52 protein-coding genes and 1 pseudogene (1 of these 53 running past the window's edge) are annotated in these 57671 nt (G+C 72.7%); 36 read left to right on the plus strand and 17 right to left on the minus strand.

The features are described from left to right. Window positions 1-266: biotin/lipoyl-containing protein (locus AC2YHB_RS12300; protein WP_487354033.1), on the minus strand; the 266-nt coding region annotated here is incomplete at its 3' end. 154 nt (window positions 267-420) lie between these two features. Here AC2YHB_RS12300 and AC2YHB_RS12305 point away from each other — a divergent pair. Beyond that, window positions 421-720, plus strand: a complete 300-nt coding sequence (locus AC2YHB_RS12305; protein WP_036544829.1) for a hypothetical protein — start codon at window positions 421-423, stop codon at window positions 718-720. A 138-nt stretch (window positions 721-858) separates the two neighbouring features. Here AC2YHB_RS12305 and AC2YHB_RS12310 read toward each other — a convergent pair whose 3' ends face one another. Next, a complete protein-coding gene (locus AC2YHB_RS12310) occupies window positions 859-2355 on the minus strand; it encodes a leucyl aminopeptidase (protein ID WP_179651796.1) in 1497 nt (498 codons plus the stop codon). A 42-nt stretch (window positions 2356-2397) separates the two neighbouring features. On the opposite strand from AC2YHB_RS12310, the gene gcvT reads away from it, so the two are divergent. From gcvT to AC2YHB_RS12385, 15 genes are all read left to right on the plus strand, one after another. After that, window positions 2398-3531 (plus strand): glycine cleavage system aminomethyltransferase GcvT, encoded by a 1134-nt coding sequence (gene gcvT / locus AC2YHB_RS12315; protein ID WP_179651794.1) that lies wholly within the window; start codon window positions 2398-2400, stop codon window positions 3529-3531. Between the two features lie 3 nt (window positions 3532-3534). Further along, window positions 3535-3792, plus strand: a complete 258-nt coding sequence (locus tag AC2YHB_RS12320; RefSeq protein WP_051932191.1) for a hypothetical protein — start codon at window positions 3535-3537, stop codon at window positions 3790-3792. Beyond that, window positions 3789-4628: a PhzF family phenazine biosynthesis protein gene (locus AC2YHB_RS12325; protein ID WP_487354034.1), complete on the plus strand. Its 840-nt coding sequence runs from the start codon at window positions 3789-3791 to the stop codon at window positions 4626-4628. Before AC2YHB_RS12320 ends, AC2YHB_RS12325 begins: the two co-directional genes overlap by 4 nt. A 27-nt stretch (window positions 4629-4655) precedes the next feature. Continuing rightward, entirely contained in the window at window positions 4656-5450 is a 795-nt protein-coding gene (locus tag AC2YHB_RS12330; protein WP_487354035.1) for a thymidylate synthase, read from the plus strand. Further along, window positions 5447-5977, plus strand: a complete 531-nt coding sequence (locus AC2YHB_RS12335) for a dihydrofolate reductase (RefSeq protein ID WP_487354036.1) — start codon at window positions 5447-5449, stop codon at window positions 5975-5977. The genes AC2YHB_RS12330 and AC2YHB_RS12335 overlap by 4 nt, the downstream gene beginning before the upstream one ends. Window positions 5978-6045: 68 nt before the next feature. Then, window positions 6046-6984, plus strand: coding sequence for an LLM class F420-dependent oxidoreductase (locus AC2YHB_RS12340; RefSeq protein WP_487354037.1), 939 nt, complete (start codon window positions 6046-6048; stop codon window positions 6982-6984). A gap of 71 nt (window positions 6985-7055) precedes the next feature. After that, complete coding sequence (dapA, locus tag AC2YHB_RS12345; protein ID WP_036544844.1) at window positions 7056-7943, plus strand: 4-hydroxy-tetrahydrodipicolinate synthase; 888 nt, start codon at window positions 7056-7058, stop codon at window positions 7941-7943. After that, a complete protein-coding gene (locus tag AC2YHB_RS12350; protein WP_179651786.1) occupies window positions 7943-9628 on the plus strand; it encodes a ribonuclease J in 1686 nt (561 codons plus the stop codon). Before dapA ends, AC2YHB_RS12350 begins: the two co-directional genes overlap by 1 nt. Window positions 9629-9704: 76 nt before the next feature. Then, window positions 9705-12332, plus strand: coding sequence for an FtsK/SpoIIIE family DNA translocase (locus AC2YHB_RS12355; protein ID WP_179651785.1), 2628 nt, complete (start codon window positions 9705-9707; stop codon window positions 12330-12332). Window positions 12333-12337: 5 nt separating this feature from the next. Next, the gene (locus tag AC2YHB_RS12360; protein WP_218864784.1) at window positions 12338-14179 is read left to right on the plus strand and encodes a helix-turn-helix domain-containing protein; all 1842 of its coding nucleotides are present in this window, start codon (window positions 12338-12340) and stop codon (window positions 14177-14179) included. Between the two features lie 76 nt (window positions 14180-14255). Then, the gene (gene rimO / locus AC2YHB_RS12365) at window positions 14256-15704 is read left to right on the plus strand and encodes a 30S ribosomal protein S12 methylthiotransferase RimO (RefSeq protein ID WP_179651784.1); all 1449 of its coding nucleotides are present in this window, start codon (window positions 14256-14258) and stop codon (window positions 15702-15704) included. Next, the gene (gene pgsA, locus AC2YHB_RS12370; RefSeq protein ID WP_179651783.1) at window positions 15701-16345 is read left to right on the plus strand and encodes a CDP-diacylglycerol--glycerol-3-phosphate 3-phosphatidyltransferase; all 645 of its coding nucleotides are present in this window, start codon (window positions 15701-15703) and stop codon (window positions 16343-16345) included. The genes rimO and pgsA overlap by 4 nt, the downstream gene beginning before the upstream one ends. Before the next feature lie 270 nt (window positions 16346-16615). Next, entirely contained in the window at window positions 16616-21997 is a 5382-nt protein-coding gene (locus AC2YHB_RS12375; protein WP_179651782.1) for an ExeM/NucH family extracellular endonuclease, read from the plus strand. 60 nt (window positions 21998-22057) lie between these two features. Further along, window positions 22058-22558 carry a CinA family protein gene (locus AC2YHB_RS12380; RefSeq protein WP_179651781.1) on the plus strand — a complete coding sequence of 167 codons (501 nt, stop codon included), beginning with the start codon at window positions 22058-22060 and terminating at the stop codon, window positions 22556-22558. A 51-nt stretch (window positions 22559-22609) separates the two neighbouring features. Further along, window positions 22610-22918: a helix-turn-helix domain-containing protein gene (locus AC2YHB_RS12385; RefSeq protein WP_444547295.1), complete on the plus strand. Its 309-nt coding sequence runs from the start codon at window positions 22610-22612 to the stop codon at window positions 22916-22918. Between the two features lie 21 nt (window positions 22919-22939). Here AC2YHB_RS12385 and htpX read toward each other — a convergent pair whose 3' ends face one another. The 3 genes from htpX to AC2YHB_RS12400 are packed head-to-tail and all read right to left on the minus strand — an operon-like array spanning window position 22940 to window position 29197. Further along, on the minus strand, window positions 22940-23815 hold the full coding sequence (gene htpX / locus AC2YHB_RS12390; protein WP_036544855.1) for a zinc metalloprotease HtpX: 876 nt from the start codon (window positions 23813-23815) through the stop codon (window positions 22940-22942). A 56-nt stretch (window positions 23816-23871) separates the two neighbouring features. Further along, on the minus strand, window positions 23872-24669 hold the full coding sequence (locus tag AC2YHB_RS12395; protein ID WP_179651780.1) for a DNA-formamidopyrimidine glycosylase family protein: 798 nt from the start codon (window positions 24667-24669) through the stop codon (window positions 23872-23874). After that, complete coding sequence (locus AC2YHB_RS12400; protein ID WP_179651778.1) at window positions 24662-29197, minus strand: ATP-dependent helicase; 4536 nt, start codon at window positions 29195-29197, stop codon at window positions 24662-24664. Before AC2YHB_RS12400 ends, AC2YHB_RS12395 begins: the two co-directional genes overlap by 8 nt. A gap of 39 nt (window positions 29198-29236) precedes the next feature. Between AC2YHB_RS12400 and AC2YHB_RS12405 the strand changes: the two genes are divergently transcribed. From AC2YHB_RS12405 to AC2YHB_RS12415, 3 genes are read left to right on the plus strand one after another with little or no spacing between them, the layout of a single operon-like run. Further along, window positions 29237-29929, plus strand: coding sequence for a class F sortase (locus tag AC2YHB_RS12405; RefSeq protein ID WP_179651777.1), 693 nt, complete (start codon window positions 29237-29239; stop codon window positions 29927-29929). A 27-nt stretch (window positions 29930-29956) separates the two neighbouring features. Next, complete coding sequence (locus AC2YHB_RS12410; protein ID WP_036544863.1) at window positions 29957-30472, plus strand: SigE family RNA polymerase sigma factor; 516 nt, start codon at window positions 29957-29959, stop codon at window positions 30470-30472. Continuing rightward, window positions 30472-31578 carry a PQQ-binding-like beta-propeller repeat protein gene (locus AC2YHB_RS12415; protein ID WP_179651776.1) on the plus strand — a complete coding sequence of 369 codons (1107 nt, stop codon included), beginning with the start codon at window positions 30472-30474 and terminating at the stop codon, window positions 31576-31578. The genes AC2YHB_RS12410 and AC2YHB_RS12415 overlap by 1 nt, the downstream gene beginning before the upstream one ends. Before the next feature lie 4 nt (window positions 31579-31582). Here the strand turns inward: AC2YHB_RS12415 and AC2YHB_RS12420 are convergent, their stop codons facing one another. The 8 genes and pseudogenes from AC2YHB_RS12420 to AC2YHB_RS12455 all read right to left on the minus strand — a co-directional run. After that, entirely contained in the window at window positions 31583-32848 is a 1266-nt protein-coding gene (locus AC2YHB_RS12420; RefSeq protein WP_179651775.1) for an MFS transporter, read from the minus strand. A 10-nt stretch (window positions 32849-32858) separates the two neighbouring features. After that, on the minus strand, window positions 32859-33206 hold the full coding sequence (locus AC2YHB_RS12425; RefSeq protein WP_036544869.1) for a TfoX/Sxy family protein: 348 nt from the start codon (window positions 33204-33206) through the stop codon (window positions 32859-32861). A 47-nt stretch (window positions 33207-33253) separates the two neighbouring features. Beyond that, window positions 33254-33820, minus strand: coding sequence for a TIGR03086 family metal-binding protein (locus tag AC2YHB_RS12430; RefSeq protein ID WP_179651774.1), 567 nt, complete (start codon window positions 33818-33820; stop codon window positions 33254-33256). After that, a complete protein-coding gene (locus tag AC2YHB_RS12435; RefSeq protein ID WP_257026978.1) occupies window positions 33817-34326 on the minus strand; it encodes an SRPBCC family protein in 510 nt (169 codons plus the stop codon). Before AC2YHB_RS12435 ends, AC2YHB_RS12430 begins: the two co-directional genes overlap by 4 nt. Then, entirely contained in the window at window positions 34323-34706 is a 384-nt protein-coding gene (locus AC2YHB_RS12440; RefSeq protein WP_179651773.1) for an ArsR/SmtB family transcription factor, read from the minus strand. The genes AC2YHB_RS12435 and AC2YHB_RS12440 overlap by 4 nt, the downstream gene beginning before the upstream one ends. A 55-nt stretch (window positions 34707-34761) precedes the next feature. After that, window positions 34762-35472: an NUDIX hydrolase gene (locus AC2YHB_RS12445; protein WP_036544873.1), complete on the minus strand. Its 711-nt coding sequence runs from the start codon at window positions 35470-35472 to the stop codon at window positions 34762-34764. After that, entirely contained in the window at window positions 35469-36056 is a 588-nt protein-coding gene (locus tag AC2YHB_RS12450; RefSeq protein WP_179652635.1) for an isochorismatase family protein, read from the minus strand. Before AC2YHB_RS12450 ends, AC2YHB_RS12445 begins: the two co-directional genes overlap by 4 nt. 15 nt (window positions 36057-36071) lie before the next feature. Beyond that, window positions 36072-37355 (minus strand): annotated as a pseudogene (locus AC2YHB_RS12455) (nicotinate phosphoribosyltransferase); the annotation flags it as partial. Between the two features lie 60 nt (window positions 37356-37415). Here AC2YHB_RS12455 and AC2YHB_RS12460 point away from each other — a divergent pair. Continuing rightward, window positions 37416-38903, plus strand: a complete 1488-nt coding sequence (locus AC2YHB_RS12460; protein ID WP_179651772.1) for an N-6 DNA methylase — start codon at window positions 37416-37418, stop codon at window positions 38901-38903. Between the two features lie 48 nt (window positions 38904-38951). On the opposite strand, the gene AC2YHB_RS12465 is transcribed toward AC2YHB_RS12460, so the two are convergent. Then, window positions 38952-39710, minus strand: a complete 759-nt coding sequence (locus AC2YHB_RS12465; RefSeq protein WP_179651771.1) for an IclR family transcriptional regulator — start codon at window positions 39708-39710, stop codon at window positions 38952-38954. A gap of 88 nt (window positions 39711-39798) precedes the next feature. On the opposite strand from AC2YHB_RS12465, the gene hutH reads away from it, so the two are divergent. The 16 genes from hutH to AC2YHB_RS12545 all read left to right on the plus strand — a co-directional run bounded on the left by hutH (window position 39799) and on the right by AC2YHB_RS12545 (window position 55282). Next, entirely contained in the window at window positions 39799-41343 is a 1545-nt protein-coding gene (hutH, locus tag AC2YHB_RS12470; protein ID WP_036544879.1) for a histidine ammonia-lyase, read from the plus strand. Continuing rightward, window positions 41340-43043, plus strand: a complete 1704-nt coding sequence (hutU, locus tag AC2YHB_RS12475; protein WP_179651770.1) for a urocanate hydratase — start codon at window positions 41340-41342, stop codon at window positions 43041-43043. Before hutH ends, hutU begins: the two co-directional genes overlap by 4 nt. Before the next feature lie 85 nt (window positions 43044-43128). Continuing rightward, window positions 43129-44349 (plus strand): allantoate amidohydrolase, encoded by a 1221-nt coding sequence (locus AC2YHB_RS12480; RefSeq protein WP_308645700.1) that lies wholly within the window; start codon window positions 43129-43131, stop codon window positions 44347-44349. Further along, the gene (locus tag AC2YHB_RS12485; RefSeq protein ID WP_179651769.1) at window positions 44346-45656 is read left to right on the plus strand and encodes a formimidoylglutamate deiminase; all 1311 of its coding nucleotides are present in this window, start codon (window positions 44346-44348) and stop codon (window positions 45654-45656) included. Before AC2YHB_RS12480 ends, AC2YHB_RS12485 begins: the two co-directional genes overlap by 4 nt. Continuing rightward, window positions 45653-46813 carry an imidazolonepropionase gene (gene hutI / locus AC2YHB_RS12490; protein ID WP_179651767.1) on the plus strand — a complete coding sequence of 387 codons (1161 nt, stop codon included), beginning with the start codon at window positions 45653-45655 and terminating at the stop codon, window positions 46811-46813. Before AC2YHB_RS12485 ends, hutI begins: the two co-directional genes overlap by 4 nt. Before the next feature lie 22 nt (window positions 46814-46835). Then, window positions 46836-47399 carry a DM13 domain-containing protein gene (locus AC2YHB_RS12495; RefSeq protein WP_179651765.1) on the plus strand — a complete coding sequence of 188 codons (564 nt, stop codon included), beginning with the start codon at window positions 46836-46838 and terminating at the stop codon, window positions 47397-47399. A gap of 42 nt (window positions 47400-47441) precedes the next feature. Beyond that, on the plus strand, window positions 47442-48404 hold the full coding sequence (locus AC2YHB_RS12500; protein WP_179651763.1) for a DUF389 domain-containing protein: 963 nt from the start codon (window positions 47442-47444) through the stop codon (window positions 48402-48404). Window positions 48405-48540: 136 nt separating this feature from the next. Beyond that, window positions 48541-49104 (plus strand): DinB family protein, encoded by a 564-nt coding sequence (locus AC2YHB_RS12505; protein ID WP_179651761.1) that lies wholly within the window; start codon window positions 48541-48543, stop codon window positions 49102-49104. A 10-nt stretch (window positions 49105-49114) separates the two neighbouring features. Further along, window positions 49115-49309, plus strand: a complete 195-nt coding sequence (locus AC2YHB_RS12510) for a DUF3046 domain-containing protein (RefSeq protein WP_036544890.1) — start codon at window positions 49115-49117, stop codon at window positions 49307-49309. After that, entirely contained in the window at window positions 49306-50580 is a 1275-nt protein-coding gene (locus AC2YHB_RS12515; RefSeq protein ID WP_179651759.1) for an MFS transporter, read from the plus strand. Before AC2YHB_RS12510 ends, AC2YHB_RS12515 begins: the two co-directional genes overlap by 4 nt. Before the next feature lie 190 nt (window positions 50581-50770). After that, a complete protein-coding gene (recA, locus tag AC2YHB_RS12520; RefSeq protein WP_036544894.1) occupies window positions 50771-51823 on the plus strand; it encodes a recombinase RecA in 1053 nt (350 codons plus the stop codon). A 285-nt stretch (window positions 51824-52108) separates the two neighbouring features. Then, window positions 52109-52630, plus strand: a complete 522-nt coding sequence (locus AC2YHB_RS12525; protein ID WP_179651757.1) for a regulatory protein RecX — start codon at window positions 52109-52111, stop codon at window positions 52628-52630. Window positions 52631-52675: 45 nt separating this feature from the next. Next, the gene (locus AC2YHB_RS12530) at window positions 52676-53188 is read left to right on the plus strand and encodes a phosphoribosyltransferase (RefSeq protein ID WP_179651755.1); all 513 of its coding nucleotides are present in this window, start codon (window positions 52676-52678) and stop codon (window positions 53186-53188) included. Window positions 53189-53208: 20 nt separating this feature from the next. Continuing rightward, window positions 53209-54069 (plus strand): polyphosphate kinase 2 family protein, encoded by an 861-nt coding sequence (locus AC2YHB_RS12535; protein ID WP_179651753.1) that lies wholly within the window; start codon window positions 53209-53211, stop codon window positions 54067-54069. Further along, entirely contained in the window at window positions 54066-54866 is an 801-nt protein-coding gene (locus AC2YHB_RS12540; protein WP_308645699.1) for a HipA family kinase, read from the plus strand. Before AC2YHB_RS12535 ends, AC2YHB_RS12540 begins: the two co-directional genes overlap by 4 nt. After that, a complete protein-coding gene (locus AC2YHB_RS12545; RefSeq protein ID WP_179651751.1) occupies window positions 54863-55282 on the plus strand; it encodes a DUF3037 domain-containing protein in 420 nt (139 codons plus the stop codon). Before AC2YHB_RS12540 ends, AC2YHB_RS12545 begins: the two co-directional genes overlap by 4 nt. Window positions 55283-55366: 84 nt before the next feature. Here AC2YHB_RS12545 and AC2YHB_RS12550 read toward each other — a convergent pair whose 3' ends face one another. The 3 genes from AC2YHB_RS12550 to AC2YHB_RS12560 all read right to left on the minus strand — a co-directional run. Continuing rightward, complete coding sequence (locus AC2YHB_RS12550; RefSeq protein WP_036544903.1) at window positions 55367-56110, minus strand: sirohydrochlorin chelatase; 744 nt, start codon at window positions 56108-56110, stop codon at window positions 55367-55369. A 58-nt stretch (window positions 56111-56168) separates the two neighbouring features. Beyond that, the gene (locus AC2YHB_RS12555; protein WP_179651749.1) at window positions 56169-56915 is read right to left on the minus strand and encodes a phosphoadenylyl-sulfate reductase; all 747 of its coding nucleotides are present in this window, start codon (window positions 56913-56915) and stop codon (window positions 56169-56171) included. A 190-nt stretch (window positions 56916-57105) separates the two neighbouring features. Next, window positions 57106-57671 carry the final stretch of a nitrite/sulfite reductase gene (locus AC2YHB_RS12560; RefSeq protein ID WP_179651747.1) on the minus strand. The gene runs 1168 nt beyond the window's last position, so only the last 566 of its 1734 coding nucleotides appear in the window; its start codon lies off the right edge, out of view; it ends in the stop codon at window positions 57106-57108.

A 57671-nucleotide genomic window follows, 5' to 3' on the forward strand; every position in this document is an offset into this window, starting at 1 on the left:
GCGGCCGGCGCGGCGCCGGTGGACTCGCCCGCCTCGCCGACGACCGCCAGCACGGCACCGATCTCGACCGTGTCGTCCTCGTTGGCCCGGATCTCGATCAGCGTGCCGGCAACGGGCGACGGGATCTCCGTGTCGACCTTGTCGGTGCTGACCTCGAGCAGCGGCTCGTCGATCGCGATCTGGTCGCCGACTTGCTTGAGCCAGCGGGTGACGGTGCCTTCGGTGACGGACTCACCGAGCGCGGGGAGAGTGACTTCGGTCGCCATGGGAGCCATCCTTGCACCCCGGGTGTTGCAACTGGCAACGGGCCACCCGCGGTTCGGGCACACTTGTGGCATGGGTTTGTTCGACCGCTTCCGTGGCGGATCAAGGCTACGGATGAGTAACCCCACGGGGGACGCACGCACCGGTTCCACACGCGTGCGCGCAGCCGGCCGTGGCGACGAGGAGCACCTGCGCACGTGGGTGCAGGAGCGTCGCGGCGTCGAGGGCTTCGTCGAGCCGCGCACCGCGGTCAGCGAGGTCACCCTGCTGCTCGTCGCCCACGATGGCGAGTGGACCCGCCGACGGGTGCCCTCGGTGAAGTGGGCCCACGACTTCTGCAACCGCCACCAGGTCCCGTCGTACGACGCGGCGGTGGTCGGCGTCCCGCAGCGGATGCGCGACTACAACTCCCGGGTCAGGCAGGCGCAGAAGGAGCAGCTGCGGCGCGACCAGTGAGGTCCCGCCGGTCGCTGGCGCCTGCTGCGCGTCGCGACGCGCGCACGCTCGCGTCGTTGCAGACGCTCGACGTGCGTCCAGCATGCCTTCGCGCCCGCGCCTTGCGAGCGCACGCGCCTCACGCCGCTCGCGACGGCGTCAGCGACCGGCGCGACCTCGGATGAACTCCAGGAGCGTCGCGACCCCGTAGCCGGTCGCGCCCGGGGCGAGGTAGCCGTTGCCGCCGCCCTTGTTGAAGGTCGGCCCCGCGATGTCGAGGTGCGCCCACGGCAGCCCGCCGTTGAACTCCCGGAGGAAGGCCGCGGCGAAGATGCCGCCGCCCCACCGGATGCCGTCGTACTGCGCGAGGTCGGCGACCGTGCTGCTGCGGATCCGGGAGTCGTAGTAGTCCGGGATCGGCATCGGCCAGGCGTCCTCGCCGGCCGCGGCAGCCGCCGCGAGCACCTCGTCGACCACGGCCTCGTCGCCGAGCACACCGGCGATCCGGTCGCCGAGCGCGAGCACCATGTGCCCGGTCAGGGTCGCGATGTCGACCAGCACGTCGGGCTCCGCCTCGACCGCGCGGCCGAACGCGTCGGCCAGCACCAGCCGGCCCTCGGCGTCGGTGTTGCTGACCTCGACGGTGGTGCCGTCGTACGTCGTCAGCACGTCGCCCGGGCGCATGGAGGCGTCGCCCACCATGTTCTCGGCGAGGGCGGCGTACACGGAGAGGCGGACGGGAAGGCCGAGCCGGGCGGCCGCGATGGTGGCCTGGACGACGGCGGCGGCGCCGGCCATGTCCTCCTTCATCGTGGTCATGCTGGCGGCGGGCTTGATCCAGAGGCCACCGGAGTCGAAGGTGATGCCCTTGCCGACGAGGGCGACGTGGGCGACCGCGTCCTTGGGGGCGTAGCTGAGCTCGACCAGGCGCGGGGGAGCCGCCGACCCGGCGCCGACGGCGAGGATGCCGCCGCAGCCGAGCTCGGCCAGGCGGGCCTCGTCGAGGACCTCGGCCTTGATCCGCGACCCGGCGGGAAGGTCCTTGTTGGCGGCCTCGACCGCGGCCACGATCGCGTCGGCGAACAGCGGCGGGGTCAGGTCGGCGGGCGGGGTGTTGACCCAGTCGCGGGTCGCGACGACCGCGTCGGTGACCACCTGGGCCGGCTCGACGGCGGCCGCGATCTCGGCCTTCCTGGCCGACGGCGTCAGCACGACGATCTCGGCCGGCGTGGTCGGCGTCCCCGGCTTGCTCTTGTACGACGTGAAGGCGTAGCCGCCCAGCCGGTAGCCCTCCACGACCGCCCGCACCAGCTCGGGGCTGTCGGCGGGCAGGGCCAGGGCGACCGACGCCGCGTTCGTCACCGCGCGCGCGGCGTTGCCGGCCGCCCGTCGTACCGCTGCGGCGTCGACGTCGTCGCCGAGGCCGACGAGGACCAGCAGGGGAGAGGCGATCGTGCCGCCGGTCGGGACCTTCGCGACCTCGCCCGGACGACCCTTCGCGCCGACGGTGGCGAGCAGGCCCCCGAGCTTGCGGCCGTACGCCGCCGCCACGTCCTCGGCGCCTGCGGCCAGGGTGCCGTCGGGCCGCACGCCGACCACGACCGCCTCCGCCTTGGTCTTGGCGGGGCTGGCGGTGCGCAGTGCGAAGGTCGTCACCGGCGCAGGATATCGACCGGCCGATGCAATAGATTCCGACGCATGGCCGATGCGACCCCCTTGCAGTCCCCGCTCCACGACCGGCACGAGGCGCTGGGCGCCAAGTTCTCGGAGTTCGGCGGCTGGCTGATGCCGCTGGAGTACCCGACCGGCGTCGTCAAGGAGCACACCGCGGTGCGCGAGGGCGTCGGCATCTTCGACGTCAGCCACCTCGGCAAGCTGGTCGTGCGCGGCCCGGGCGCCGTCGAGTTCCTCAACTCCACGCTGACCAACGACCTGCACCGGATCGGCCCCGGCAAGGCGCAGTACAGCCTCGTCGTGGACGACGCGACCGGCGGCATCGTCGACGACGTCTTCACCTACTACCGCGACGACGAGCACGTCCTGGTGGTCCCGAACGCCTCCAACAACGAGGAGGTACGCCGCCGCCTCGTCGAGGCCGCGCCCGCGGGCGTCGAGGTGGTCGACCACCACCGCGACTACGTCGTGCTGGCGGTCCAGGGCACGAAGGCCGACGAGGTCGTGGCCGGCGTGGGCCTGCCCGTCGGCCACGAGTACCTCACCTTCGTCGAGGCGCCCTGGGAGGCCGGCGACGCGGACCCCGACCCCGACTCGCTGGTCATCGTGTGCCGCACGGGCTACACCGGCGAGCGCGGCTACGAGCTGATCGCGCCGAGCGCCGTCGCCCCCGCGCTGTGGGACGCGCTGATGGCCGCCGGTGAGCCGCACGGGCTGGTGCCGGCGGGCCTCGGCGCCCGCGACACGCTGCGCACCGAGATGGGCTACCCCCTCCACGGCCAGGACATCGGCCCGTCGATCACCCCCAACGAGGCCCGCCTCGGCTGGGCGGTCGGCTGGAAGAAGCCGGCCTTCTGGGGACGCGACAAGCTGCTCGCCGAGAAGGAGGCCGGCGCCCGCCGCAAGCTGGTCGGCCTGGTCTCCACCGGCCGGGCGATCCCACGCCCGCACATGGGCGTCCGCCTCTCGCCGGACGTGCTGCTCGGCGAGGTCACCTCCGGCACCTTCTCGCCGACCCTCAAGAAGGGCATCGCCCTCGCGCTGCTCTCCAGCGTCGTCGCCGACGACGGCGAGGTCACCGTCGACGTCCGCGGCCGGGGCGAGGTCTTCCAGGTGACGAAGCCGCCGTTCGTCCAGCCGTCGGTGCGGGAGGCTTGAGCCATGAACCTCCCTGAGCAGCCCGGCTCCTCCAGCTTCCGCCCGCCGACCGAGCAGCCCTGGCGCTGGCGCCTCGAGGACGCCAGCGGCGCCGAGGTCGCCGTCTCCGGTGACCTGGCCGACCAGACCTTCCCGAGCCAGGGCGACGCCGAGTCGTGGGTCGGCGAGACCTGGCAGGAGCTGGCCGAGGCCGGTGTCGCGCAGGTGACCCTCTTCGAGGCCGACCGCGAGGTCTACGGCCCGATGTCGCTCTCGGCATGAGCGCCGCCTCGCGCCCCTTCCGCCAGGTCGACGTCTTCACCGCCGAGCCGATGCTCGGCAACCCCGTCGCCGTCGTCCACGACGCCGAGGGGCTCACCGACGCGCAGATGCAGGCCTTCGCCCGCTGGACCAACCTCAGCGAGACGACCTTCCTGCTGGCGCCGACCGACCCCGCCGCCGACTACCGGCTGCGGATCTTCACCCCGTCGATGGAGCTGCCGTTCGCCGGCCACCCGACGCTCGGCTCGGCCCACGCCTGGCTCGAGGCGGGCGGTGTGCCGGCGGGGGAGCGGCTGGTGCAGCAGTGCGGCGTCGGGCTCGTCGAGCTGCGGCAGTCCGAGGGCCGGCTGGCCTTCGCCGCGCCCGACCTGCTGCGCTCCGGCCCGGTCGAGGACGAGCTGGTGGAGCGGATCGTCGTCGCCCTCGGCATCGCCCGCGATGACGTGCTCGACATCGCCTGGGCCGACAACGGTCCCGGCTGGGTCGGCGTCCGGCTGGCCTCGGCCGAGGACGTCCTCGCCCTGACACCCGACTTCATGACCCTGCCGGTCGACGTCGGCGTCGTCGGCCCGTGGCCCGAGGGCTCCGAGTGCGCGGTCGAGGTCCGCGCGTTCGTGCCCCACGCCGCAGGCATCACCGAGGACCCGGTGACCGGTTCGCTGAACGCCTCGCTCGCGCAGTGGCTGGCGGGCGGCGTGCTCCCGGCGTCGTACACGGCGGCGCAGGGGACCGCGCTCGGCCGCCGCGGACGCGTCCACGTCACCACGGCCGACGACGGCACGATCTGGGTCGGCGGCGACACCCTCAGCACGATTCACGGGACGGTCACGCTCTGAGCTCCGTCCCCGAACTAGGCTGACGTCGTGCGCCAGTACCTCGACCTCGTCCAGCGGATCCTCGACGAGGGCGCCGAGAAGGGTGACCGCACCGGTACCGGCACGCTCAGCGTGTTCGGTCACCAGATGCGCTTCGACCTGACCGCCGGCTTCCCGCTCGTCACCACGAAGAAGATCCACACCCGCTCGGTCTTCGGCGAGCTGCTGTGGTTCCTCCGCGGCGACACCAACGTGCGCTGGCTGCAGGAGCGCGGCATCACCATCTGGGACGAGTGGGCCGACGAGAACGGCGACCTCGGCCCCGTGTACGGCGCCCAGTGGCGCTCCTGGCCCACCCCCGACGGCGGCCACATCGACCAGCTCGCGCAGGTGATCCGGCAGATCCGCACCAACCCCGACAGCCGGCGCCACATCGTCTCGGCGTGGAACCCCAGCCAGGTCGACGACATGGCGCTGCCGCCGTGCCACAGCCTCTTCCAGTTCTACGTCGTTGACGGCCGGCTCAGCTGCCAGCTCTACCAGCGCTCGGCCGACGTCTTCCTCGGCGTGCCGTTCAATATCGCGTCGTACGCGCTGCTGACCCACATGGTCGCCCAGGTCGCGGGCCTCGAGGTCGGCGACTTCGTGCACACCCTCGGCGACGCGCACCTCTACTCCAACCACCTCGAGCAGGCCCGACTCCAGCTGACCCGCGACCCGCGGCCGCTGCCCAAGCTGCTGCTCAACCCCGCGGTCACCGAGATCGACGCCTTCGAGCTCGAGGACATCAGCGTCGAGGGCTACGACCCGCACCCCGCGATCAAGGCCCCGATCGCGGTATGAGCACCCCTGCCGGGCGGCGGGTCACGATGGTGGCCGCCGTCGCCGAGAACGGTGTCATCGGCGCCGACGCGGACATCCCGTGGAAGATCTCCGAGGACTTCGCCCACTTCAAGGCGACCACCCTCGGCCACGTCCTGGTGCTGGGCCGGACCACCCACGAGGGCATCGGCAGGCCGCTGCCCGGCCGGACCACCATCGTGCTGACCCGCGACCCGTCGTACACGGCGGAGGGGGTGGAGGTCGCCCACTCGATCACCGAGGCGCTGGAGCTGGCCGACGACCTCCTGCGCGACCAGCCGGCCGACCGGCAGGTGATGATCGGCGGGGGAGCGCACGTCTACGCCGCCGCCCTGCCGTACGCCGACGAGCAGGTCATCTCCGAGATCCCGATGTCGCCGGCGGGCGACACGCACTACCCGGAGTTCAGCCGCGGGCGCTGGAACGAGGTGCGCCGCGAGCCCCGCGAGGGCTTCACCATCGTGTGGTGGGAGCGGGTCTTCGCCTGCGGCGGCTCGTCAGGGGCCTGACGGTCGTCGAGGAGGTCGAGCAGCGACCGTCACGAGACGCGGTTGGACGGTGCTGGAAGGCTGGGGCCATGGAGCTCCGCGTCTTCACCGAACCCCAGCAAGGTGCCACCTACGACGACCTGCTGGCCGTCGCGCTCGAGGCCGAGCAGCTCGGCTTCGACGCCTTCTTCCGCAGCGACCACTACCTCCACATGAGCGGCGACGGGCTGCCCGGCTCCACCGACGCCTGGACGACGCTCGCCGGCCTCGCCCGCGACACGAGCACCATCCGGCTCGGCACCATGATGACGAGCGCCACCTTCCGGTACCCCGGCGTGCTGGCGATCCAGGTCGCGCAGGTCGACCAGATGAGCGGCGGCCGCGTCGAGCTGGGGATCGGCGCCGGGTGGTTCACCCAGGAGCACACCGCCTACGGGATCCCGTTCCCGGACACGAAGGAGCGCTTCGAGCGGTACGCCGAGCAGCTCGAGCTGATCACCGGCCTGTGGTCGACGCCGGTGGGTGGGCGCTACGCGTTCGACGGCACGCACTACCAGCTCGCCGACAGCCCGGCGCTGCCGAAGCCGGTCCAGACGGGCGGCCACGCCGGCGGCGTACCGCTGCTCATCGGTGGCACGGGCGCCCGCAAGACGCCGGCGCTGGCGGCGCGCTACGCCGACGAGTTCAACCTGCCCTTCGTCGACGAGGAGTTCACCGCGGTGCAGTTCGGCCGGGTGCGGCAGGCGGCCGAGGAGATCGGCCGCGACCCCGACGAGCTGGCCTGGTCGAACGCGCTCGTGCTGTGCGTGGGCGAGGACGAGGCCGAGGTGGCGCGCCGGGCGAAGGCGATCGGCCGGGAGGTCGACGAGCTGCGGGTCAACGGCCTCGCCGGCACCCCCGACGAGGTGGTCGAGAAGATCCGCCGCTTCGGCGACCTCGGCAGCCAGCGGATCTACCTCCAGGTGCTGGACCTGGCCGATCTCGACCACCTGCGGCTGGTCGCCGCGGAGGTCATGCCGCACGTGTGACCGAGTGGGTGGGGAGGCCCGCGTGGGGCGGCGAGGCGGGTCATCGGGCCCCTTGGCGATAGGCTGACAGCATGACTTCTGCACCCTTCGGCACCGTGCTGACCGCGATGGTCACGCCGTTCCACGAGGACGGCTCCGTCGACCTGGACGGGGTGCAGAAGGTGGCCAGGCATCTCGTCGACAACGGCAACGACGGCATCGTCGTGTCCGGCACCACCGGCGAGTCGCCCACGACCACCGGCGCGGAGGACGGCGAGACGCTCGCCGCCGTCAAGGACGCCGTGGGCGACCGGGCCAAGATCGTCGCCGGTGTCGGCACCAACGACACGCGGCACTCGGTCGAGCTCGCCCGGCAGGCCGAGAAGGTCGGCGCCGACGGCCTCCTGCTCGTCACGCCCTACTACAACAAGCCCAGCCAGCCCGGCGTGCTCAACCACTTCCGCCAGGTCGTCGACGCGACGGCCGTCCCCGTGATGCTGTACGACGTCCCGGGCCGCACCGGCACCAAGATCGACCTGGCGACGTACCGCGCCGCGGCCGACTGGGACAGCGTCGTCGCGGTCAAGGAGGCGACCGGCGACATCTCGCGCACCGCGCAGCTGGTCGACCTCGGCTACACCGTCTACTCCGGTGACGACGTCAACACGCTCGGCTACCTCGCCTACGGCGCCGTCGGCGTCGTGTCGGTGGTCGGCCACGTCGCGGGCACGCAGCTCAAGGCGATGATCGAGGCGTTCCTCGCCGGCGACCACGCCGAGGCGCTGCGGATCCACACCACGCTGATCCCGGCCTACGAGGCGGTCATGGGCGTCGCCAACTACGGCGCCACCACCGCCAAGGCCGCGCTCGAGCTCGCCGGAGTGCTGCCCAACCGGCACGTGAGGTCGCCACTGCTCGCGCTCGACGACGCGGAGGTCGCCGACCTCCGTGCCGGTCTCGAGGCGGCGGGCCTCCTCTGATGTCGCACCCGCACCCCGAGCTCTCCGCCCCGCCGAAGCTGCCGAAGAACGGCCTGCGGGTCATCCCGCTCGGCGGTCTCGGCGAGGTCGGCCGCAACATGACCGTCTTCGAGTACGACGGCCGGCTGCTCATCGTCGACTGCGGCGTCCTGTTCCCCGACGACCACCACCCGGGCGTCGACCTGATCCTCCCCGACTTCGAGGCCATCCGGGACCGCCTCGACGCCGTGGAGGCGCTGGTCCTGACCCACGGCCACGAGGACCACATCGGCGCGACGCCGTACCTCCTGCGCGAGCGCGAGGACATCCCGCTCGTCGGCTCCGAGCTGACCCTCGCGCTGGTGAACTCCAAGCTCCGCGAGCACCGGCTGCGCCAGACGCCGTTCTACACGGTCAAGGAGGGCGACCGGATCTCGTTCGGTCCCTTCGACCTGGAGTTCGTCGCGGTCAACCACTCCATCCCGGACGCGCTCGCCGTGGCGATCCGCACCGGCGCCGGCCTCGTGCTGCACACCGGTGACTTCAAGATGGACCAGCTGCCGCTGGACGGCCGGATCACTGACCTCCGCGCCTTCGCGCGACTGGGGGAGGAGGGCGTCGACCTCTTCCTCACCGACTCCACCAACGCCGACGTCCCGGGCTTCACGACCGCGGAGCGCAAGATCACCCCGGTGCTCGAGCAGGCGTTCTCGGAGTCGAAGCAGCGGATCATCGTCGCCTGCTTCGCCTCGCACGTGCACCGCGTCCAGCAGGTGCTCGACGCCGCGGTGAAGTACGACCGCAAGGTCGCCTACGTCGGCCGCTCGATGGTGCGCAACATGGCCATCGCGCGCGACCTCGGCTACCTCAAGGTCCCGCCGGGCGTGATGGTGGAGGCCAAGGAGCTCGCCAACCTGGCCCCCGAGCGCCAGGTGCTGATCTCCACCGGCTCGCAGGGCGAGCCCCTGAGCGCACTGGCCCGGATCGCGCAGCGCACGCACAACTTCGTGCACCTGGAGGAGGGCGACACCGTCGTCCTCGCCTCCAGCCTGATCCCCGGCAACGAGAACGCCGTCTACCGCGTCATCAACGGCCTGGCCCGCCTCGGCGCCCGCGTCGTCCACAAAGGCAACGCCCTGGTGCACGTCAGCGGCCACGCGAGCGCCGGCGAGCTGCTCTACTGCTACAACATCGTCAAGCCGCGCAACGTGCTGCCCGTCCACGGCGAGGTCCGGCACATGCTCGCCAACGGCGACCTGGCCAAGCAGACCGGCGTCGAGAACGTCGTGTACGCCGAGGACGGCGTCGTGGTCGACCTCGTCGACGGCGTCGCCTCCGTGGTCGGCAAGGTCGCCTGCGGCTACGTCTTCGTCGACGGCCAGTCCGTCGGCGACGTCACCGAGTCCGAGCTCAAGGACCGCCGGATCCTCGGCGAGGAGGGCTTCGTCTCCGTGATCGTGGTCGTCGACTCGGTCTCCGGCAAGGTCTCCGCCGGCCCCGAGATCCACGCCCGCGGCCACGCATGGGCGGACTCGGACTTCGAGGGCATCAAGCAGCCGATCGTCGACGCCGTCAACCGCGCGCTGGACGAGGGCAGCACCGACACCTACCAGCTCCAGCAGGTGGTGCGCCGCACGATCGGCCGTTGGGTGAGCAACACCCACAAGCGGCGGCCGATGATCATCCCGGTGGTCGTGGAGGCCTGAGCCGGCTGCATGCAGCCCCGAAACCCCCGCGCGTGTTGTCCCTGTGACTCATGGGACTTGTGGGTAGGTTGTGAGCATGGCGACCCGTACGTCTTCCCCGACGGCGTCGCGCAGCAGGACCACCCCTTCCTCACGCTCGGGCGCGAAGAAGACGACCAGCTCGCGATCCCGTAGTACGACCACCAAGAAGAAGCCTCCGGCCAAGAAGTCGAACTCGGCCCGGCGGCCGGCTCCGCGCGCCGTCCGCAGCGGCCCCGGGCCGGTGCTGCGTGCCTTCACCGCACTCGGGCGGGGCGTGGTCGCCCTGTGGCTGGCCTTCGCCCACACGATCGGTGCGGTCGCCCGCGGCATCGGGCACGGCGCCCGTGACATCGAGCCCGAGCAGCGCCGCGACGGCTTCGGCCTGCTGCTGTGCGGGGTCGCCCTGGTCATCGCCACCGCGGTGTGGTTCGAGGTCCCCGGCGGGGTCATGGACTTCACCCGGGCGGCGGTGTCCGGCACGGTCGGCAAGATCGGCTGGTTCGTCCCGCTGCTGGTGCTGCTCGCCGGCTACCGCGTGATGCGGGACCCGGTCGGCAACGGCCCCGCGGGCCGCCAGATCATCGGCTGGTCCGCCTTCTCCTTCGGCCTGCTCGGCATCGTCCACATCGCCAATGGCACGCCCGAGCCGGCCCAGGGCGACACCACCGCCCTGCGCGACGGCGGCGGCGCCGTCGGGTACGTCGTCTCGGCCCTCCTGCTCGACCTGCTCCGCTCGCCGGCGCTGGTCATCGGCCTGCTGGCCCTGCTGGCCTTCTTCGGCGTCCTGGTGATCACCGCGACGCCGCTGTACCGCGTCCCGGACCGGCTGCGCGAGCTCGGCGACCTGCTGCTCGGACGCCACCACGCCGCCGACGGCGACGAGACGCAGGCCTACCGCTTCGACGACGCCTTCGAGCGCGAGGGCGACCCGGCCTACGACAGCCCGGTCCTGACCGAGCCGAAGAAGCGCCGCCGCAAGAAGGCGGAGCCCGACCCGTCCGTCGAGGAGTCGATGGAGCTCCTCGAGCCGATCGACATCCCGCTCGTCGACGACGAGCCGACCACGCCGGGCCTCAGCGACGCCGGCATGAGCGCCCTCGAGCGCCGCGCCGCGGCCCGGACCGCGCCCGCCCCGGCCGACGAGACCGGCGAGCTCGAGCCGCCGCCGCACGCCGACCTGCCGCAGCGGGTGGAGCAGCTCGCCCTGTCCGGCGACATCGTCTACACGCTGCCCGACGCCGCCGCCCTCAAGGCCGGCGACCCCCACCGTGCCCGCTCGAAGGCCAGTGACGACGTCGTCGACCGGCTGCAGACGGTCATCGACGAGTTCAACATCGACGCCCAGGTCACCGGCTACACCCGTGGCCCGACGGTCACCCGCTACGAGATCGAGCTCGGCACGGGCGTCAAGGTCGAGAAGATCCTCGGCGTCCAGCGCAACATCTCCTACGCGGTGGGCTCTGAGGACGTCCGCATCCTCAGCCCGATCCCCGGCAAGTCCGCGGTCGGCGTCGAGATCCCCAACACCGACAAGGAGATCGTCTCCCTCGGCGACGTGCTCCGCTCCAACGTCGCGCGCAACGACCACCACCCGCTGGTCGCGGGCCTCGGCAAGGACGTCGAGGGCGGCTTCGTCGTCGCGAACCTCGCCAAGATGCCGCACCTGCTGGTCGCCGGTGCCACCGGCTCCGGAAAGTCCAGCTTCATCAACTCGATGATCACCTCGGTGCTGATGCGCTCGACGCCCGACGAGGTCCGGATGATCATGGTCGACCCGAAGCGGGTCGAGCTGAACGCCTACGAGGGCGTCCCGCACCTGATCACGCCGATCATCACCAACCCGAAGAAGGCCGCCGAGGCCCTCGAGTGGGTGTGCCGCGAGATGGACATGCGGTACGACGACCTGGCGAACTTCGGCTTCCGGCACATCAACGACTTCAACAAGGCCGTCCGCGAGGGCAAGGTCGAGGTCCCGCCGGGCAGCGAGCGCACCCTGACGCCGTACCCCTACCTGCTGGTGATCGTCGACGAGCTCGCCGACCTCATGATGGTCGCCCCGCGCGACGTCGAGGGCTCGATCGTCCGGATCACCCAGCTCGCCCGCGCGGCCGGCATCCACCTGGTGCTCGCCACGCAGCGCCCGTCGGTCGACGTCGTCACCGGCCTGATCAAGGCCAACGTGCCGTCCCGGCTGGCGTTCGCGACGTCCAGCCTCGCCGACAGCCGGGTCATCCTCGACACGCCGGGCGCCGAGAAACTGGTCGGCCAGGGTGACGGGCTGTTCCTGCCGATGGGTGCGTCGAAGCCCATAAGAGTCCAGGGATCGTGGGTCTCCGAGCCGGAGATCCAGCAGGTCGTCAAGCACTGCAAGACCCAGCTCGAGCCGAGCTACCGCGAGGACGTCACCGCCCCGGCGGCGTCGAGCAAGGTCCTCGACGACGACATCGGCGACGACATGGACCTGGTCGTCCAGGCGATCGAGCTCGTGGTCTCCACCCAGTTCGGCTCGACCTCGATGCTGCAGCGCAAGCTCCGGGTCGGCTTCGCGAAGGCCGGCCGCCTCATGGACATCCTCGAGAGCCGGGGCGTCGTCGGACCCAGCGAGGGATCCAAGGCACGCGACGTCCTGGTCAAGCCCGACGAGCTCGACGCCGTGATCATGACCATCCAGGGGGAGGCGTGACCCAGATGACCGATCTGACCGAGACCGCAGAACGACCGCTCCCCGTCGCCGGGCAGCCCGTGGAGGTACGCCGCAATGTCGGCCTCGCGGCCGGCGTCGGCGGCTTCGCCGCCCTGCTGACCGTCGCGTTCGCCGCGCGCGCCTTCACCGGCGGCACCGCCCTCGACTGGCTGGCCTTCGGCGTCCTCGCCCTCGTCACCGGCATGCACCTCGCCTCGCTGTCCGACAGCCGCGCACCGCTGCTCGTCGCCGACGAGCACGGCGTCCGGGTGCGCCAGGGCGCCCAGTGGCGCGGCGTCGCCTGGCAGGAGATCGACTGCCTCGAGCACCTGCCCCGCCACGGCCTGTTCCGTGACGGCCACCTCCTCGTCGACGGGTACGACGACCAGCAGCTCGTGGTCCCGCTGACGCTGGCCACCCGCCTGGTCGGCGCGTCGGCGGTCTCCCTCAGCGACGTGCTCGCCGACCTGGCCGACGGCCGGGCCGACGTGGTCGAGGTCGTCGCCGGAGGCGTCGAGGAGGAGACCCCTCGTCGTACCGTCCCGAGCCTGAGCGACCTCTACGGCGACGACTCCGGTGCGCCGGGTGAGCGCCGCGGGATCGCGGCTCGGGTGGCGGCCGGCCTCACCGGCCGCGACGACGAGCCTGCCGACGAGCTCGACGAGCTGGACGAGCTGGACGAGCTGGATGACGCCGACGACGAGCTGGTCCTCCCGCCCGAGCCCGAGGCCGACGTCGACCGGCTGCGCTCGCGGATGGGGTGGATCCGCCGCTCCTCGACGACCGACACCGCCGACACCGCCGACACCGCCGACGACGCCGACACCGCCGACGACGCCGCTCCCGACGACACCGAGGCGACCGACGAGATCGTGCTGCCCGACGTGGACCCGATGGACGAGGCGGACACCGGCGAGATCGAGGCGATCGAGTCGGACGAGCCCGGCGAGCCCGTCGAGCCCGTCGAGCCCGGCCGGGCGACCGTCCTGTCGGCCCGGGTCGAGATGCCCGCGAGCGAGCGCCCCCGCGTGAGCGCACCCATCGACGCCCTCGACCCGCTGGCGCCGGTCGAGCTCGAGGAGGAGTCGGTCACGGTCGTGCTCGACGACCTCGCGGTCGTCCCGTCGCCCGACCCGGTCATCGGTCCGGAGATCCAGGCGGCCCGCGACCGGCTGCGCCTGACGATCGACCAGGTCTCGGAGCGGACCCGGATCCGTCCGCACGTCATCGAGGCCATCGAGGTCGACGACTTCGGCCCCTGCGGTGGCGACTTCTACGCCCGTGGCCACCTGCGCACCATCGCCCGGGTCCTCGGGATCGACGCGGCGCCGCTCGTGGCGTCGTACGACGAGCGCTACGCCCACGCCCCGGTCGACCCGCGCCGGGTCTTCGAGTCCGAGCTGGCGACGGGCACCGGCGGCGCGATCCGCAGCACCCGCGGCGGTCGCAACTGGTCGGTCATGATCGCGGCCGTGATGGGCGCGGTCCTGGTCTGGTCGGTCGCCCGGCTGGTGATGGGCGGCCCTGCGCCGGTCGGGGAGGAGCCGGTGCTCAACCAGAGCGGCGGCATCACCCAGATGACCACCAAGGGCACCCCGGTCAAGCTGCGCCTGACCGCGGCTGGCGGGGGAGCGACGCTCAACGTCCGCGACGCCGACGGCAAGATCGTCTTCGAGGGCAACCTCGCCTTCGGGCAGTCGAGCGAGCTCAAGGTGGTCCCGCCGATCCGGATCTACAGCACCGACGGCTCGGTCACGTACTCCGTGGGCGGTGCCGACGCCAAGGCACTCGGCGACACCGGCGTCGAGGTCACGAAGACGGTCATCGCGCCGAAGAAGGGCTCCTGAGCCTCCTGAGGCGCAGGTCACCCCGGCGGCTCGCGAATCCCTCCCCGGGACGCTTCGCCGGTATCCTCGACCGGACATGACCAGCACTCCCACACCTGTCTCGGTTGCCCTGCTCACCCTCGGGTGCGCCCGCAACGACGTCGACTCCGAGGAGCTCGCCGGCCGCTTGGCGGCTGACGGGTTCACCCTCGTCGACGACCCGGAGGACGCCGACACGGTCGTGGTGAACACCTGCGGCTTCGTCGACGCGGCCAAGAAGGACTCGATCGACACCCTGCTGGCGGCGGCCGACCTCAAGGAGTCGGGCCGCCCACAGGCCGTCGTCGCGGTGGGCTGCCTGGCGGAGCGGTACGGCGAGGAGCTGGCCTCGTCGCTGCCCGAGGCCGACGCCGTGCTGGGCTTCGACGACTACCAGGACATCTCCGGGCGGCTGCGCTCGATCCTCGCCGGCGAGAAGCCGCACCCGCACACCCCGCGCGACCGGCGGCTGCTGCTGCCGATCAGCCCCGCCGAGCGGCAGGCGGTCGTCGAGACCGCCGACTTCGCCGGCACGGAGGTCGACATCGCGATCCCGGGCCGCTCCGCGATCCGGCGTCGCCTCGACGGTGGCCCGATGGCGCCGCTGAAGCTGGCCAGCGGCTGCGACCGGCGCTGCACCTTCTGCGCGATCCCCATGTTCCGCGGCTCGTTCGTCAGCCGGCGGCCCTCCGACGTGCTGCAGGAGGCCCACTGGCTGGCCGAGCAGGGCGTCAAGGAGCTGTTCCTCGTCTCGGAGAACTCCACCTCCTACGGCAAGGACCTCGGCGACCTCGGCCTGCTGGAGACCCTGCTGCCCGAGCTCGCCGCGGTCGACGGCATCGAGCGGGTCCGGGTGTCCTACCTGCAGCCCGCCGAGACCCGCCCCGGGCTGGTCCGCGCGATCGCGACGACGCCGGGTGTGGCGCCGTACTTCGACCTCTCCTTCCAGCACGCCAGCGCGACCGTGCTGCGCCGGATGCGCCGCTTCGGCGACCCGGAGAGCTTCCTCGCCCTGCTCGACCAGGTCCGCGCGCTGGCCCCCGAGGCGGGCGTGCGCTCCAACGTGATCGTCGGCTTCCCCGGTGAGACCGAGGAGGAGTTCCAGACCCTGTGCGACTTCCTCGTCGCCGCGCGGATGGATGTCACCGGCGTCTTCGGGTACTCCGACGAGGACGGCACCGAGGCCGAGAAGCTCGACGGCAAGCTCGACGCCGACGAGATCAACGCCCGGGTCCAGCACCTCAACGACCTGGTCGGCGAGCTCACGGCCGAGCGGGCCGAGGAGCGGATCGGCAGCACCGTGGAGGTCCTGGTCGAGGAGGTTGACCCCGACGGTACCGGCGACGGCACCGTCGAGGGACGTGCCGCCGAGCAGGGCCCCGAGGTCGACGGCACCACCCGGGTGCTCGGCGTACCGGACGCCGAGGTGGGTGACTTCGTCCGTGCGGTCGTCGTTGCCTCCGACGGCGTCGACCTGATCGCCGAACCAGCAGGAGGACGGGCATGAGCGAGACCAGCACGGGGGAGACCCCGGCCCCGGTGAGGCCGAGCAACTGGAACCTGCCCAACGCGCTGACCACCCTGCGCATCGTGCTGGTGCCGTTCTACGGCTGGGCGCTGCTGTACGACGGCGGCGACTCCGTCACCTGGCGCACCGTCGCCTGGGCGATCTTCTTCGTCGCGATGGTCACCGACAAGGTCGACGGCGACATCGCGCGCGCCCGCAACCTGGTGACCGACTTCGGCAAGATCGCGGACCCGATCGCGGACAAGGCGATCACCGGGATGGCGTTCATCGGCCTGTCGATCATCATGGACACGTGGTGGATGTGGGCCATCACCGTCGTCGTCCTGGTCCGCGAGTGGGCCGTCACGATCCTGCGCCTGTCCGTGCTCAAGGCGGTCGTCATCGCGGCCGCGCAGAGCGGGAAGTGGAAGACCGCCGCCCAGGCGCTCGCCCTCGGCCTGCTCAGCCTGCCCCTGCTCGAGGTCGACGGCTGGCTCGACGTGCCCGGCGAGGTGACCTATGTCGTCGCGATCGCCCTGCTCCTCGCCGCCTTCGTGCTGACCCTCTGGTCGGGCTACGAGTTCTTCCGCGACGTCTGGAAGCAGCGCGCGAGTCTCCGGTCGAGCGCGTCTTCGTCGTAGGGCGGCGGGCAAGCGCGCTGGACGACGCCTCCCGCCGCGCTGCCGACGTGATCCGGAAGTCGTCCGCGGCCTGACCCCCGCGGCCGCGTTCCCTGCGGCCGGATCCGGCAATCCGAACCGGATCTTCACCAAAACGTTGCACGAGTTTTTCTCAACTCCTTGCCAGACTGCGGGTGGGTCGAACTAAGGTCGGGCTCCTTCCCCTCCGTTCGCAGTCGCTTTCTCGGGTAGTACTGCGCTCCGCCGCTTTGTCGACCCCGGAAGAAGTCAATGCGTTCAGCGAAGCAGTTCCTGTTCGGTTCACTCGGTGCCGCCCTCGGAATCTCGGGGCTGGCTGTCCTCGCTCCCACGCCCGCGCAGGCCGAGCCTGACGGCTCCGGCGTGGTCATCTCGGAGGTGTACGGCGCTGGCGGGTTCGCGGCGACCGACACACTCCCGGCGTCGAGCTACACCCACGACTTCATCGAGCTCTACAACCCGACCGACGCCGAGGTCAGCCTCACCGGTTGGGCTGTGTTCTACGGAAGCGCGACGCGTGGGGCCGGTGCCACGATCAGCAACAAGATCGCGCTGACCGGGTCGATCCCGGCGCACGGCCACTACCTGGTCCAAGGGGCCGGCAACGTGGCGAACGGTGCACCGATGCCGGTCGCCGACGCGACGGGCAGCATCAACATGGGCTCGGGCTCGGGCCTCGTCATCCTGAGCAACCAGAGCGCCGACCTCACCGGACTCCCGCAGGGTGACATCAAGAACGCCACCGGGGTGGTCGACGCCGTCGGCTACGGCACGGCGAACACCTTCGAGTCGGCCGCCGACGGCACGGCCCTCTCGGGGACGGTGTCCGCGTTCCGCAACGCGACCGGCACCGACACGGACAACAACAGCGCCGACTTCTCCACGGGCGCGCCGACGCCGACCAACCGCGACGAGAACGCGCTCGGCGCCACCGACCCGGCCGACGTCAACACCTACGTCGGCGTCCCGCTGTCGCTGCAGCTCCAGGCCAGCGGGGGCACGCCCGGCTACACCTGGTCGCTGACCAGCGGCACCCTGCCGGACGGCGTGACGCTGAGCCCGGCGGGCCTCGTCAGCGGTACCCCGACCACCGTCGGCACCTCCGAGGTCACGGCCACGGTCACCGACTCGGCCGCCCCGACCGCGGCGACGAAGTCGGTCACCTTCACGATCACCGTCGAGGCCGCTCCCGAGGAGCTCCCGATCGCGGCCATCCAGGGCACCGGGCCGGCGTCCGAGCGCGTCGACGACACCGTCATCACGACCGGCGTCGTGACCGCGATGTACAAGGACCCGGCCTTCGCCAGCTCGAGCTTCGACGGCATGTACATCCAGACCGGCGGCACCGGTGGCGCCACGGACGGCACCCCGGGTGCGTCGGACGCGATCTTCGTCTACGGCGCGAACGCGATGCCCGCGGGCGTCGCGATCGGCGACTCGGTCGAGGTGACCGGCAAGGTCGCCGAGTTCGCGGGCAGCACCCAGCTGGTGCCCGCCGCCGGCGGCGTGGTCGAGCTCGGCAGCCCGCTCGACCCGGTGACCCCGCTGGCGATCGCCTACCCGACCACCGAGACCGACCGCGAGGCGCAGGAGGGCATGCTGCTCGCGCCGACGGACGACTTCACGGTCACCAGCTCCTACAACGTCAACACCTTCGCCGAGGTCGGCCTCGCCACGGGCGACACGCCCCTGCGCCAGCCCACCGAGTACGCCGGCGACAGCAACACCTTCCTGCTCAACGCGATCAAGGCCGACAACGCGGCCCGCGGCGTCGTCCTCGACGACGGCACCTCGGTCAACTACATGACCAACGCCGCCGCGAAGAACCAGCCGCTGCCGTGGCTGACGCCGACCAAGCCGATCCGCGTCGGTGCCGAGGCGACGCTGACCGGCCCGGTCGTCCTCGAGTACCGCTTCAACACGTGGCGCTTCCAGCCCACCTCGCCGGTCTACGACGACGGCGCGTCGGTCGCGACCTTCGAGAACACCCGCCCGGCCAACGCCGCGCCCCGTGAGGTCGGCGGCGACCTGAAGATCGCCACCTTCAACGTCCTCAACTACTTCAACACGACCGGTCAGCAGTACGTCGCCAACGGCGCCGCGCAGACGCCGCCGGTCAACACCCAGTGCTCCTACTACGAGGACCGCCAGGGCAACCCGATCGCCAACAACACCTGTGGTGTGGTCACCAACGGCGTGAACGCCGGCAACGGCCCGCGCGGTGCCGCGACGACGGCCAGCCTCGAGCGGCAGCGGGCGAAGATCGTGACCGCGATCAACCTGCTCGACGCCGACATCGTCGGCCTGCAGGAGGTCGAGGCGTCGCTCAAGCTGGTCGGCGAGACCGACCGCGACGACGCCCTCCGCTCGCTGGTCGACGCGCTGAACGACGCGGCCGGTGCCGGCACCTGGCGCTTCGTGCACAGCCCCGGTGAGGCGACCCTGGCCGCCTCGGTGACCGAGCAGGACGTCATCCGGCCGGCCTTCATCTACCGGACGGCGAGCGTCGAGCCGGTCGGCCAGTCGGACATCCTCTTCGGCACGACCGAGTTCGCCAACGCCCGCGAGCCGCTGGCCCAGGCGTTCAAGGCCAAGGGCGCCCTCGACGACGCGGCCTTCGCCGTGATCCTCAACCACTTCAAGTCGAAGGGCGACAGCCAGACGCCGGCGACCGGCGACAACGCCAACAACGCCGACACCGGCGCGTTCAACGGTGACCGCACCCGCCAGGCCACCCGCCTGGTGCAGTTCGCCAACGAGTTCGCCGCGGCGCGCGACATCGACGCGGTGTTCCTCGCCGGCGACTTCAACTCCTACTCGAAGGAGGACCCGATCCGGGCCCTCGAGCAGGGTGGCTTCGAGCTGATCGACTCCACCGAGAACGAGGAGAGCTACTCGTTCTCCGGGCTGAGCGGCTCGCTCGACCACGTGCTCGGCAACAGCGCGGCGCTGAACATGGTGACCGGTGCGGACATCTGGGACATCAACGCCGCCGAGTCGGTGGCCTTCCAGTACAGCCGCTACAACTACAACGTCACCGACTTCTGGCAGCCGAACCAGCCGTTCGCGGCCTCCGACCACAACCCGGAGATCATCGGCATCGACGTGCCGGAGGTGACCGGCTCGTACAAGAAGATCCAGATCGTCGGCACCAACGACTTCCACGGCCGGATCCTGCCCTCGGGCGGCGACAGCGCCGGCGCGTCGGTGCTGTCGGGCGCGGTCAAGGAGCTGCGGGCCGACAACCCGAACACGGTCTTCGTGGCCGCCGGCGACCTGATCGGTGCGTCGACCTTCGAGTCCTTCATCCAGGACGACAAGCCGACCATCGACGCCCTCAACGCCGCGGGCCTCGACGTCTCGGCCGTGGGCAACCACGAGCTCGACCAGGGCTACGACGACCTCGTCAACCGGGTCATGGCGCCGTACGACGCCGAGACGAACCCGCTCGGTGGCGCGCAGTGGAAGTACATCGCCGCCAACCTCAAGGTGAAGGCCACGGGCGACCCGGCCGTGCCCGCGACCTGGATCAAGACGGTCGACGGCGTCGAGATCGGCTTCGTCGGAGCGGTCACCGAGGACCTGCCGGCCCTCGTCTCGCCCGACGGCATCGCCGACATCGAGGTCACCGACATCGTCGACTCGGTCAACGCGGAGGCCGCCGACCTGCGGGCCAACGGCGCCGACCTGGTGGTGATGCTGGTCCACGAGGGCTCGGCCTCCACCAGCTGCACCTCGCCGCAGTTCACCGACGAGGCCACGACCTGGGGCAATATCACCCAGAACGTCTCCTCCGACGTGGACGCGATCGTCTCCGGCCACACGCACCTCGCCTACAACTGCTCCTTCCCGGTCGCCGACTGGGATGCCGAGGGCCGCACCGTGACCAAGCGTCCGGTGGTCTCGGCGGGCCAGTACGGGCAGAACCTCAACCAGCTGGTCTTCACCTACGACAACGGCACCGGTGACCTGGTCGCCGTCGGCCAGGAGATCATCGGCATCGCCGGCACCGGCTACCTGCCCGACCCGGCGATCGACCCGATCGTGACGGCTGCGAAGAACAAGGCCAACGAGCTCGGGGCCCAGGTCCTCGGCAAGATGGAGGGTCCGTTCTCCCGCGCCAAGCTGGCCAACGGCACCACGGAGAACCGCGGTGGCGAGTCGACCCTGGGCAACCAGGTCGCCGAGGTCCAGCGCTGGGCGACCGAGAAGCCCGAGTCCGGCAGCGCGCAGATCGCGTTCATGAACCCGGGTGGTCTCCGCGACGACATGAAGGGCACGGTCAACGGCTCGGTCCGTGACCTGACCTACAAGCAGGCCGCCGTGGTCCAGCCGTTCGCCAACACCCTGGTGAACATGGACCTGACCGGAGCCCAGATCGAGACCGTCCTCGAGCAGCAGTGGCAGCGCACCAGCACGGGTGCCGTCCCGTCGCGCCCGTTCCTGCGCCTCGGCGTCTCGAAGGGCTTCACCTACACCTACGAGGAGAAGCCGGTGACCGTCAGCGGCACCGCGACCTTCCAGGGTGAGGTCACCGGGATGTGGCTCAACGGTGAGGCGATCGACCTGGGTGCGACGTACTCGGTCACGGTCAACTCCTTCCTCGCGTCCGGCGGCGACAACTTCTTCGAGTTCGCCAACGGCTCGGGCAGGGCCGACACCGGCAAGGTCGACCTCGAGGCGATGGTCGACTACATGGCGCAGTACAAGGACACGCCGCTCCCGGTCGACTACGGCCAGCGCGCGGTCGAGGTCGAGCTCCCGGCCGATGCCCCGGCGTCGTACGTGCCGGGTGACCACGTGAAGTTCGACATCTCCTCGTGGACGATGTCGACGGCCGACGACGTCAAGGACACCGAGGTGCAGGTCAAGCTCGGCGACCAGGTCATCGGCACCGCGACCCTCGACAACACCATCGGCACGGCGGTCTACGACCAGTACGGCACGGCTGCGGTCGACGTCGTCCTCCCGGAGGACACCCCGGACGGCAACGTCACGCTGAGCCTGGTCGGCGCCGCCACCGGCACCGAGTCGCAGCTCGTCATCGCTGTGGACGCCGGTGAGCCGGCGGCCGTCGTCAACGACACCCCGCCGACGGTCACCGGCACCGCCCGGGTCGGCCGGACGCTGACGGCGACCAACGGCACGTGGACGCCGGCCGAGGTCACCTTCGCCTACCAGTGGCTGGCCAACGGCACCCCGATCGCCAACGCGACCGCGAAGACGCTGAAGCTGACCGGGGCGCACGTCGGCAAGAAGATCTCGGTGCGCGTCACCGCCTCGGCGGACGGCTACACCGACGGTGTCGCGACGTCGGCCGAGACGGCCGCCGTGGCGAAGGGACCGGTCAACATGTCGGTCACCACGAGCCCGTCGAAGGTCATCGTGAAGTCCACCCGGGCCAAGGTGGCGGTCACCCTCACCAACCCGGACGGGGTCGCGGTCACCGGCCAGGTGACGGTCTCGGCGACGGGGCTCGGCTCGCGCACGGTCACCCTCGTCGGTGGCAAGGCGACGGTCACGCTGCCGGTGTTCCCGTCGATCGGGACCAAGACGGTGACCGTCCGCTACCTGGGCAGCAGCACGCTGTTGGCGAAGTCCACCAGCACGAGCATCTTCGTGGTGCGCCGCTGACCCCGGCCCCCGCGCCGACCGGACGATGACGGCCGGTGGTCCCGTGACACGATGCGTGCCATGGGACCACCGGCCGATCTCGTTGCACTGCTCAAGGACCTCGGCGCGACGCTGGCCACCGCCGAGTCGCTCACCGGCGGCCGGGTCGCCGCACGGGTGACGAACGTCCCGGGCTCCTCCGCCGTGTACGCCGGCGGCGTGGTCAGCTACCAGACGCCGGTCAAGGTCGAGGTGCTCGGCGTCGCGCAGGCGACGGTGGACGAGCAGGGCGTCGTCTCCGCCGAGTGCGCCCGCGAGATGGCCGCCGGGGTCCGGCGGCTGCTCGGGACGACCTACGCCGTGAGCACGACGGGGGTGGCCGGACCGGAGCGCCAGGAGGGCAAGGAGGTCGGGACCGTCTTCGTCGGCGTCGCCGGCCCGGGCGGGGTCGAGGCGGTCGAGCTGGCGCTCGACGGGGACCGCGCGACCATCCAGGAGGCGACGGTCGACGAGGCCCTGTCGGTGCTGGCTGACATGATCAGCTCGGACAGTCGGCCCGCGGAAGATTCGGGGCTCGGGTAGCGTTGGTCCCACGACCCGGTCAGTCCGGGCCCGGAAGGTCCAGGAGAGGAGATCGAGATGGTGTTGTTCCGCCGCTCGCTCGGTGACATCCTTCGCAGTCGCCGCACCGAGCTCGGTCTGACCCTGCGCGAGGTCTCCGGTGCCGCACGGGTGAGCCTGGGCTACATCTCCGAGATCGAGCGCGGCCAGAAGGAAGCGTCCTCGGAGCTGCTGTCGTCCCTGTGCGACGCGCTCGAGATGCCCCTGTCCGACGTCCTGCGGGAGGTCGCCGACGCCGTGGCGCTCGAGGAGGCCGCGCTGGTCGGCGCGACCCCGATCACCCCTCGCCGCACCGGCGAGGTCGTTCCCTCCGCTGCCTGACGGGCTCGACCCGAGCGGCGCTCAGCGCCGGCCGGCCATCGCCTCGAGGCGCGCGATCCGGTCCGCCATGGGCGGGTGCGTGGAGAAGAGGCGCTGCACGTCGGCCGCGCGGAACGGGTTCGCGATCATCATGTGACTCGCGCTCTGCAGCTCGGGCGTCGGGGCCAGCGGTGCCCGGGCGGTGCCGGTCTCCAGCTTGCGCAGCGCCGAGGCGAGCGCGAGCGGGTCGCCGGTGAGCCGGGCGCCGTCCTCGTCGGCGTCGTACTCGCGGGTCCGGCTGATCGCCATCTGGATGACGGCCGCGGCGAACGGCGCGAGGAGTGCGGTCGCGACCATCACCAGCGGGTTGGGGCGGTCCTCGTCGTTGCCGCCGCCGAAGATCGAGGTGAAGGCCAGGAACTGGGCGACCGAGCTGATCACGCCGGCGATGGCGGCCGCCACGGAGCCGGTGAGGATGTCGCGGTTGTAGACGTGCATCAGCTCGTGGCCGAGCACGCCGCGCAGCTCGCGCTCGTCGAGCAGCCCGAGGATGCCCTCGGTGCAGCAGACGGCGGCGTGCTCGGGGTTGCGACCGGTCGCGAAGGCGTTGGGCGCCTGGGTGGGGGAGACGAAGAGCGCGGGCATCGGCTGGCCGGCGCTCGACGAGAGCTCGCGCACGATCCGGTACATCGCCGGCTGCTGGGCCTCGCTCACGGGGTAGGCGTGCATGGCCCGGATCGCGAGCTTGTCGGAGTTCCAGTAGCCGTACGCCGTCGTGCCGACGCCGATCAGGGCGAAGATCCAGATGAACGCCGAGCTGCCCGTGGCCGCGGCGATCAGGCCGCCGACGGCAAGGAGGAGCGCGAAGATCGCGCCGAGGAGACCGGCTGTCTTGAGACCGTTGTGGTGGCCGTGCATGTCCGGTGAACGAACGACCCGGGGTGGGACGTTCCGCACGTTCGTTGAGATGCGGGTCACGGGCGGGGCTGGCAGTGCGGGCACCAGTACGTCGTGCGCTCGCGGCCGGGCTCCCCGACGGTCCCCGCCTCGAGCGGGGTGCGGCAGCGCAGGCACGGCTGGCGGTGGCGCCGGTAGGCCCAGACCGGGTTGCGCCGGTCGCCGGTGGTGAGCGGCCGGCCGGTCCGCATCGCGGACTGGAGCATCTGGCGCGCCCGGTCCAGGAAGCGCCCGGGGTCGCGGACGGCCGACACCGGGCCGACCGGGCACATCCCGGCGACGAAGCAGGACTCGGCCAGCCAGATCGTGCCGATGCCCGCCACGACCGTCTGGTCGAGCAGCGCCTCGCCGAGCACCCGGTCGGGTCGCGCGACGAGCCGGGCGACCGCCTCGGCCCGGTCGTCGCTGCTCCACGGGCCGAGCAGGTCGGGGCCGAGGTGGCCGACGACGGTGTGCTCGTCCGCGGTCGCGAGGAGCTCCACCAAGCCGAGCCGGAGACCGACCGCCACGACGCGGTCCGTCTCCAGCACGACCCGCGCGTCGGCTGCCGGCCCGGGGCGTCGCTCGCCGACCGCGGCGGTCCGCCAGCTGCCCTCCATCTTGAGGTGGGTGTGCAGCGTCAACCGCTCGCCCGCAGGGGTGGTCAGCCGGGTCAGGAGGTGCTTGCCGTGGGTCGCGGTGCGCTCGACCGTCGCGCCGGCGAGGTCGGTCGTCGCCAGCTGGGGGACCCGGAAGTCGGTGCTGGTCAGCACCTGCCCGGCGAGCGCGCGGTCCAGCCGGTCGGCGGTACGACGAACGGCATCTCCCTCAGGCACGGATCCTGAGCCCTCGGGGTGTGGCCACGAAGCCGGCCGCCGACAGCGCCTCGCGCAGGGGGCTGCCGCTGCCGAGCAGGGCGGCGCCGTCGGCCTTCTCGACGGTCAGCTGCCCGAGCGTGCCGCGGCGTACGGCCGTCGACAGGGCCTCGGCGGCGGGCTCGAGCAGGGCGGGCTCCTCGGTCCACGTGAGCAGGGTGCGGCCGCCGCGCTCGACGTAGAGCACGAGCACCCCGTCGACGAGCACGACCAGGGCCCCCGCCTTGCGCCCGGGGCGGTGCCCGGCGCTCTCGTCCTCGCCGCGGGCGGCCTGCGGCCAGGGGAGCGCGGCGCCGTAGGGGTTGGCGGGGTCGGTGGCGGCCAGCGCCACGGCGACCGGCTTCTCGTCGTCCACGGACGTGAAGGTCCTGAGCCGGTCGACGGCTCCGGCGGTGCCGAACTGGGCGGCGCCGAGGCCCTCGACGAAGTAGCCGCGGCGGCAGCGTCCGGACTCCTCGAACGCGCTGAGCACCTTGTAGACCGCCGCGAAGCCGCCGGGGACCCGCTCGTTGACGACGGCGCCGCGGGTCACCACGCCGTGGCGCTCGAGCAGCTGCTCGGCGAAGGCGTGGGCGCGGCGGGTCGGGTCGCGGTCGACCGTCGGCAGCACGGCCCAGCGCCCGGCGGTCTCCGGCGGGCCCGTGCGGGCGACCCGGCCCGGTCGTGCGGGCGCACGCCGGGTGCGGTGGGCGCCGCGGCCGCTGCGGGTCAGCGCGCGCAGGGGCGTGAGGGTGTCGTTGGTGAGGTGGCCGCTCCACACCAGGCCCCACAACGCGGCGCTGACGGCGTCGTCGAGCGGCGGAGTGTCGCCGGCGTCCAGGCAGGCCCGGGCGACCTGGTCGGCCACCTGCCGGAAGAACCACGCACCGCCCGGCGCCAGCACGTCGAGCACCCGCTGCTGCAGCGGCTCCTCGACGGGGCCGGGCTCGGGGAGGGTCAGGTGGGCCTGGTCGGCGAGGTGCAGCGAGATCCAGCCGTCGCTGCCGGGCAGCGCGCCGTGGCCGGCCCACAGGACCTCGCCGGTGGCGGTGAGCTCGTCGAGCAGCGCCGGCTCGTAGTCGCGCACCCGCGCGGGGAGCACCAGCGACTCCAGCCCGCTGGCGGGCACGGCCGCACCGGCGAGCTGCTCGATCGTGCGCAGCAGGCCGTCGGCGCCGCGGGGACCGCGGGCCGTGGTGATCTCGTGCCAGGCGGCGGTGAACCTGGCCAGGGTCGCGGGCTCGACCGGCTCGATCTCGTGGCGCAGGCGGGCCAGGGAGCGACGACGGAGGCGACGCAGCACCTCGACGTCGCACCACTCCTCCCCGGCGCCGACCGGACGGAACTCGCCCGACAGCACCCGGCCCTGCGCCTCCAGCCGCTGCAGGGTGTGTCGCACGACCGCGATCCCGAGGCCGAGGCGCGTCGCCACCTGGTCGGCGGTGAAGGGTCCGTGCGTGCGGGCGTAGCGACTGACCAGGTCGGAGAGCGGGTCGTCGACGGGCTCGGTGAAGACGGCGGGCGTGCCCGGCGGGACGGGGACGCCCAGGCCGTCGCGCAGGCGGGCGACGTCCTCGACCGCGGCCCACGCGTCGCCGTACGCCATCCGGACGGGCACCACGCGACGGGCGGTCGCCAGGTCGGCCAGCCAGTCGGCGACCGGGGCCTCGTCGCGGGAGCGGGCCGCGACCTCGTCGAGGGTGAGCGGGCCGAGCAGCCGCAGCAGGTCGGCCACGCCCTCGGCATCGCGCGCGCGGCGGTCGGGGACGGTGCGCTGCAGCTCGGCCTCGACCTCGGCGAGCACGTCGGGGTCGAGCAGCTCGCGCAGCTCGGCCCGGCCGAGGAGCTCGGCGAGCAGCCCCTGGTCGAGGGTGAGCGCCGCGGCGCGCCGCTCGGCGAGCGGGGAGTCGCCCTCGTAGACGAACTGGGCGACATAGCCGAACATCAGCGTGCGCGCGTACGGCGACGGCTGGGTCGTCTCCACCTCGGTGACCGTGACGGCGCGCTGCTCGACGCGGCGCAGCAGCGTGGTCAGGCCCGGCAGGTCGTAGACGTCGTTGAGGACCTCGCGGACCGTCTCGAGCACGATCGGGAAGGACGGGTAGCGGGCGGCGACCTCGAGCAGCGCGGCGGCGCGCTGGCGCTGCTGCCACAGCGGCGAGCGGCGGCCGGGGTCGCGGCGGGGGAGCAGCAGCGCCCGGGCGGCGCACTCGCGGAAGCGGGCGGCGAAGAGGGCCGACCCGCCGACCTCGCGGGTGACGATCTCCTCGATCTCGTCGGGCTCGAAGGCGATCAGGTCGGCTCCGGGCGGCTCGGCATCGGTGTCGGGGATGCGGATCACGATGCCGTCGTCGGAGGCCATCGCCTGCCCGTCGATGCCGAAGCGCTCGCGCAGGCGGGCGTTGATCGCCAGCGCCCAGGGCGCGTGCACGGCCGTGCCGTAGGGGGAGTGGACCGCGATCCGCCAGTCGCCGAGCTCGTCGCGGAAGCGCTCGACGAGGACGGTGGCGTCACTGGGCAGCACGCGGGTCGCCTCGACCTGCTCGCGCAGGTAGGTCACCAGGTTGGTCGCGGCGTTGTCGTCGAGCCCGACCTCGCGGGCGCGGGCCTCGGCGACCTCGTCGGGCAGGGCGGCGAGCTCGCGGGTGAAGGCGCCGATGGCCTCGCCGAGCTCCGTCGGCCGCCCGGCCGTGTCGCCCTTCCAGAACGGCAGCCGGCCGGGGACGCCCGGGGCGGGGGTGACGATGACCTGGTCGCGGGTGATGTCCTCGATCCGCCAGCTGGTCGCGCCGAGCGCGAACACGTCGCCGACGCGGCTCTCGTAGACCATCTCCTCGTCGAGCTCGCCGACCCGCCGGCCGCCGCCCTCGCCGGCCAGGAAGACGCCGTAGAGCCCGCGGTCGGGGATGGTCCCGCCGCTGGTGACGGCCAGCCGCTGCGCCCCGGGGCGTCCGGAGACCCGCCCGGTCACGCGGTCCCACGTCACCCGTGGGCGGAGCTCGGCGAACTCGTCGCTCGGGTAGCGACCGGCGAGCAGGTCGAGGACGGCGTCGTACGCGGACCGGGGGAGGTGGGCGTAGGGGGCGCTGCGGCGGACGACGTCGAAGAGCTCGTCGACGTCCCACTCCTCGACGGCCGTCGCCGCGACGACCTGCTGGGCGAGCACGTCGAGCGGGTTGGCCGGGACGCGCAGCTCCTCGATGCCGCCGGTGCGCATCCGGGCCACCGCCACGGCGGCAGGAGCGAGGTCGCCGCGGTGCTGCGGGAAGAACACGCCCCGCGAGGTCTCGCCGACCTGGTGGCCGGCGCGCCCGACCCGCTGCAGGGCGCTGGCCACGCTCGGCGGCGAGGCGATCTGCAGGACCAGGTCGACGGCGCCCATGTCGATGCCGAGCTCGAGGCTGCTGGTGGCGACGACGGCCGGCAGCCGACCGGACTTGAGGTCGTCCTCGACGATCGCCCGCTGCTCCTTCGACACCGACCCGTGGTGCGTGCGGGCGAGCACCGGCGGCGCCCCGGCCGCAGCACCGGACTGGGCCATCACCTGCGCGGGCGGGGTGATGCCCTCGGTGGTGACCTCGGCCGCGATCTCGTTGAGCCGGGCGGTCAGCCGCTCCGCCGTACGCCGCCCGTTGGTGAAGACGATCGTCGACTGGTGCTCGCCGATCAGCTCGGCCACGCGCTGCTCGACATGGGGCCAGATGCTGGCTCGGGCGGGCGGTGCGGTCGGGTCGTCGTCCTCGACGACCTGCCCGAGCTCGGTCATGTCCTCGACCGGGACCTCGACCCGCAGGTCCCACTCCTTGTGCGCCGGCGGCGAGACGATCTCGACAGGGGCGGCGCCACCGAGGAAGCGGGCGACCTCCTCGGTCGGCCGCACGGTCGCGGACAGGCCGATCCGCTGCGCCGGCTTCGGCAGCAGCGCGTCGAGTCGCTCGAGGCTGACCGCGAGGTGGGCGCCGCGCTTGGTGCCGGCCACCGCGTGCACCTCGTCGACGATGACCGTCTCGATGCCGCGCAGGGTCTCGCGGGCCTGGCTGGTCAGGATGAGGAAGAGGGACTCGGGCGTCGTGATCAGCACGTCCGGCGGCCGGGTGGCGAGCTTGCGGCGGTCGCCCGCCGCCGTGTCGCCGGACCGGATGCCGACGGTCACCTCGGGCAGCGCCGCGCCACCGAGGCGCTCCGCGGTCTGGCGGATGCCGGTCAGCGGGGCACGGAGGTTGCGCTCCACGTCGACGGCCAGCGCCTTGAGCGGCGACACGTAGAGGACCCGGGTGCGGTGGAGCCTGTCGGCGGGCGCGGGCGTGGTCAGGAGCCGGTCGATCCCGGCGAGGAAGGCGCTGAGCGTCTTGCCGGAGCCGGTCGGAGCGACGACGAGGGTGTGCCGCCCGCGGCGCACCGCGTCCCAGGCGCCGGCCTGGGCAGCGGTCGGCTCCGCGAACGCGGCCCGGAACCAGGTCCGGGTCGGCTCGCTGAAGTCAGCCAGCGGATCAGGGGTCACATCGGCCATCCTCGCGCACGCCACCGACATCGCGGTCACAATGGTGGCGTGAGCAGGAGGCGGGCGGCGGCAGTGGCGGGTGGCGTCGTCACCGTGCTGGTGGTCGCCCTGCTCGCCTGGTGGCTCGGACGGGACGAGGCGCCGCCCGCCGCTGCGCCCGAGCCGGTGCCGACGCTCACCCCGACGCCGTCCCCGACCCCGACCGAGGAGCCCGGACCCTGCGAGGGGCAGGCCCGCGTCGGCTTCGTGCCGACCCGGCTGACCGTGCCGGGCGTCGTACGGAAGGCGGCGGTGATCGGCGTCCCGCGCGACGCCCAGGGCGTGGTCGGCGTGCTGCCGCACGCGGACAACCAGAACTTCGCCTGGGACCTCGGCGGGGTCGAGCCCGGCTCGCCCGAGGGACACGTGCTGCTCAACACGCACACCTGGCCCGACGGCTCCGCGATGGGCAACCGGCTGCTCGACGGCCTGCAGGTCGGCGACGCGCTGCGGCTCGAGGGCGACGACGGTGCCTTCGCCTGCTACCGGGTCGGCGAGCGGGTGGAGGTGCCGGTCGAGGAGGGCTACCCGGGGTGGGCGGCGAAGGACGGCCCACCGCAGGTCGTCATCGTGGTGTGCTCGGGCAAGCGGCTCGGTCCGGGCGACTGGACGCACCGGACGCTGTGGTTCGCCGAGCCGGTGGACCCGCCGGAGCCCGTCGGATCCGCAGCCGAGGAGCCCAACCCCACACCCACCTCGTGACATCGGAAGGGGTGAGAGGAGGGGACGATGACGACTTCGGACCCAGGCTGGCGCTCCTTCGAGGAGTACGTCACGGCGCGATGGGCCGCGCTCTACCGGACCGCCCACCTGGTCACCGGCGACCCTGCCGTCGCCGAGGACCTGCTGCAGGCCACGATGCTCAAGGTCATGGCGCAGTGGTCGCGGGTACGACGGGCCGACTCGCCCGACGCGTACGTCCGCCGGATGCTGCTCAACGAGCTGCTCGGCGAGCGGCGCAAGGCCGGCCGCCGCGCCGGGAAGGCGCACCTGGTGCCGGTCCCGGCGCCGGTGGCGGACCCCGCCGCTGACGCGACCACGCGCCTCGACCTGTGGGACCGGGTCCAGCAGCTGCCGCCCCGGCAGCGGGCCGTGCTCGTCCTGCGTTACTACGAGGACCTCTCGGAGGCGGAGATCGCCACCGTGCTCGGCGTCTCCGCCGGCACCGTGAAGTCGCAGGCGTCCCTGGCCCTGCGCAACCTCCGCGCCGTCGTACCCCAGAACCACACCGAGGAGGTGTCGTGATGACCGACCAGCTCGAGCGAGACCTGATCGCGCTCTTCGAGGAGCGCGCCGCGCAGGCGGACGTGCCGCCGGTGCCGATGGACCTGTTCGCCACCCCTGCCGCCGACCCGCGCTGGACCCGGCGGCGCACGCTCGCCCTCGGCCTGGCCGCGGCCGCGGCGGTGGCGGCGGTCGCCGTACCGATCGGTCTGGCGAACCGGGGCGACGACCCGGCGCCGCCGACGAAGGACCCGGAGCTCCCGCACGGGATCTCGGTGCCCTACCTGCTGGACGGCGAGCTGCACGCCGGCGACCTGACGATCCCGACCACGGCGAGCGCCCTGCAGGTCACCGGGTCCCAGCTGCTGGTCACCAGCGTCGACGAGGACGGCGGCGGGGTCTCCTGGCAGCGTCTGGTCGGGGACCGGCTCGAGGACCTGCCCTTCCTGGACGGCGTCTTCGGGGCCACGGTCACCGGGAACGGTGCTCTCGCCGCGGCTCCCGTCGGCAGCGACGCGACCACGTCGGTGCGCATCTGGGACGTCGCCAGCGGCGCCGTCGTCGACACGATCCCGCTCGCCGACCAGCCCTCGGGGGAGGACCCGTGGCTGTGGGGCTTCGACGGCGAGGGCCGCCTCTACTGGCAGGACGGCGCGACCCAGCGGATGCGCACCACCGCGGGTGACGTGGTCACCCTGCGCACGGGCGAGCTCCGGTTCGCGGGCCTCAGCCCCGGCGGGATCGTGCTGCGACGCGGCAGCGAGCGAACCGCGAAGCTCGGCGTCGCGTCGGACAGCGGGGCGGTCCAGGAGAGCGGCGAGGTCCCGGTCAGCACCACGGTGGCGTGGCGCAACAGCGGCCTGATGGCCTACCAGGCGCCGGCCTCCGGGCTCGTGTCGGTCTACGACGTCGCGAGCGGGAAGCGGACCCCGATCACGGTCGACGACGCGTTCTTCCTCACGCCCGTGGGCTGGAGCGGCGACGAGGTCGTCGTCGTGGCGCAGGACGTCGGCCCGCAGCGGGTGGTCGCCGTCGACCCCACCACCGGCCTGCAGCGGCTGGTCCTCGAGTTCGCCGTCGACGACCCCGCCGTCTTCCCGTCGCTCGGCGGCACCGGAGCCCTGTAGGACGCTAGGACGCGACCTCGGCCGGGGCCTCCGGGCTCCGGCCGTTGGCCGTCTCGGGAACGTGCCGCTCGAGCACCAGCGCCATGGCGGCGATCGCGACGCAGCCGACCACCATCAGCACGACGTACGCCGACCACAGGTCGTGGTCGAGCAGGAAGCCCGCGACGACCGGTCCGGCGATGGCGCCCGCCTGGAAGGCGGCGGCGCTGATCGCGTTGTAGCGCCCGCGGGTGTGGTCGGCGGCGAGGTCGTTGCTCATCGCCGGGACGGTCGGCTGCAGGAGCGTCTCGCCGAGGGCGAAGACGGCCATGAAGCCGAGCACCCCCGCGACGGCGACGGCGCCGCCGGGGACGGCACCGGCGAGGCCGAGCAGTCCCCACGCCCCGGCCCAGATCACGGCCATCACCACCATGACGCGGGTGCGGAGGCGACCGCTGATCCGGTTGAGCACGGTGAACTGCAGCAGCACGATCACCGCCGTGTTGACCGCGAACGCGAGACCCACCGTGCGGGTCGAGACCTCGGCCGCCTGCCGGGCGAAGCCGGGCAGGCCCGCCTCGAGCTGGCCGTAGCCGATGAACATCGCGACGAAGGTCAGCGCCGTCAGCCACCGCACGGCCGGCTGGCGCAGGATCGAGAGATAGCAGACGGCGGGCGCCTCGTCGCCGTCGTCGGGCGCCGTTGCGCGACCGTGGACGTGGCGCAGCGGCCCGAGCAGGAGCGCCATCGGGACCAGTCCGGAGATCGCGTCGCCCAGGAAGATCGCGGTGAAGGTGCCGGGGCGGTCGACGTCGGCGAAGATCCCGCCGACGATCCCGCCGACGCCGATGCCGAGGTTGACCAGGGCGAAGTTGATGCCGAAGTACTGCTGGCGCAGGTCGCCCGAGACGACGGCGGCGATGAGGGCGTTGAACGCCGGCCACGAGACGCCGAAGTTGAAGCCGATCAGCACCAGCGCGATCCCGGCGACCAGCGGCGTGGTGGCGAACGCCAGGACGACATTGCCGACGATCATCGCGCTGATGCCGGTGATCAGGATCGCCCGGGCGCCGTAGCGGTCGGTCAGCGCACCGCCGGGCCCGGTCACCAGCAGGCCGACGATCGCGATCAGCGCCATCAGCGTGCCGGACAGCCCGAGGTCGAAGCCGCGCACCTCGTGCAGGTAGATCAGCGTGAACGGCAGGGTCAGCCCGCGGCCCAGGGTCTGGATCGCGACGGTCGACAGCAGCCACCGGCCCTCGGTGGGCAGCGCTGCCCAGAAGCTCCTCATCGGCGGCGGCTCACTTCGCGGGGAGGCCGGCGGCGTACGACGCGCCGCGCCGCACCCAGGTGGCCAGGGTGGCGTCGTCGGCGACGTCGTCGTGGTCGACGCGGAGCCAGCCGCTCATCGACCGGCCGCGCATCTCCATCGGGTGGGCCGCGGTCGTCGCGACGAGCTCGTCGCCCTCGGCGGGGTCGACCCGGACCAGGATCCCGCCCTGGCCGCTGGCGGCGACCGCCATGTTGCCGCCGACGAGGAAGGCGAGCCCGCCGAACATCTTCTTCTCGGTCAGCTCGTGGCCGTCGACCGCGGGCTCCTGGTCGAGGAGGTCGCGCAGCCGGCCGGCCAGCCCTTCGTCGTACGCCATGCGAGCAGGCTAGGCCCGGCCACCGACATCGTTCGACCGGATATCGCTCAGGGCGTCCAGCCCGGGTCGCGGCCGATGAAGCCGATCAGCCGGTCCTGCCAGCTGGCGTCGTCCGGGACCGGCACGCGGGCGCCGTACTGGCCGCTCTGGCGCAGCATCTCGTCGAGCGGCTCCATGCCGCGGACCATCACCTCGCAGCGCTCCGCGTCGAGGGTGTCGTCCTGGCCCGTGGCGCGGGCGAGGTCCCAGGTGTGCATGAAGACGTCGCCGGTGTAGAACTCGCCGATCGCGCGGGGCAGCGGCATCTGCGGCAGCCGCGGGTGGGCGAAGGTGACGTCGGCGTTGGCGGGGTCGTCGAGCACCGCCTGGACCGCCGCGGCGTGGTGCTCCCACGCGGCCACCGGGTCGGCGTCGACGTCGGGTCCCGGCGCCAGCTTGATGTCGGAGCCGTCCGCGAGGAAGGCCGGGAACCACTCGACCAGGTGGCGTACGACGTCGCGGGCCCGCCACTGCGCGACCGGGGTCGGCGCGTCCCAGTCGCCCACCCCGCGCACCTTCTCGCCGAAGGTGCCCGCGATGCTGCGGTGCTCCTCCGCCGCGCCCTCCGGGATCACTGCTCCGCTCCGGTCAGCCGCGCGAGCAGGGCGTCGAGGGCGTCGTACCCCTCGTTGACGCCGACCTCCATGCCGCTGGCCAGCATGCCGGCGCGCGACTCGAAGTCGTAGACCACCGAGAGCGCCTCGAGGCGGGTTCGGCCGCCGGGGAGCTCGTGGAAGAACAGCGTGTCGAGGCTGACCGCGTCGGGCATCTCCTCGAAGCCGAAGGTCTGCACGATCTTCTCGTTCGGGTCGACCCGGTGCACCGACCCGTAGAAGTGGGCGATCTCCTCGCCGTCGCGGGTGGCGGTGTAGCGGTACTCGCCGCCGGTGCGGATGTCCCAGACGTCGATGTCCATGCCGATCGAGTGCGGGCCCAGCCACTGCTTCACGAGCTCGGGCTCGACGTGCGCGCGGTAGACGAGCTCGCGCGGGGCGTCGAACTCGCGCACGATCCGGACGGTCGGGACGTCGGGGTCGGCCTCGATGGTGGTGCCGGGGGAGGGGGTGGTCATGGTGCTCATCCTGCTGCTCCTCGCTGCTGCTCGCCGGTGCTCTGGCTGATGTCGGAGTCCTTGCCCTGCATCCGGGCGAGGACCTGGTCGAGGCGCTGGTAGCGCTCCTCGGCCTGCTGCTGGTACCGCTCGATCCACTTCGTCATGAGGTCGAACACCTCCGCATCCAGGTGCACCGGCCGCCGCTGCGCGTCACGACTGCGCCGCACCAGGCCGGCCTCCTCGAGCACCTTGAGGTGCTTGGAGACGGCCTGGAGGGACACGTCGTACGGCGCCGCGAGCTCGCTCACGGTCGCGTCACCGGCGGCCAGGCGGGCCACCATGTCACGCCGGGTCGGGTCGGCGAGGGCGCCGAAGACCCGCGACAGCTGGTCGTCTTGTTCAACCATGCGGTTGAGTAAACGCCGGCTGTCGTGCTTTGTCAACCGTTGGGTTGAGGAAGGTTCAGCCCCGTGCCATCGGAGGCTGGACGACGGTCGCCGGCCCGCGCCGGTAGAGCAGCGCCGGACGGCCGCCGGCCTCGGTCGCCTCGCCGCGGGCGTCGGTCGGGACGACGAAGCCCTCCGTGCCGAGGACCTTGCGGCGGAAGTTGCCCAGGTCCGGGGGAGTGCCCCAGACGGCGGCGTACACACGGCGCAGCTCGGGGAGCGTGAAGGGCTCGGCGACGAACTCGGTGGCCAGCGTCGTGTACTCCAGCTTGGCGCGCACCCGCTCGCGGGCGTCGACGAGGATCTGGCGGTGATCGAACGCGAGGGTCGGGCCGTCCTCGCCCTCCAGGAGGTCGTCGACCACCCACCAGCGGGCGTCGGCTGCGTCGGTGCCGGCCTGCGGCTCGGGCAGGTCGGGCGCGAGCGCCACGTGGGCCACCGAGACGACCCGCATCCGCGGGTCGCGGTCCGGCGCGGAGTAGGTGCGCAGCTGCTCGAGGTGGCCGGGGAAGCGGTCGACCCCGGTCTCCTCGCGCAGCTCGCGCCACGCGGCCTGCTCGGCGTCCTCGTCCGGCTCGACGAAGCCGCCGGGCAGGGCCCACGAGCCCGCGAACGGCTCCTCGCCACGCTCGACCAGCAACACGGCCAGGGAGCCGTCGCGGATGGTGAAGATCGCGAGGTCCACCGCCACTGCGAAGGGCGGGTGCTCCGTCGACGTCTTGCTCATCGCTGCACCTCCACGCCCGCCGTGGCCAGCTCGTCGAGGGCGGCCGCCGACGACTCGGGCGCGACGCCGGCGTGCAGCCCGGCGAGCAGCCGGACCCCGAAGCCGGCCTCGCGGGCGTCGAGCGCGGTGGCCCGCACGCAGTAGTCGGTCGCGATGCCGGTGACGTCGACCTCGGTCACCCCGGCCGCCTTCAGCACGTCGAGGAGCCGCTCGCCGGCGTCGGTGACCCCCTCGAAGGCGGAGTACGCCGGCACGCCCATCCCCTTCACGACGTGGTGCGTCACGGCGCCGGTCTCGAGCTCGGGTGCGTACTCCGAGCCGGCCTCGCCCTGCACGCAGTGCACGGGCCAGGTGGTCACGTAGTTCGGGTCCTCGCCGGGCTCGTGGAAGTGCCCGCCGTTGCTGTCGCCCGCGTGGTGCCAGTCGCGCGACGCGGCGATGACCGCGTAGTCGGCGGCGTGTCCCGCGAGGTGCTCGCTGATCCGGCCGGCGACCTCGCGGCCGCCGGCGACGCCGAGCGAGCCGCCCTCGACGAAGTCGTTCTGCACGTCCACGACGATCAGTGCGCGCTTGGTGTCGGTCATGGCGCTGTCCTCTCTCAGGGTGGTGGTCAGGTACGGCGGCCCGGCGGCGACGCCCCGTGCGTCGGCCGGGAGGCTGGTGAGGGTGCTGGCGGCGAAGGCGCGGACCTCGTCGAGGGTCGGGCGGTGCACCACCTCGCCGCCGCGGACGAGCGGCACCTGCACGGGTCGCGCATCCGGACCCGGGGTGGGGGAGTCCTGGCCGGTGAACCACTCGGCGCGGAGGATCCCGCCGGCGTCGTACTCGCGGTAGGGGTGCTTGCGGCCCCCGACCGACGCCTTGTCCTTCGACTTCTTCGCGACCGGGCGCATCGGCTCGCCGTCGCCGTCGGCGATGGCGACCAGCTTGTAGACCATGCTCGCGGTGGGGTGGCCCGAGCCGGTGGCGACGCGGGTGCCGACGCCGTAGCCGTCGATGGGTGCGTCGGCGAGGGCGGCGATGACGAACTCGTCGAGGTCGCTGGTCACCACGATCCGGGTCGACGTCGCGCCCAGGGAGTCGAGCAGGACGCGGGCCTTGTGCGACTCCTCGGCGAGGTCGCCCGAGTCGAGGCGGACGGCGCCGAGCGCCGGCCCGGCCACCTCGACCGCGGTGCGGATGCCCTGGGCGATGTCGTAGGTGTCCACGAGCAGGGTGGTACCCGCGCCGAGTGCCTCCACCTGGCTGCGGAAGGCGTCGGCCTCGGTGTCATGCGCGAGGGTGAACGCGTGCGCTGCGGTGCCGGCGGTGGGGACGCCGTGCCGTCGGCCGGCGGCGAGGTTGCTGGTCGAGCCGAAGCCCGCGAGGTACGCCGCCCGTGCGGTGGCGACCGCCGCCTCCTCGTGGGTACGACGGCTGCCCATCTCGATGATCGGGCGGCCCTTCGCGGCGTCGACCATGCGGGCGGCCGCGCTGGCGATCGCAGTGTCGTGGTTGAGGATGCTGAGCACGATCGTCTCGAGCAGCAGGCACTCGCCGAGCGTGCCGGTGACGGCGAGGACCGGGCTCCCGGGGAAGTAGAGGTCGCCCTCGCGGTAGCCGTCGACGTCGCCGCGGAAGCGGAAGTCGCGCAGCCAGGCGGCGGTCTGCTCGCTGACCACGCCCTCCTCCTGCAGCCACCGGACGTCGTCGTCGTCGAAGGTGAACGCCTCGATCGCGTCGAGCAGGCGGCCGAGCCCGCCGAGCATCCCGTAGCGCCGACCGTCGGGCAGGCGGCGGGCGAAGGCCTCGAACACGGCCGGCCGGTCGACACTCCCGTCGCGGACGAACGAGTCCAGCATGGTGAGCTCGTAGCGGTCGGTGAGTAGTCCGGTGCGTTCCATCGCTGCTCCTCGATGTTGTAGTCAAAGTGACTATAACAGGTGTGCCCTACCTTTGCGATCATGCAGGGCGGGGACCAGTCGGCGCGCGCCGACCCGCGCGAGCGCACGGCCGCCGCGGCCCGTGCCCACGAGCAGGGCCTCGCCGTGCAGCGGGAGGAGCGACGCCGCCGCGGCGCCTTCTACACCCCGCCGGAGCTGGTGGAGTGGGTGCTCGACCGCGCGCTCGCCGGCCTGCCCGCGGGCGCGCCCGTGCTCGACCCGGCCTGCGGCGCCGGGCACTTCCTCGTCGCCGCCGCCCGTCGCGTGGGCGTCGCGGCGGTCCACGGCTCGGATCTCGACGCCGAGGCCGTGGCGATCGCGCGCGAGCGGCTCGCGGCGGAGGATCCCTCGGTCCCGCCGGAGCAGATCGCGGCGCAGGTGGTCGTCGCCGACGGCCTCGAGGCCTGGGCCGGCCGGAGGTTCGCCGCGGTCGTGGGCAACCCGCCGTTCCTCGGCCAGCTCCGTCGTCGTACCGCCCGACAGTCGGAGGGCAGCCGTCGGGGCCTGGGTGCCTACACCGACACCAGTGCGGTGTTCCTGCACCGCTGCCTCGACCTCGTCGGCGACGACGGTGTGGTCGCGCTCGTGCAGCCGCTGTCGGTCCTCGCCGCGCGCGACGCCGGGCCCGTGCGCGCCGCTGTCGCCGAGCGCGGCGCGATCACCGACTTCTGGTGCTCGCCGCGGCCGGTCTTCGACGGCACCCCCGTGCTCACCTGCGTCCCGGTCGTGCGGGTCGGCGCGGGACCGGCCACCGACCCCGACGACTGGGGCGCCCTCGCCGCTCCGTCCTTCGGGATCCCCGACGCGCACCTCCCTGCCGGGTCGGGTGTCGTCGGCGACCTGGCGACCTGCACCGCCGACTTCCGCGACCAGTACTACGGACTCGTGCCCTTCGTCCACGACGACCCGGCGGGCACGCCCCTGGTCACCAGCGGGCTGATCGACCCCGCCGAGCTGCGCTGGGGGAGCGCCCCGACCCGCTTCGCCCGCCAGCCGTACGACGTCCCGTCGGTCGACCTCGCCGCGCTGCGCGCCGACGGCCGGCTCGCCGGCTGGGCCGACGCCCGCCTCGTGCCCAAGCTCCTGGTGGCCGCCCAGGGCCGGGTGGTCGAAGCGGTCGTCGACGAGGCCGGCGCCTGGCTGCCGTCGGTGCCGGTGCTGAGCGTCGTACCGCACGACCCGGCCGACCTGTGGCGCCTGCTCGCCGTCACCCTCGCGCCGCCGGTCGTCGCGCACGCCGCGGCCCGCTATCTCGGCACCGGCCTGACGCCCGGCTCGGTGAAGGTGAGCGCACGCCAGCTGGCCGCGCTGCCGCTGCCGGTCGACGGCACGGCTTGGGAGGAGGGCGCCGGGCTCGCGCAACGGGCCCAACGGGCTGCGGGTGCCGACCGGCCGGAGCTCCTTCTCGAGACGGCCCGCGTCATGACGGCGGCGTACCGGGGCTCCCGCGAGGTCCTCGCCTGGTGGTCGCACCGTGGGTTGGCCACGCAACTACCGGAATCGTCGTGATCCAGCCTCGTTGACGACGAGTTCGGTAGTTGCGTGGCCGACCAGTCGCTACCGCCCGTGGAGGCGCCGGCCGAGCGCGGCCGCGGTGTCCACGACGGCCGCGGCCAGCCGGTCGCGATCGACCCGCTGGCCGTCGTCCACGGGATAGGTGATGGCGACGCCCGCGACGGGCAGGCCGTTGTGGTCGAGGACCGCGGCGGCGACGCTGGCCATCCCCGGCGTGATCTCGCCGTCCTCGACGGCGTGCCCGCGCCGTCGCGTCTCGGACAGGACCGCCCGGAGGGCGGTGGGGGACCCGGGCCCGACGCCGGTGCGGTCGACGAAGGCCTCGCGGTCGGGGTAGAGCGCGCGCACCTGGTTGGGCGGCAGCTGGGCGAGGATCGCCCGTCCGCTGGCGGTCAGGTGCGAGGGGAGGCGGACGCCGACGTCGGTGACGAGCGGCGGCCGGCCGGGAGCACGCTCCTCGACGACGTACAGGACGTCGCGTCCGTGCGGCACCGCGAGGTGGGCGCTGTGCCCGGTCCGGTCCACGAGCGCGGCCAGCGGCCGCCGGGCGATCCGCTGCAGCGGCGCCTGCCGGGTGTAGCCGCTGCCGACCTCGAAGGCCGCGACGCCCAGCCCGAAGCGGCGGTCGTCGGCGAGGTGCACGACGAATCCCTCCTCGGCCATGGCCTGCAGGAGGTGGTACGTCGTCGAGCGGGGGATCGCGAGGTCGCGGGCGATCCGCTCCACGGAGACCGGCTCCGGCTGGGCGGCGAGGTAGCGCAGCACGCGCAGCGTGCGCGTCGCGGCCGGCACCTGAGCCATCGTCGACCCCTCCGATATGTCTCGTATCCGAGACCCATCATGGCGCGAGGCTCTGGCGCGCGCCAGCCCCGAACGGTGGAATCGAGCCATGGAAATGGTGACGGTCGGGACCGGAGCGGTCTCGTTCGAGGATGTGGTGGCAGTCGCCCGGGGCGGTGCCGGCGTGGTGCTCAGCGACGAGGCGCTGGCGGCGATCGACAAGGCCCGCGCGGTCATCGAGGACCTGGCGGCGTCGGCGACGCCGCACTACGGCGTCTCGACCGGGTTCGGCGCGCTGGCGACCCGCCACATCGCCCCCGAGCTGCGCGCCCAGCTGCAGCGCTCGCTGGTCCGCTCGCACGCCGCCGGCAGCGGCCCCGAGGTGGAGCGCGAGGTCGTACGTGGCCTGATGCTGCTGCGGCTCTCGACCCTCGCGACCGGCCGCACCGGCGTACGACGGGAGACCGCCGAGCTGCTCGCCGCGCTGCTCACCCACGGGATCACGCCGGTCGTCCACGAGTACGGCTCGCTCGGGTGCTCGGGCGACCTGGCGCCCCTCGCGCACTGTGCGCTCGCCCTCATGGGCGAGGGCCCGGTCCGCACCGCCGACGGCGAGCTCACCGACGCCGCCACGGCGCTCGCCGCCGCCGGCCTCGCGCCGGTCGAGCTCCACGAGAAGGAGGGCCTCGCCCTCATCAACGGCACCGACGGCATGCTCGGCATGCTGGTGCTCGCGATCCACGACCTGACCGACCTGCTCAAGGTCGCCGACATCTCGGCCGCCATGTCGGTCGAGGGCCAGCTCGGCACCGACCGGGTCTTCGCCCCCGAGCTGCAGGCCATCCGCCCGCACCCCGGCCAGGCGCTCTCCGCGGCCAACCTGACCGCGCTGCTGCGCGACTCCGGCGTCGTCGCGTCGCACCGCGGCCCCGACTGCAACCGGGTCCAGGACGCCTACTCGCTGCGCTGCTCGCCACAGGTCCACGGCGGCGTGCGCGACACCGTCGCCCACGCGGCTTCGGTGGCCGCGCGCGAGCTCGCCTCCGCCGTCGACAACCCGGTCGTCCTCGCGGACGAGGGCCGGGTGGAGTCCAACGGCAACTTCCACGGTGCGCCGGTGGCCTACGTGCTCGACTTCCTCGCGATCGTCACCGCCGACCTCGCGTCGATCGCCGAGCGTCGTACCGACCGCTTCCTCGACAAGGCCCGCAACCACGGCCTGCCGCCGTTCCTCGCCGACGACCCGGGTGTGGACTCGGGCCTGATGATCGCGCAGTACACCCAGGCCGCGATCGTCTCCGAGCTCAAGCGCCTCGCCAACCCGGCCTCGGTCGACTCCATCCCGAGCAGCGCGATGCAGGAGGACCACGTCTCGATGGGCTGGTCGTCCGCCCGCAAGCTGCGACGCGCGGTCGACGGCCTGTCCCGCGTCCTCGCCATCGAGCTGATGACCGCCGCGCGGGCGCTCAACCTGCGCGCGCCGCTCGAGCCCAGCCCCGCCACCGGCGCCGTCGTGGCGCTGCTGCGCGACCACGGCGTCGGAGGCCCCGGCACCGACCGCTTCCTCGCCCCCGAGATCGACACCGCCCACCAACTCGTCGTCGACCGGTCCGTCACCACGGCCGTCGCGAACGTGATCGGAGAACTCGCATGACCACCTCGTCCAGCCAGACCAACCCCCGCCTGCCCATCCACGCCGCCACCGGCACCGAGCTGACCGCGAAGTCGTGGCAGACCGAGGCCCCGCTGCGGATGCTGATGAACAACCTCGACCCCGAGAACGCCGAGCGTCCCGAGGACCTCGTCGTGTACGGCGGCACGGGCAAGGCCGCCCGCAGCTGGGAGGCCTACGACGCCCTCGTGCGCACCCTGCGCGACCTCGAGGACGACGAGACGATGCTGGTCCAGAGCGGCAAGCCGGTCGGCGTGTGGAAGACCAACAAGTGGGCCCCGCGCGTCCTCATCGCCAACTCCAACCTGGTCGGCGACTGGGCGAACTGGGAGGAGTTCCGGCGCCTGGAGGAGATGGGCCTGACGATGTACGGCCAGATGACGGCCGGCTCGTGGATCTACATCGGCACCCAGGGCATCCTGCAGGGCACCTTCGAGACCTTCGCCGCCGTCGCGGACAAGCGCTTCGGCGGCACCCTCGCGGGCACCATCACGCTCACCGCCGGCCTCGGCGGCATGGGCGGCGCCCAGCCGCTCGCCGTCACCATGAACGACGGCGTCGCGATCTGCGTCGACGTCGACCAGAGCCGGATCACCCGCCGCATCGAGCACCGCTACCTCGACGTCCAGGCCGACTCGCTGGAGCACGCCCTCGAGCTGGCCGTCCAGGCGCGCGACGAGCGCCGCGGCCTGTCGATCGGCCTGCTCGGCAACGCCGCGGAGATCTTCCCGAGGCTGCTTGAGATGAAGGCGCCGATCGACATCGTGACCGACCAGACGTCGGCCCACGACCCGCTGTCCTACCTGCCCGTGGGCGTGCCCTTCGAGGAGTGGCACCAGCGCGCGGAGGCCGACCCGGCCGGCTTCACCAAGGAGGCCCAGGCCTCCATGGCCGCGCACGTGCGGGCGATGGTGGAGTTCCAGGACGCTGGCGCCGAGGTCTTCGACTACGGCAACTCGATCCGCGACGAGGCCCGCAAGGGTGGCTACGACCGCGCGTTCGAGTTCCCGGGCTTCGTGCCGGCGTACATCCGGCCGTTGTTCTGCGAGGGCAAGGGCCCCTTCCGCTGGGCCGCGCTGTCCGGCGACCCGGCCGACATCGCCGCGACCGACAAGGCGATCCTCGAGCTCTTCCCGGACAACGAGCGGCTCCACAAGTGGATCGGCATGGCGCAGGAGCGGGTCCACTACCAGGGCCTGCCGGCGCGGATCTGCTGGCTCGGCTACAAGGAGCGCCACCTGGCCGGCCTGAAGTTCAACGAGATGGTCAGGAGGGGCGAGCTCAAGGCCCCGATCGTGATCGGCCGCGACCACCTCGACTGCGGCTCGGTCGCCTCGCCCTACCGCGAGACCGAGGCCATGCTCGACGGGTCCGACGCGATCGCTGACTGGCCGCTGCTCAACGCCATGACCGCGGTCGCCTCGGGCGCCACCTGGGTCTCGCTCCACCACGGCGGCGGCGTCGGCATGGGTCGCTCGATCCACTCCGGCCAGGTGTGCGTCGCCGACGGCACCGAGCTCGCGGCTGCGAAGATCGAGGCCGTGCTGACCAACGACCCGGGCATGGGCGTCATCCGCCACGTCGACGCCGGCTACGACCGCGCCGTCGAGGTCGCCGCCGAGCGGGGCGTGCGGATCCCCATGTCCGAGGCCACTCGGACCGAGCCTGCGAGGGCCGAGTGAGTGCCGAGGAGGTTGAGGAGCGTCGGCTTCGTCCGAGCCTGCGAGGACGGAGCGAGGCGTCTCGAAACCCGGAGGATGAGGCATCGTGACGGATCTGCCTGACTTCGAGCAGATGTGGCGCGACCTCGCGCCCATCGGCCGCTCGGCGTCCTCCGGCGGCTACTTCCGCCAGCCGTGGCTCTCCGCCGAGCTCGAGCTCCGCGCCTGGTTCCGCGAGGCGGCCGAGGCGCGCGGGCTCGAGGTCGAGGAGGACCCGTTCGGCAACCTCGTCGCCTGGTGGGGGCCTGCCGGGCCCTCCGTCCTCACCGGCTCGCACCTCGACTCCGTCCTCGACGGCGGTGCGTACGACGGCCCGCTCGGTGTCGTCTCGTCGTTCGCCGCGCTCGACCTGATGCGCGAGCGTGGCGTCCAGCCGAGCCGGCGGCTCGGCGTCGCCGCCTTCGTGGAGGAGGAGGGCTCCCGCTTCGGCCGGGCCTGCCTCGGCTCGCGGCTCGCCGTGGGCGCGACGACGTGGGCCGACGCGGCGGAGCTGACCGACCGTGACGGCGTCCGCCTCGGCGACGTCATCGAGGGTGGCACGTCCACCCTGCTCGACGGGGTCGCCACCTACGTCGAGCTCCACGTCGAGCAGGGTCGCGGGCTGATCGAGCTCGACGCGCCGGTCGGCGTGCACAGCGCGATCTGGCCGCACGGCCGCTACCGCTACGACATCGCCGGCCGGGCCGACCACGCGGGCACGACCCGCATGGAGGACCGGGTCGACCCGATGCTGACCTACGCGATGACCGCGCTGGCCGCCAACAAGCAGGCGCGGGTCCAGGGCCAGCGGGCCACCTTCGGCCGGATCGACGTGCGGCCCAACGGCACCAACGCGGTGCCCTCGCACGTGACCGCCTGGCTCGACGCGCGGGCCGAGTCCGACGCGGCGCTCGCCTCCCTCGTCACGGCGGTCGAGAAGCAGGCCGTCGAGCGCGCCGAGCGCGACGGCACCACCGTCACCGTCACGGCCGAGTCCGTGAGCGGGGAGGTCGCCTTCGACGCGGCCCTGCGCGACTCGCTCGTCGCGCGGCTGGGCGGCGTCCCGGTCCTGCCGACCCAGGCCGGTCACGACGCCGGCATCCTGCAGGACGCCGGCATCCCCACCGCCATGCTGTTCGTCCGCAATCCCTCGGGGGTCTCCCACTCGCCGTACGAGACCGCGGAGACCGCCGACTGCCTCGCCGGCGTCGAGGCGCTGGCCGACGCGCTGAGCGGCCTGGTGGTGGGTGAGGTGACGGGTGAGGTGGCCGGGGAGGTGGCGGGGTGACCGCCTACCTGCTCGAGCACGCGTGGGTCGACGGCCGGGTCCAGGACACCGTCCGCGTGGAGGTCGAGCACGGCCGGATCACCTCGGTGGTCGCCGACGCGAGCGCGACCGGCGTACCCCTGCGCGGCCTGACCCTGCCCGGCCTCGCCAACACGCACAGCCACGCCTTCCACCGCGCGCTGCGCGGCCGGACCCAGACCGACCGCGGGACCTTCTGGACCTGGCGGGAGCAGATGTACGCCGTCGCCGGCCGGCTCGACCCGGACACCTACTACGCGCTGGCCCGCGCGACCTACGCCGAGATGGTGGCCGCCGGCTACACCTCGGTGGGGGAGTTCCACTACCTGCACCACCAGCCCGACGGGACGCCGTACGACGATCCGAACGCCATGGGCAACGCGCTCCTCGCCGCGGCCCGTGACGCCGGGATCCGGATCACCCTGCTCGACACCCTCTACCTGTCCAGCGGCTTCGGCGCCGCCCCGGAGGGCGTGCAGCGGCGCTTCTCCGACGGCACCGCCGAGGCGTGGCAGGAGCGGGTCGCGGAGCTCGAGCCGCTGACCGGCGCCGCGGCGGCGATCGGCGTGGCCGCGCACTCGGTGCGGGCGGTCCCGGCCGAGGCGCTGAAGGCGTTCGCGTCGTACGTCGAGGGCGGCGTGCCCGTCCACGTGCACCTCTCCGAGCAGGTCAAGGAGAACGCCGACTGCGTCGCCGCGCACGGCGTCACGCCGACCCGGCTGCTGGCCGACCACGGCTTCCTCGGCCCGATGACCAGCGCGGTCCACGCCACCCACCTGACCGACGAGGACGTCCGGCTGCTCGGCGAGGCGCGCGCGTTCGCCTCCTTCTGCCCGACGACCGAGCGCGACCTCGGCGACGGCATCGGCCCCGCGCGGCAGCTGCAGGCCGCCGGGTCGGTGCTGACGCTCGGCTCCGACAGCCACGCGGTGATCGACGCCTTCGAGGAGATGCGCGGCCTGGAGATGGACGAGCGGCTCGCCTCGCAGGCCCGCGGCCACTGGAGCGCCGCCGAGCTGCTCGCCGCCGGCAGCGCCGACGGGCACCGCAGCCTCGGGTTCGACGACGCCGGCGCGATCGCGGTCGGCCAGCGCGCCGACCTGGTCACGATCGACCTGTCCTCACCGCGCACCGCCGGCACCGGCGGCGACGCGCACACCGCCGTCTTCGCCGCGGGCGCCGCCGACGTCACCCACGTCGTCGCCGACGGCCGGGTGGTCTTCGACGGTGACCACACCGCCGTCGGCCGCGCACTCGCCGACGCCATCGGAAAGGTCTGGGCACCATGAGCCTGCTCGTCACCAATATCGGTGAGCTGGTCACCAACGACCCCGCGGCTGCTGGATCGGACGACCTGCTCGGCCTCCGCTCCGACGCCGCCGTGGTGGTCGAGGACGGACTCGTCTCGTGGGTCGGAGCTGCCGCCGACGCGCCGGCAGCCGACGAGGTCGTCGACGCCGCCGGCCGGGCGGTGATCCCCGGCTTCGTCGACAGCCACAGCCACCTGGTCTTCGCCGGCGACCGTGCGCAGGAGTTCCGCGCCCGCATGGCGGGGGAGTCGTACGCCGCCGGCGGCATCCGCACCACCGTGGCCGCCACCCGTGCCGCGACCGATGACGAGCTCGCCGCCGGGGTCGCCCGCCACGTCGACGAGATGCGCCGCCAGGGCACGACCACGGTCGAGATCAAGTCCGGCTACGGCCTCTCGGTCGATGACGAGGCCCGCTCGCTGCGGGTCGCCCGCGGGTTCACCGACGAGACCACCTTCCTCGGCGCGCACGTCGTGCCCCCCGAGTACGCCGACGACCCGGCCGGCTACGTCGCGCTGGTCACCGGCCCGATGCTGGCCGCCGCGGCGCCGTACGCACGCTGGATCGACGTGTTCTGCGAGCGGGGCGCCTTCGACGCCGACCAGGCCCGCACCATCCTCGCCGCCGGCGAGGCCGCCGGGCTGAGGGGCCGGCTGCACGCCAACCAGCTCGGCCCCGGCCCGGGCGTCGCGCTCGCCGCGGAGCTCGGCCTGACCGCCGTCGACCACTGCACCTACCTCTCCGACGACGACGTGCACGCACTGCGCGATGCCGGGACCGTGGCGACCCTGCTGCCGGGGGTGGAGTTCAGCACGCGGCAGCCCTACCCGTCGGGACGGCGGCTGGTCGACGCCGGCGTGACCGTCGCGCTCGCCAGCGACTGCAACCCGGGCTCCTGCTACACGAGCTCGCTGCCGTTCTGCATCGCGCTGGCCGTGCGGGAGATGGGGATGACGCCGGCCGAGGCCGTGTGGTCGGCCACCGCGGGCGGTGCGGCCGCGCTCGGCCGCACCGACGTCGGCTCGCTCGTCGTCGGCAGCCGTGCGGACCTGGTCCTGCTGGACGCGCCGTCCCACGTGCACCTGGCCTACCGGCCCGGCGTACCGCTGGTCGCGCGGACACTGGTTTCGGCCTGAGCCTTCGCGGCACGATGGCCGCATGAGCCGAAAGCGTGGGATCTGGCTGGCCGTCGGTGGGGTGCTCCTCGTGGTCGCGGTGGTGGGGGCGTTCGTCTTCCAGCCCTGGCTGCTGTTCATCGACGACAAGGTGGACGAGGGCGACGACGCCAGCGAGGTGGTCGGCACGGCGCAGGGCGGGCTCACCGACACGACGGTTCCCGAGGCGAGCGGCGAGCAGAAGACGCGCGTCGTGCTGGCGTCGGCCGAGTTCATCGACGCCGAGCACGGCACCTCCGGCACGGCCACCATCTTCCGGCGCAGCGACGGCTCGCGGTTCCTGCGGCTGCAGGACCTGGACACCTCCAACGGCCCCGACCTGCACGTGTGGATCACCGACCGCCGCAGCGGCGGCGACTGCGAGGGCTGCTTCGGCTCGTGGGGGATCTACGACGACGGCGACTACGTCAGGCTGGGTGCGCTGAAGGGCAACCAGGGCAACCAGAGCTACGAGATCCCGGACGGCGCCGACCTCGCCGGGATGAAGTCGGTGGTCATCTGGTGCGACAAGTTCAACGTCGCGTTCGGCACGGCCGACATCACCTGAGCCTCACCTGATCGCGGCTGCGGCTGGGCCACACTGGGCGCCGTGCAGCACCTTCGCATCACCTCGCCCCACGACCTGACCCCCGCGGTCCTCGACCTGCTGCGCCAGGACCCCGCGGTCACGGCGCTGTCGTACGTCCCGGACGCGGTCCTCGTCCCCGAGGGCGACCTCGTCGAGGCGGACCTGCCCCGCGAGGCCGTCAACGAGGTCGTCGACGCGCTGCGCGAGATCGGCGTGCAGCACGAGGGCGCGATCCACGTCATCCCCGTCGCGACCTGGATCTCGCGGGCAGCGCTCGAGGCCGAGAAGCAGGCGCCCGGCTCGTCGGCGGACGCCGTCGTGTGGGCCGAGGTCACCCAGCGCTCGTTCGACGAGTCCGAGCTGAACTGGACCTTCCTCACCTTCATGACGCTCGCCACGATGATCGCGAGCATCGCGATCGTGCTGGACTCGCAGATCCTCGTGATCGGCGCGATGGTGCTCGGCCCGGAGTTCCTGCCCGTCGCGGCCCTCGGCCTCGCGCTGGTACGACGCCGCCCGGCCCTGCTGCGCCACGCTGCCGTGACCCTCGTCGTCGGCTTCGCGGTCGCGATCGCGATGGCCACCCTCGCGGCGCTCGCCGCCCGCGGCCTCGGCTGGGTCACCGAGGACCAGGTCACCGCACCGCGTCCGGGCACCGCGTTCATCTACACCCCGGACAAGTGGTCCTTCATCGTGGCCGTCATCGCGGCCGCTGCCGGCGCGCTGTCCCTCACCTCGGCCAAGGTCGGCGGCCTGTCGGGCGTCTTCATCTCCGTCACCACGATCCCGGCCGCCGGCAATGTCGCCCTCGGCCTGGCCTTCGGCGTCCCCGACGAAATCTGGGGGAGCCTGCTGCAGCTGCTCGTCAACATCTCCGGCATGGCCGTCGCCGGCTGGGCCGCGCTCGCCTTCCAGCAGGCCGTGTGGTCCCGCATGTCCGCCCGCCGGGCCCACCTCGTCGCCCGCTTCCGCCGCGAGGTGTGAGGGTTTCTCCGCCGAGGTGCGTGGGTTTCTCCGCCGAGGTGCGTGGGTTTCTCCGCCGAGGTGTGATGGCGGCGGATCGACGGCGGATGGCGGGATCTCCCTCGTCCGCCCGGCCCGGGGCCGGGAGAATGGCGCCATGAGCACCGAGCAGGCCGCCGCGATCGAGCCCGACACCAAGGACTGGACCTGGGTCCTCGAGGAGTCCTGCCCCGACTGCGGCTTCGACGCCGCAGCCGTGAACCGTACGACGCTGGGCCGCGCCGTCCGCGACAACGCCGCCTTCTGGGCCGAGGTCCTCGGCGACCCGCGCTCCGGGACCCGGCCCGAGCCCTCGGTGTGGTCGCCGACCGAGTACGGCTGCCACGTGCGCGACGTCAACCGCGTCTTCGCCGGTCGGCTCGAGCAGATGCTCACGCAGGACGACCCGCTCTTCGCGAACTGGGACCAGGACGAGACCGCCGTCGCCGACAGGTACGACGAGCAGCGGGCCGCGGACGTCGTACCGGACCTCGTGGCGGCGGCCGAGCTGGCGGCCGGCTGGTACGACCGGGTCGGCGACGACGACTGGGACCGGCCGGGCCGACGAAGCAACGGCAGCGTGTTCACCGTCGACACCCTCGGCCGCTACCACCTGCACGACCTCGTGCACCACCGCTGGGACGTGCGGTGGGTGCAGGCCGGCCAGGACGCGCGGCACTAGGGTTGGGTTGGTGAGGCACACCGAGTTCTGGACGCGCATGGACCACCACCTGGGTGCGGCGTACGCGCGGGTCTGGGCCTCGCAGTTCGTGATGTCGGCGCTCGACGGACGCACGGCGCAGGAGGCGCTCGACGGCGGCGTGCCGCCGAAGCAGGTCTGGCGCGCGGTCTGCGACGCCCTGCAGCTTCCTGCGAGTGAGCGGTGACGTCCGGTGACAGCCAGGCGCAGCGTCGTACCGTCCGGGTCCTCGTCCTGACCCAGGCCGTGGGTGCCGTCGGCATCACCATCGGCATCGCCACCGCCTCGCTGCTGGCCCGCGACCTCTCCGGCTCGGAGACGCTGTCCGGGCTCGCCCAGACCGCGCAGGTGCTGGGCGCCGCCGTGATCTCGTTCCTGCTCGCGCCGCTGATGGCGCGCCGTGGGCGCCGGGCCGGCCTGGTGACGGGCTACCTCGTCGGTGCCGGGGGAGGCCTGCTCGCCGTCGTCTCGGGCGTCGTCGGCTCCATGCCGCTCCTGCTCGCGGGCGCGGTGATGCTGGGCGCCGGCACGGCCGCCAACAGCGCCGCCCGGTACGCCGCCACCGACCTCGCCACGGACGCGACCCGCGCGCGCTCGCTCTCGCTCGTGGTCTGGGCGACCACCATCGGCGCCGTCGCGGGCCCGAACCTGACCGGCCCGGCCGGGAGGTTCGCGGACGCCGTCGACATCCCGGAGCTGACCGGGCCGTTCGCCCTCGGCGCGCTCGGGATGCTGCTCGCCGCCCTCGTGGTCGCCGTCCTGCTCCGTCCCGACCCGCTCCTGCTCGCGCAGGAGCTGGCGGCCGCCGACGAGCGGGCCGGGCTGCGGCCGGCGATCGCCACGACCGGTACGTCGTCGTGGTCCCGGGCCCTCGGCGCCGTCCGGGAGCGACCGGTGCTCGGGTACGCCATCAGCGGGCTCGCGCTGACCCACGCCACGATGATCGGCGTCATGGTGATGACGCCGCTGCACATGGAGCACGGCGGCTCGGGCCTGGAGGTCATCGGTGTCGTCATCAGCGTCCACGTCCTCGGCATGTTCGCCTTCTCGCCGGTCGTCGGGATGCTCGCCGACCGGTTCGGCCGCCCGCCGGTGCTGGGCGCCGGGGGAGCGACCCTCCTGGTGGCCCTGCTGCTGTGCGCGTCGGCACCCGCCGGGATGTCGTGGCAGGTGACCGCGGGGCTGTTCCTGCTCGGGCTGGGCTGGTCGCTGTCGATGGTGTCCGCCTCGACGATGGTGGCCGAGCACGCGCCGCTGGACGCCCGCACGGACGTGCAGGGCGCCTCCGACCTGGTGATGGGCCTGACCGCCGCCGTCGCCGGAGCGCTCGCCGGCATCATCGTCGGTGCGGCCGACTACCCGGCGCTCGCGCTCGCCAGCCTGCTGCTCGTCGCGGGGGTCCTCGGCGCGGCGCTGCGTGCCGGCCAGCAGGTGGCGACGACACGCCGTACCGCCTAGCGCGACTTCGAACACGTGTTCGGCTAACGTCTGTCCTACGACGGCACGGAGACATCCACCAGCCGTCCACAGGTACGACGCCGGGACGAGTTGTCCACAACGACGGCACGACTGACCAGGTTGTGTCGGGAGCTCGCCCTAGCGTCGCCGACGTACCTGGCTCACACACGACACGAAGGACGGTAGGCACATGGCTGGAGACGACCGGCAGAAGGCGCTCGAGACGGCGCTGCTCAGCATCGAGAAGCAGTACGGCAAGGGCTCGGTCATGCGCCTCGGCGACGACTCGCGTGCGCCCCTGGACGTGATCCCCACCGGCTCCATCGCGCTCGACGTGGCGCTCGGCATCGGTGGCCTCCCGCGCGGTCGTGTCGTGGAGATCTACGGCCCGGAGTCCAGCGGTAAGACCACGGTCGCGCTGCACGCCGTGGCCAGCGCCCAGGCCGCCGGCGGCATCGTCGCCTTCATCGACGCCGAGCACGCGCTCGACCCCGACTACGCGAAGGCCCTGGGCGTCGACACCGACGCGCTGCTGGTCTCGCAGCCCGACTCGGGTGAGCAGGCGCTGGAGATCGCGGACATGCTGATCCGCTCCGGCGCCCTCGACCTGATCGTCATCGACTCCGTCGCCGCGCTCGTGCCCCGTGCCGAGATCGAGGGCGAGATGGGCGACAGCCACGTCGGCCTCCAGGCTCGCCTCATGTCGCAGGCCCTGCGGAAGATGACCGGTGCGCTCAACCAGTCCAAGACGACCGCGATCTTCATCAACCAGCTGCGCGAGAAGATCGGCGTCATGTTCGGCTCGCCCGAGACCACGACCGGTGGTCGCGCGCTGAAGTTCTACTCCTCGGTGCGCCTCGACGTGCGCCGCATCGAGACCCTCAAGGACGGCACCGACATGGTCGGCAACCGGACCCGGGTCAAGGTCGTCAAGAACAAGGTGGCCCCGCCGTTCAAGCAGGCCGAGTTCGACATCATGTACGGCAAGGGCATCTCCCGCGAGGGCGGTCTGATCGACGTGGGTGTCGAGGCGGGCCTGATCCGCAAGGCCGGCGCCTGGTACACCTACGAGGGCGACCAGCTCGGCCAGGGCAAGGAGAACGCCCGCGGCTTCCTCAAGGACAACCCCGACCTGGCCAACGAGCTGGAGAAGAAGATCCTCGAGAAGCTCGGCGTCACCCCGACCGTCGACGGCGACTTCAACGACCTCTCCGACGAGCCGATCGGCGTCGACTCCTTCTGAGTTCGATGGGCCGAGCGTGGCGCCCGATCGACAGCGTCCGGTCAGATGGAGCCCGCCACGCGAGTCCCTGAGGCGGTCCGGGCGCCGCAGGCGCCGAACGGGTGGGCCGCGCGGCGATGTCGGGGTGCCGTCGGCGTGTGCGGCACGCTCGCGTCACGCAGCACGGCAGGCGCCGACGGCGGGGTCCCCGCTCCGAGCCGCGCGGCCCAGCCCGGGAGGCGCCTGAGGCGCCCGGACGGACCCTGACGCACCAGGACCCCAGGACGAACCGACAGGAGACGCGAGATGAGGAAGGCAGAGGAGCCCCCGGTCGACCGGCCGGGGGAGGACGCCGACCCCGAGTCGGTCGCGCGCAAGATCCTGCTCGACCAGCTGAGCGTGCAGGCGCGCAGCCGCCACGAGCTGGAGGAGCGGCTCGCGCGCCGTGACGTCCCCGAGGAGGTCGCGACCCGGCTGCTCGACCGGTTCGAGGAGGTCGGGCTCGTCGACGACGAGGCGTTCGCCCGCTCCTGGGTCGACAGCCGCCAGCGCACCCGCGGGCTCGGCCGGACGGCCCTGGCGGTCGAGCTGCGGCGCAAGGGCATCGCCGACGAGACCGCGAAGGCGGTGCTCGCCGAGGTCGACCCCGGCGACGAGGAGGCAACGGCGCGGGTGCTGGTGCAGCGCAAGCTCCGCAGCATGCGCGGCGTCGACGGGCAGGTCGCCGCGCGGCGGCTGGTCGGGATGCTGGCGCGCAAGGGGTACTCCTCCGGTCTGGCCTACGCCGTGGTCCGCCAGGAGCTCGCGCTGCAGGACGACAGCGACTGACGGCTGGCTGCTGACGTTCGCGGACCGGTGGCGCAGAATGTGGCCGTGACCTCCGACGCCGCGCCCGCCCCCGAGCGGGAAGTCCTGACCTACGAGCTGTTCGGCACTGCCGTTCGCGACCTCGCCCAGCAGGTCGTCGACGACGGTTTCGAGCCCGACATCGTCCTCGCGATCGCCCGCGGTGGCCTCGGCCTCGCGATGGGCCTGGGCTACGCGCTGGACGTGAAGAACCTCTCCGCGGTCAACGTGGAGTTCTACACCGGCGTCAACGAGCGCCTCGACGTGCCGATGATGCTGCCGCCCACCCCGGCCGCCATCGACCTCACCGGCATGAAGGTGCTCATCGCCGACGACGTCGCGGACACGGGCAAGACGCTCGAGGTGGTCCGCGACTTCTTCGCCGACCACGTCGCCGAGGCGCGCACCGCGGTGATCTACGAGAAGCCGTGGACGGTCATCAACGCGGAGTACGTGTGGCGTCGTACCGGTGCCTGGATCGACTTCCCGTGGTCGTCGACGCCGCCGCTGGTCGACCGGCGGGGCGGCCTGGCCCACTGACCCCCCACTAGGGTTTCGTCATGGCCGCCTTCCCGCTCTCGGACCTCACCTCGCCCCTCCGCGTCGCGCCCGGACCGATCGACCTGTCGGCCGTCGAGACCGACGCCACGCCGGGCTTCGACGGCGACAAGGGCGACGGTGAGAAGGCGCTGCAGGAGCTGGCCCCCGTGCTGGAGGAGCTGCAGGAGCGGCTGTTCGCCGACGGCACGGCCGACGGCCGCCGCTCGATCCTGCTCGTGCTCCAGGGCATGGACACCTCCGGCAAGGGCGGGACGCTCCGCTCAACGGTCGGCCTGATGGACCCGCAGGGTGTGCGGATCACGTCGTTCAAGGCCCCGACCGAGGAGGAGCGGAAGCACGACTTCCTCTGGCGGATCACCAAGGCGCTGCCTCCCGAGGGACTCGTCGGCGTCTTCGACCGCTCGCACTACGAGGACGTGCTGATCGCGCGGGTGCGCGAGCTGGCCCCGCCCGACGAGATCCGCCGGCGCTACCAGGCGATCAACGACTGGGAGGCCGACCTGGTCGAGCAGGGCACGACCATCATCAAGTGCATGCTGCACATCTCGGCGGCCGAGCAGAAGGAGCGCCTGCTGGCGCGCCTCGACGACCCGACGAAGCACTGGAAGTACAACCCTGGTGACGTCGACGAGCGCGAGCTGTGGCCGGCGTACCAGGAGGCCTACGAGCTCGCCATCGAGCGGACCAACACCGACATCGCGCCGTGGCACGTGATCCCCGCCGACCGGAAGTGGTACCGCAACCTCGCCATCGGCACCCTGCTGCTCGACGCGCTGCGCGCCTTCGACCTGTCGTGGCCCGAGGCGGACTTCGACGTCGAGCACGAGAAGCAGCGCCTCCTCGACGAGAAGCCCCTGTGAGCACAGCGTCGACGACCGGCCTGCCCCAGGTCCGGGTCACCCGCTACGTCACGCCCCTGCGCGAGGGCGGCAGCCTGCCGGGCATCGTCGAGGCCGACGACCTCGGCACCTACGTCTGCAAGTTCCGCGGCGCCGGCCAGGGTCCACGTGTGCTCGTCGCCGAGGTCATCGTCGCGGGCTTGGCCCGCCTGCTCGACATCCCGACGCCCGACCAGGTGGTGCTCGACGTCGACCCCGACATCGCCCGCTACGAGGCCGACGAGGAGGTCCAGGACCTGCTCAACGCCAGTGCCGGGCTCAACCTCGGCATCGACTTCCTCCCGGGCTCCTTCGGCTACGACCCGTCCACCGAGCCCGACCCCGAGCTCGCGGGTCGTGTGCTCTGGCTCGACGCGTTCACGGCCAATGTCGACCGGAGCTGGCGCAACCCCAACCTGCTGGTGTGGCGCGGGACGCTCCAGGCCATCGACCACGGCGCGTCGCTCTACTTCCACCACTCGTGGTCGGGCGGCCCCGGCGACCCGGAGCGCTTCGCCCGCCAGCCCTATGACACGAGCGAGCACATCCTCCGTGGGTACGCCGAGGAGGCCCGCGCGCAGGACGCCGGCCTGGCCGCGCGGCTGACCGACACGGCGCTCGCCGCCGTGCTGGCCGACGTGAGCGACGACTGGCTGGAGCCGGTCCCGGGAGCCGAGACGCCCGACGCGCTCCGCGAGCGCTACGTGGCCTTCCTCGCCGCGCGTCGCGACGGCGGACGCCCGTGGCTTCCCGAGGTCAGGGCCGAGGCGGGCGCGTGACGTCGTACCAGCCCTACCAGTACGTCACGCTCCGCTGCGTCCCGCGCGTCGAGCGCGAGGAGTTCGTCAACGTGGGCGTCGTCGTGCACTGCCCGGACGCCGACTTCCTGGGCGTGCGCTCGTCGGTGGACGCGGACCGGATCCGCGCCCTCGACGCGGAGGTCGACATCGCGTCGATCGAGGCGGCCCTGGCCGCGATCGAGCGGGTGTGCAGCGGCGAGGCGCACACCGGCTTCGGCGTCGGCGTGCGCGCGACCGCCTACGGGAGCCGTGAGGCCCGCGACGACGCGAGCACGCGCTTCGGCTTCCTCAAGGCGCCGCGCAGCACGGTTCTGCAGCCGGGGCCGGTCCACGGTGGCGTCACCGCGGACCCGGCCCGGACGCTCGAGCACCTTCTGGAGATGCTGGTCCTGTGAGGGGTTGGACGACGAAACTCACGCTTGGACGACGAACCTTCGTCGTCCAAGCGTGAGTTTCACCGGCCGGCCGGTGAAACTCCCTCAGACCGGGACGAGCTCGACCGCACCCACCGCGTAGCGGGCGAGGATCGTGCGGGCGATCTCGGGGTGCGCGCCCAGCGGCTCGGACACCGCGACGGCGCCGGCCTCGAGCGCGAGCTCGGAGGCCCGGTCGACGAGGCTGCCGGGAGCCAGGAACAGCGAGGCGACGGCGATGTGCCGGCGGCCCTCGGCGCGGAAGGCGCGCACGGCCTCGCCGGTGGCCGGCGGGGCGCTGGTCGCGTACGCCGCCGTCACGGGCAGGCGGTGGTGGGTTCCCCAGAGCCGGGCGAGGCGGGCGACCGCCTGGTTGGCCAGCGGGTCGCTGGTGCCGGCCGCGGCCAGGACGAGGGCGTCGAGCTCACGGATCCGGGCGGCGCGCAGGGCCTCGCGCAGGCGCTCGTCGAGCACCTCGAGGAAGCGGGCCTCGAGGCCGAGCACCTCGGTCGCGCGGATCTGCAGGCCGGGGTGGCGCGTGGTCGCCTCGGCGATCATCTCGGGGACGTCGACCTTCGCGTGGAACGCCTCGACCAGCAGGAGCGGTACGACGACGATCTCGTCGAAGCCGGCCTTGACCAGCCGGTCCACGACCGTGTGGAAGCCCGGCTTGGAGAGGTCGAGGAAGGCCTTCTCGATGCGCAGGTCCGGTCGCAGCGCCTTCGTCGCGTCGACGAGCGCCGTGATCGTGGCGGCCGAACGCGGGTCGCGGCTGCCGTGGGCCAGGGCGATGAGTGCGGGAGCAGCCATCAGGAGTTACCCCTTTCGTCCCGGAGGGTGGGCCTGGTGCGGTCCGATGACGTCCTTGTCATGAGTGGATGCCGCACTCGGTCTTGTTGGTGCCGGCCCAGCGGCCGCTGCGCGGGTCCTCGCCGGGGGCGACCCGGCGGGTGCACGGCGCGCAGCCGATGGACGGGTAGCCGTCGTAGACGAGCGGGTTGACCAGCACGCCGTTCTCGGCGATATAGCGCTCGACCTGCTCGTCGCTCCAGCGGGCGATGGGGGAGACCTTGACCTTCTGCTTCTTGGCGTCCCAGCCGATCACCGGCGCGATCACCCGGTTGTGCGTCTCCGCCCGGCGCAGCCCGGTCGCCCACGCGTCGTACTTGGCGAGCGAGTCGGCCAGCGGCTTGACCTTGCGCAGGGCGCAGCACAGGTCGGGGTCGCGCTTGTAGAGCTCGGGGCCGTACTCGGCGTCCTGCTCGGCGACCGACTGCACCGGGGTGATCGAGATCAGGTTGACGTTCATCGTGGCCTGCACCGCGTCGCGGGTGCCGATGGTCTCGACGAAGTGGTAGCCGGTGTCGAGGAAGACGACGTCGACTCCGGGGACGACCTTCTCCGCGAGGTGCGCCAGCACGGCGTCACCCATCGAGGAGGTGATGCAGAAGCGCTCGCCGAACGTGGCGGCGGCCCACTCGATGATCACCTCGGCGGGTGCGAGCTCCAGCTCGGCGCCCCAGTGGGAGACCAGTTCGCGCAGCTCCTCGGCGGAGCGGCCCTCGGTGTGGGTGCCGCGGAAGCTCCGGGCGGCAGCGGTCGTGGGAGCAGTCATCAGGCACCTCCTTCTTCAGCGTCAGTGGTTCGGGTGGGGGCGACGGACGTGAGTCCGAGCAGCTGGACCTGGAAGGCCCGGCGGCACCCCCGGCATTCCCAGCCGGTCGGCTCGTGCGGCCAGAGGTCGGTCTCGCCGCAGTAGGGGCAGTGGTAGGGAACTGCCCGCGACGACACCGACTCCTCCGACATCAGACCGACTCCAGCGTCCTCGACTCGAGCGTCCTGTCGCCGCGCAGCAGGTCCTCGTCGGCGCGGTGCACCCACGCGTCGAAGGCCTCGCCCTCGGCGCGGTCGGCCAGGTAGTTCGTCACGACCGAGGTGATGTAGTCGTCCAGGCCCTTGCTGGTGACCTTGTGGGCGCGCAGCTTGCGACCGAAGTTCGCCCGCAGGCCGATCGCACCACCGAGGTGCACCTGGAAGCCCTCGACCTGCTCGCCGTTCTCGTCGACGACGAGCTGGCCCTTGAGGCCGAAGTCGGCGACCTGGGTCCGGGCGCAGGCGTTGGGGCAGCCGTTGACGTTGATCGTGATCGGGGTGTCGAGCTCCGGGAAGCGCTTCTCGAGCTCGTCGACCAGGTCGCGCGCACGGTTCTTCGTGTCGACGATCGCCAGCTTGCAGAACTCGATGCCGGTGCAGGCCATCGTGTTGCGCCGCCAGGCGGAGGGGCGGCCGCTGAGGCCGATCTCGTCGAGGCGGTCGAGCAGTGCGTCGACGACGCCGCCGTCGACGCCGATCAGCACGATCTTCTGGTACG

The sequence above is a fragment of the Nocardioides sp. SRI_004 genome, from assembly GCF_057586415.1.

Excerpts from the sequence above, each read along its gene's own strand:
- rimO (WP_179651784.1), top strand. The coding sequence starts at position 14,256 with ATGACCAGCACTCCCACACCTGTCTCGGTTGCCCTGCTCACCCTCGGG.
- AC2YHB_RS12410 (WP_036544863.1), top strand. The coding sequence starts at position 29,957 with ATGACGACTTCGGACCCAGGCTGGCGCTCCTTCGAGGAGTACGTCACG.
- AC2YHB_RS12355 (WP_179651785.1), top strand. The coding sequence starts at position 9,705 with ATGGCGACCCGTACGTCTTCCCCGACGGCGTCGCGCAGCAGGACCACC.
- AC2YHB_RS12505 (WP_179651761.1), top strand. The coding sequence starts at position 48,541 with ATGAGCACCGAGCAGGCCGCCGCGATCGAGCCCGACACCAAGGACTGG.
- AC2YHB_RS12525 (WP_179651757.1), top strand. The coding sequence starts at position 52,109 with ATGAGGAAGGCAGAGGAGCCCCCGGTCGACCGGCCGGGGGAGGACGCC.
- AC2YHB_RS12460 (WP_179651772.1), top strand. The coding sequence starts at position 37,416 with ATGCAGGGCGGGGACCAGTCGGCGCGCGCCGACCCGCGCGAGCGCACG.
- AC2YHB_RS12535 (WP_179651753.1), top strand. The coding sequence starts at position 53,209 with ATGGCCGCCTTCCCGCTCTCGGACCTCACCTCGCCCCTCCGCGTCGCG.
- AC2YHB_RS12445 (WP_036544873.1), bottom strand. The coding sequence starts at position 35,472 with ATGAGCAAGACGTCGACGGAGCACCCGCCCTTCGCAGTGGCGGTGGAC.
- hutH (WP_036544879.1), top strand. The coding sequence starts at position 39,799 with ATGGAAATGGTGACGGTCGGGACCGGAGCGGTCTCGTTCGAGGATGTG.
- AC2YHB_RS12335 (WP_487354036.1), top strand. The coding sequence starts at position 5,447 with ATGAGCACCCCTGCCGGGCGGCGGGTCACGATGGTGGCCGCCGTCGCC.
- AC2YHB_RS12550 (WP_036544903.1), bottom strand. The coding sequence starts at position 56,110 with ATGGCTGCTCCCGCACTCATCGCCCTGGCCCACGGCAGCCGCGACCCG.
- gcvT (WP_179651794.1), top strand. The coding sequence starts at position 2,398 with ATGGCCGATGCGACCCCCTTGCAGTCCCCGCTCCACGACCGGCACGAG.
- AC2YHB_RS12415 (WP_179651776.1), top strand. The coding sequence starts at position 30,472 with ATGACCGACCAGCTCGAGCGAGACCTGATCGCGCTCTTCGAGGAGCGC.
- hutU (WP_179651770.1), top strand. The coding sequence starts at position 41,340 with ATGACCACCTCGTCCAGCCAGACCAACCCCCGCCTGCCCATCCACGCC.
- htpX (WP_036544855.1), bottom strand. The coding sequence starts at position 23,815 with ATGCACGGCCACCACAACGGTCTCAAGACAGCCGGTCTCCTCGGCGCG.
- AC2YHB_RS12465 (WP_179651771.1), bottom strand. The coding sequence starts at position 39,710 with ATGGCTCAGGTGCCGGCCGCGACGCGCACGCTGCGCGTGCTGCGCTAC.
- AC2YHB_RS12420 (WP_179651775.1), bottom strand. The coding sequence starts at position 32,848 with ATGAGGAGCTTCTGGGCAGCGCTGCCCACCGAGGGCCGGTGGCTGCTG.
- AC2YHB_RS12360 (WP_218864784.1), top strand. The coding sequence starts at position 12,338 with ATGACCGATCTGACCGAGACCGCAGAACGACCGCTCCCCGTCGCCGGG.
- AC2YHB_RS12495 (WP_179651765.1), top strand. The coding sequence starts at position 46,836 with ATGAGCCGAAAGCGTGGGATCTGGCTGGCCGTCGGTGGGGTGCTCCTC.
- AC2YHB_RS12375 (WP_179651782.1), top strand. The coding sequence starts at position 16,616 with ATGCGTTCAGCGAAGCAGTTCCTGTTCGGTTCACTCGGTGCCGCCCTC.
- AC2YHB_RS12450 (WP_179652635.1), bottom strand. The coding sequence starts at position 36,056 with ATGACCGACACCAAGCGCGCACTGATCGTCGTGGACGTGCAGAACGAC.
- AC2YHB_RS12350 (WP_179651786.1), top strand. The coding sequence starts at position 7,943 with ATGTCGCACCCGCACCCCGAGCTCTCCGCCCCGCCGAAGCTGCCGAAG.
- AC2YHB_RS12380 (WP_179651781.1), top strand. The coding sequence starts at position 22,058 with ATGGGACCACCGGCCGATCTCGTTGCACTGCTCAAGGACCTCGGCGCG.
- AC2YHB_RS12400 (WP_179651778.1), bottom strand. The coding sequence starts at position 29,197 with ATGGCCGATGTGACCCCTGATCCGCTGGCTGACTTCAGCGAGCCGACC.
- AC2YHB_RS12320 (WP_051932191.1), top strand. The coding sequence starts at position 3,535 with ATGAACCTCCCTGAGCAGCCCGGCTCCTCCAGCTTCCGCCCGCCGACC.
- AC2YHB_RS12555 (WP_179651749.1), bottom strand. The coding sequence starts at position 56,915 with ATGACTGCTCCCACGACCGCTGCCGCCCGGAGCTTCCGCGGCACCCAC.
- AC2YHB_RS12440 (WP_179651773.1), bottom strand. The coding sequence starts at position 34,706 with ATGGTTGAACAAGACGACCAGCTGTCGCGGGTCTTCGGCGCCCTCGCC.
- pgsA (WP_179651783.1), top strand. The coding sequence starts at position 15,701 with ATGAGCGAGACCAGCACGGGGGAGACCCCGGCCCCGGTGAGGCCGAGC.
- AC2YHB_RS12325 (WP_487354034.1), top strand. The coding sequence starts at position 3,789 with ATGAGCGCCGCCTCGCGCCCCTTCCGCCAGGTCGACGTCTTCACCGCC.
- AC2YHB_RS12435 (WP_257026978.1), bottom strand. The coding sequence starts at position 34,326 with ATGAGCACCATGACCACCCCCTCCCCCGGCACCACCATCGAGGCCGAC.
- dapA (WP_036544844.1), top strand. The coding sequence starts at position 7,056 with ATGACTTCTGCACCCTTCGGCACCGTGCTGACCGCGATGGTCACGCCG.
- hutI (WP_179651767.1), top strand. The coding sequence starts at position 45,653 with ATGAGCCTGCTCGTCACCAATATCGGTGAGCTGGTCACCAACGACCCC.
- AC2YHB_RS12340 (WP_487354037.1), top strand. The coding sequence starts at position 6,046 with ATGGAGCTCCGCGTCTTCACCGAACCCCAGCAAGGTGCCACCTACGAC.
- recA (WP_036544894.1), top strand. The coding sequence starts at position 50,771 with ATGGCTGGAGACGACCGGCAGAAGGCGCTCGAGACGGCGCTGCTCAGC.
- AC2YHB_RS12425 (WP_036544869.1), bottom strand. The coding sequence starts at position 33,206 with ATGGCGTACGACGAAGGGCTGGCCGGCCGGCTGCGCGACCTCCTCGAC.